The sequence below is a fragment of the Acinetobacter yuyunsongii genome, assembly GCF_041021915.1.
GTDB lineage: Bacteria > Pseudomonadota > Gammaproteobacteria > Pseudomonadales > Moraxellaceae > Acinetobacter.
This window is the reverse complement of the sequence record NZ_CP157435.1, coordinates 922,743-980,413: the sequence shown is the minus strand read 5'-3', so window position 1 is coordinate 980,413 and position 57,671 is coordinate 922,743. Positions and strand designations below refer to the sequence as shown.

The window sequence follows — 57,671 nt, the reverse complement described above, 5'->3', positions numbered from 1 at the left end:
TTGCACAATATGCAACAGCATTTGCATATAGGCATTCGGATCACCTAAACCATAAATCGCAGAAACTGAAGCGACAATAATCGCATCACGACGCTCTAATAAAGCACGCGTTGCAGAAAGACGCATTTGGTCAATGTGGTCGTTGATTGCTGAGTCTTTTTCGATAAAGGTATCGGATGATGGCACATAGGCTTCTGGTTGATAGTAATCGTAATAACTGACGAAATACTCAACCGCATTATTCGGGAAAAAAGCTTTGAACTCACCATAAAGCTGTGCAGCAAGCGTTTTGTTGTGCGCCATGACAATCGTTGGACGCTGTGTTTGTGCAATCACATTCGCCATCGTATAGGTTTTACCAGAACCCGTCACCCCAAGTAGTAACTGATTACGAAGACCATGCTCAATGCCATTAACTAACTTTTCAATCGCTTGTGGTTGATCCCCCGCAGGTTGATAATTGGTGACTAACTCAAAAGGTTGGTTTTCGCTCACAAGAATACCCTTTTCAATCGATGCCTTATTGATGGAGGTAATTGACTCAATTTACAATCACTTTTATGTATTTCACTATAAAATATTATGCCAATCGTAAATGCATACAAATTATTTACCAATGAATAAAAAAATATGAGTAAGCTAGAGTTTTTACTCAATTATTTTGATATTTTCGATTAAGTGTGTTGAATTCATATATAAAAGCACATTAATCTACACCTTTCAAAAATATCAAGAATTTAGAAAAATTGCTGTGAATTCACTCAATGTGCAATATTTTATATTAATTGTCCCCAGTTGCCTGTTTTTTATTGGTTTGGCATTTACTTGCTGCCGTCTTTTTTTTAAGGCTGATATTTTTCTATTATGGATTGGATTGGCATATACCATTCCCTCTATTGCATTGTTTGCTCAATGTTTAATGTCAAATCCTCAACTTACCTTAGCTGCACCATTTACATCTGTTTTATATTTATTAGGCAGTTGGATTGGCGCCTATGCAATTAGTTTAAAACTAAACAGCACTTTTCAGCATAGAATTGCTTTTTTAATTTTTTTGTCTGCCCTGCTCGCACTGACCTATTATTCCTATATAGCACCACAAATATGGCTGCGCCTAGTGATTCTCAATATTGCTTTAGGAAGTATTGGCGTATTGGTTTTACCTGATTTATTCCGTCAACTCTCTAACAGCCGCTCTTTCGATCGTTGGGTGTTCATTTTCTATTTGATTAACGTTCTCTACTCATTTGTTAGAGCCACAATAAATTTCTTTTTTTTAGATAATATTGATCACAATCACATTGCATTAACCTCCTCTAATTGGTGGTTATTAGGGATGTCTATCAATATTATTTTAAATATCCTATTTGCCATTGTATTAAGTGGCTGTGCAATTAAAGATGTCGTTTATCACCTCAATAACGATCGCTTACATGATCCTTTGACCCATCTGCTCAATCGTCGTGGTTTTTTTGAAAAAACTGCATCCTTGTCATTTACCTCACAATCATACTTTCTCGTGAGTCTAGATCTGGATCATTTTAAAAGCATTAATGATACTTGGGGACATTATATTGGCGACCAGATTTTATATGGTGTTAGCCAAATGATGCTGAAAGATAAACAAGCCGAAGATCTTATTGCTCGTTTTGGTGGTGAAGAGTTTATTTGTTTATTCATCGCAGAGGACGCTGCTGCCGCCCTGATGCGAATCGAACATTATAAGACATTGCTAGAACAGACAACTTTTACGAATTATCAAATTAAAATGACAGCAAGTTATGGTCTAACCCATATTCATAATGTGCATGATATTGAATACGCATTACAACGTGCAGATGATTTACTCTATCAAGCAAAAACCAATGGTCGAAATCAGATCTCTTTTGATTTAATGCTCTAATTTACAAACTCATAGCTAAAACTTGTTTCAATGCTCTCTATCCTTTTAAGTTACATCTGCAATAAAATCGCTTGCACCATCAAGAAGAATAACAGCAGCATCAAGAAATAACGATAAGAAAAAATCTAAAGCACTATTGACCCCTTATTCAATCGGCTGCAACATGAGATCAATATACATTTGAATGATAAAAAATATGTCTTATCAATATCACGATGAAACTATTGTCACTGAACTTCCTGAAGATACAGTATTTGTTTTTGGTAGTAATCTAGCTGGAATACATGATAGTGGCGCCGCACGTGTCGCGGCACAACATTTCGCAGCAGTTAACGGTGTCGGACGAGGTTGGGCTGGGCAAAGTTTTGCTATTCCAACATTAAATGAACATATCCAACAAATGCCACTTTCTCAAATTGAGCACTATGTCGATGATTTTAAAGTTTATGCTAAAAATCATCCTAAAGTGAAATATTTTTTAACGGCACTCGGTTGTGGCATTGCGGGTTATAAAGTCTCTGAGATTGCACCTTTATTCAAAGGAATTCATTCGAATGTGATTTTTCCAGAATCCTTTCGACCTTACATCGAGGACGATGCTGTTTCGCAATTTCCAGATCTGACTGCCCAAATGGTTCATAGTTTCATTTGCGATGATGTCATTTTTTATTTTAATCATGGATATGAATCTTTTGAAGAAGCTTTAGAACAAACAAAACTAAGCCCTTCAGAAAAAGCCATCGCGTTAATTGTACTTAATGAAGAACTTTATCCGCGTGATCGTTATGGAAGAGGCCGTGAACATGAAATTAACGATATATTGGCCAAATTGAATGGCAAAATATTTCATTTTCATGATAATTCTGAAGGTCCAATGATCTTTGTTAGTGCAATTATTGCATTAATGGAGCTCTATGATTTCGATGAGCAAGACTTTATTGCTTTATGGCAGGGCAAAAGCATTATTAAGCATCCTGTTCATCGCACCTTAAAAAAACATTAACTCACTCGATGATGAATCAGGTTTTATCCTTCAAGCATAAAACTTGATTCTTCCCATAATTACAATTTGGTTACAACATCCAAAATCCACAAAAAATAAATTATAAGACAATGATATTTAATAAAAAACAAATAAAAAATCATCATAAAATTCGCAAACACTAAAATCCATACAAGTGTATAAAATTAAAGCAATCTCAATGACTTACATAAAATAAAAATAATGGCATGTTTTTTGCTTTTTATCTATTGATGTTTATTACTGACGGGGAATTACATGAGAAAAGTATTTTTTAATAAGGCATTCATCATATCTTATATGGCGAGCCTTCTTTTATTCGTCACTGGCTGCCAGCCATCCCCTGATAGTAACGCAGCTGAATCAACCACAGAAAAAACGGCGCTAAAAATTGGTTTTGTTAAACTAACAGATATGGCACCTTTAGCCGTTGCTGTTGAGAAAGGTTTTTTTAAAGACGAAGGGCTATCAGTCCAACTCGAAGTACAACCCAACTGGAAGCTGTTATATACACGTGTACAAAAAGGTGAATTAGACGGTGCGCAAATGCTTGCCGCAATGCCACTTGCGTCCATGACGGAAAAACCAAGTGGTACAGAAATTATCACGCCATTTACCATGTCTTACAATGGTGCAGGGATCACCGTTTCAAATGCGATATGGTCGGAAATGAAAAATAACATTCCACTAGAAGACGGTAAACCGCAGCATCCGATTAGTGCATCAGCGCTTAAACCGATTGTGGATCAATACAAACAAAAGCATAAGCCTTTTAATTTAGGCATAACTTTTCCAACAGGCACACATAATTATATGTTGCGCTATTGGTTAGCTGCTGGTGGTATCAACCCAGGTATGTATGATCCAAATAAAAATGATTTGAGTGGCAATATCGGTGCCGACGTAACCCTTTCCGTTGTACCACCACCAGAAATGATGGCAAAAATGGTAACAGGAACAACCTTAGGATACTCAGTCGGTGAACCTTGGAATCAAAAAGCAGTGAAAAAAGGCTTTGGTGTTCCCGTCATTACATCTGATGTGTTATGGGACAATGGTGCTGATAAAGTATTTGGAGTTACCACATCGTTTGCAGAACAAAATCCAAATACCACAGTAAAAGTTGTAAAAGCACTGATTCGTGCATCAAACTGGTTAGATGAAAATGATTATGCACATCGTAAAGAAGCAGCTAAACTCATCGCTCAAACAAATTATATTGGTGTCGATGAAGATATTATTACCAATAGCTTGACGGGTGTTTTTGAATATGAAAAAGGTGATATTCGCCCGTTAAAATCATTTAATACTTTCTTTACAGGACAATATGGTATTCCTTACTATTCAGATGCAATCTGGTGGTTAACTCAAATGCGTCGCTGGGGACAAATTGCGGAGACTAAACCGAATAATTGGTACCTTGAAACCGCTCAAAAAGCCTATCGCCCAGACATCTACACAAAGGCTGTAAATAGTTTAATCGCTGAAGGCAAAATGAAAAAAGAACAATTTCCAAACCTTGCAACAGCAACATTCATAAAACCACCACAAACCAGTCGTTTAGATGGAGTTGTGTTTGATGCCAATAAACCAACCGCATTTTTAGCAGCGTTTAAGATTGGTAATAAATAAAAATTCTTTGTACACGACAAAAAAAGATAACTCATTGAAATAATGGCATAATACTTGTTTTCTGACGACGAATATGATGACACATTTCAATGAGTTATATCTCATCTTAAACAAATATCTAAAGTGGAACAAGTCACATGTAAAATGTTTTACACTGATTATGCTGGCATTAATTATAAAACAGACATGTAATCTTTCTTCTGCATCTAAAGCCTTACCCATCAAGTGCTTACCACAATCATTTTATCGACGTATACAACGCTTCTTTGCAGATCAGTACTTCGATTATCGTCAAATTTCTCAGTTAATTTTCAATATATTTTCATTCGATAAAGTCCAATTAACTTTGGATAGAACTAACTGGAAATGGGGAAAACGAGATATCAATATCTTGATGTTAGCCATCGTCTATCGTGGAATAGCGATACCTATTGTTTGGACATTGCTCAATAAACGTGGAAATTCAGATACAAAAGAGCGTATTGCTTTGATTCAACGCTTTATCTCCATTTTTGGTAAAGATCGTATTGTGAATGTGTTCGCAGACAGAGAATTTATCGGTGAGAAATGGTTTACATGGTGAATTGAAAATGACATTAACTTCTGTATACGTGTTAAAAAAACTTTATTGTGACCAATCACTTAGCCAAGAATCATAAAATTAGTGATTTATTTCGTCATCTTCAAGTTGGTCAAACTGAATGTCGTAAACGACGTATTTGGGTTGGTCGAGTGAAACTGTATATTAGTGCGCTACGATTAGAAGATGGAGAACTTTTACTTGTTGTTTCTCGTATGTTTAATGCTTCTGCTATTCGTGATTATGCATTACGCTGGGAAATCGAAACCTTATTTAGTTGTCTCAAAGGACGTGGATTCAATCTTGAAAATACTCGTTTAACAGACCCTAGACGAGTCAAGAAATTGATAGCAGTGCTAGCGATCGGTTTCTGTTGGTGCTATTTAACAGGTGAATGGCAACATGATCGAAAAAAAACGATAAAAATAAAGAAGCATGGACGACTTTCAGTAAGTTTATTTCGATACGGTTTGGACTATGTTCAAATGGCTATTCTACGTTTGATTGGTTTTGGAAAAAAAGAAGAATTTAAGAAAGTGCTCGCAATTTTAAGAAAGAAAAAGCCTGATAGGACAAGGGCCCTATGAAATTTGTCGTGTACAGAGATAAAAATTAATCAAATAAAAAAAGCCAATGATACGTTTATATAAACATGTCATTGGCTTTTTTATCGACTCATCTTTTAGGAAGCTACTGGGAAAGTATCCTCCATCAAAAACTATCGTTTCCCCATCGAACGACGTGTACCACGCGGTGGCATCCAAGTACGATCTGCATATTGCTCAGGTTTTGGTCGCACCTGATTATGCGTAGCATCCTCAGAGTTATCCTGAGTAGATGGCATAGGGAAAGGTAATTTGACTAAAGCTTTCTTGGCTTTAGGTTGTTGCGCAGTCATTGAAATTCTCTCGAAATTTAAATTTCTAGCGCCCATTGTAATAGATTTTTATTATTTTGCTAAAAATAAAATATGTAAAAAGTACTGCACGATCTAAACCTATAATTTAGTAACTTTTTATTCAATAAAGGTAAGTTTCAGCCACAAATAAACCGATTTAAGCTAAAATGAGCTGCTTTTTTATTTTCTAATCCCATAAGAAGGAATAATGCCGTGGACGTACGTCTCTCTGATCGTGTCAATGCCATCAAACCGTCCCCTACACTTGCAGTAACCAATAAAGCTGCTGAGCTTAAAGCTGCGGGTAAAAACGTGATTGGTTTAGGTGCAGGCGAACCAGACTTTGATACCCCTCAACATATCAAAGATGCTGCAATTGAAGCGATTAATAAAGGCTTTACAAAATATACAGCTGTAGACGGCACTCCAAGCTTGAAAAAAGCAATTATTGCAAAATTAAAGCGCGATAATAATTTAGATTATCAAGCAAACCAAATCTTGGTTTCTTGCGGTGGTAAACAAAGTTTCTTTAACTTGGCACTTGCCTTACTAAACAAAGGTGATGAAGTAATCATTCCTGCGCCATTCTGGGTAAGCTACCCAGATATGGTAATTATTGCTGAAGGTACGCCTGTTATTGTGAAATGTGGTGAAGAACAACGCTTCAAAATCACACCAGAACAATTGGAAGCTGCTATTACACCAAACACACGTTTACTTGTATTAAACAGCCCGTCTAATCCAACAGGTATGATTTATACCAAAGCTGAATTAGAAGCTTTGGCTGAGGTACTTCGTCGTCATCCACAAGTATTAATTGCTTCTGATGACATGTACGAACCAATTCGTTGGGAAGATGAGTTCTATAACATCGCAACAATTGCACCTGACTTATATGATCGTACAATTGTCCTTAACGGCGTATCAAAAGCGTATGCAATGACAGGTTGGCGTATTGGTTATGCTGCTGGTCCAGCAAAACTCATTGGTGCGATGAAAAATATTCAATCTCAATCGACATCTAACCCAACTTCAATTTCTCAAGTTGCGGCAGAAGCGGCATTGAACGGTCCGCAAGATGTATTAAAACCAATGATTGAAGCGTTTAAACGCCGTCATGACCTTGTGGTAAATGGCTTAAATGAAATCAACGGTATTTCTTGTTTGCCTGCTGATGGCGCATTCTATGCTTATGCCAATATCCGTCCATTAATTCGTGCCAAAGGTTTAAAATCTTGCACAGAATTCTCTGAATGGTTGCTTGAAGAAACTGGTGTAGCTGTTGTACCTGGTGATGCTTTTGGTTTAGGTGGTTTTATGCGTATTTCTTATGCAACTGCTGATGATGTATTAGTTGATGCTTTAGCGCGTATTAAAAAAGCAGCAGACTCAATTGATGGTGTTGATGCCGCAATTGCTTCGATTGCAGCAGAAAAAGCCGCTCAATAATCTGAGTTGCGATAAAAAGAAGCTTCTTAATGAAGCTTCTTTTTTTGTCTTTATGAATCAGCTAAAAATTTATTCTTTTGCTTCTGCATTAAATAAAGCAACTACATCAGCTTCAGTCATCTTTTTCGTTGCATTTTGAAATGCGTAAAACTTAGGCTTACTATCAATATAGATTTCCAAATCAAAATCCAAATCTTGAGGTGACTCATTCAATGCAAAAGCATTAATATTGCAATAATTCTGATCTTTAGTGCGCCAAAATAAATTTGTGCCACAAGCATTACAGAACCCACGCTCGCCCCAAGCCGATGAATTATAGATAGAGAGATGGTCTGGTTTTAAAAAAATTTAAGCTGCCCTGTTTCACATCAATCGCCATAATCACACCACTGGTCTGTCGACGACAAATTGAGCAATGACAAGCATGTACGTCATGATTGCTTAATTCAACTTCAAATGTGGTTTCACCACAAACACATTGCCCTTTCATTATAAATTTACCTTTTATTCAAAATTGTTAACAATTAATTTTAGAAGAAAATAAAAAAAATATTGAATTTAATAATTTCTGCAACATAATTTTATATTCATAAGATACTTCAAAAAATAATCTACATCTTTTACTTCATACACATCAGCTTGATTTAGATTGATACGAAAATAAGGGCGATAATATTAAAAAATTATACAGTGACATACATATACGCCCTTTAATTTTATGCTGTAGATTTATGCTTACTATGACTTCATGCAATCGCTTTATTTTCATGATAGTTTTTTGGTCGTGAGCATAAGTGACTGAAAACAGCATATTGCCAAATACTCTTCACTTGTACAGCTACAATTTTATTTTCTGCAACTGACCAAGCTAATGCAGTATTTGCACCCAAAATAAGCTCACCACCGAGCTGAAACAAGTACAAAGGAAAATGCTCATTCACCGTTAATACATTTTTCTGCGTCAATAAATTTTTAGCGTTTTGAATTTTCCATTTATCACCAAACCAAAGTTGCAATAAATCGCCTAGAAATAAAGCTTGTTGCTTAAATGGAAATGTATTCAAAAAGCAGTTTTCAACTGATGTGTAATACTGCTGAGGATCTTCAATGATTTCAAGATAATGATCTTGATAAAAAGATAAATTTGAAAAAATAGATTGAATACTAAGAATAGTCATTTTGACCTCCGATTTAGCCATTTTAGTGCTGGCAAGTTGGGTTAAATCCACACTGTCTAGATAAAAATCTAAACACTTTACTGTTTCGAATCTAACAATAGCCTGATCAAAGTTCAAGTTATTTTTCCGATTTCGCCCTAATTGTGCAAATAAAAAGCATACAGTGAAAAAATGAAAGAAACATGACACTTTTAGCTTGACCGATTTTAAAAGCTGCCTATAATGGCATTCAGATTCTCCCATAGCTCAGTCGGTAGAGCGACGGACTGTTAATCCGCAGGTCCCTGGTTCGAGCCCAGGTGGGAGAGCCAAATTCAAAGAAGCCTATATCCAATATGATATGGGCTTTTTTATTGATCGAAACTCACCCTAGCTTCTAATAAAAACAAAGTATCCTATCCATTAAATTTATAAAAATGCTGATAAAAAGTACAATCAAATCAATATTTAATTTTTTTATTATTCAGCTCTTGACCACATCCCTATTCATGCATAGAATGCCTATCCAGATTCTCCCATAGCTCAGTCGGTAGAGCGACGGACTGTTAATCCGCAGGTCCCTGGTTCGAGCCCAGGTGGGAGAGCCAAGATTCTAAAAACCCACTCTTATTGAGTGGGTTTTTTATTCATGTATTGATAATAAATATGTTTGTATCTAATCAGATTATCTTCTTGCTTATTGGCTTGATTAGCACAGTATTACTTTTAATTAGTTGCCTACGTTCTTTTCTACCCCAGCAGAAGTTTTTTGCTCGACCTGTTATTACCACATTTGAATCAAAGATGTTCACGAAGCTACAACAGGCATTCCCTAACAATCACATCCTGACACAAGTCGCTTTCAGTGCTTTAATTACCAGCGATCATTATAAAATTCGTAATCAATTCAATCGCAAAGTGACCGATTTCGTGATTTTAGACCAAGAAATGAATGTATTGGCAATCATCGAACTTGATGATCCAAGTCATATTGGAAAAGAATTAGAAGACAAAAAACGCGATCAAATGCTTTTAGAAGCAGGGTACAAAGTGTATCGCTACACGCAAATTCCATCTGTAAAACAATTACAGATGGACATTCGATAAATCAAATTTTCTAATTAAGGATTATTCAGACTGAATTGCTGATTCAGCATTTTTCTGTTTTTCAAATTTCTTTGCAATTTCTGCATGTTGTTGATCGTATTTTTTCTTGGTTTCCGCATCACTTTTTGCAGCTAGGAAAGCCATTCCCACAATAAAGATCGGGATGAGCAAGCCTAAACCCATTAATAACCAAGGTACTGACTTCTTTTCAGTAGATTGTTGACTCATAAATGATCCAGATTCCAATAACACAACTCATTTTAATGTAACAATATAACAAAAAAGAGCCTCTATGAAGAGACTCTTTTTTGAAAGTTATGATCTAAATAAAAGCTTAAAACTTACCTGCACACTGAGCGTTTTGACTCGCATCTTTTTGAGCATCAGTCAGCACAATACTCGTACCTGCTAACATATATTTTTGAATAAACTCCACTTGCTTTTGCATTTCTACAAATGATCGCCTGCGTATGCGTTGCATTTGGTACGATATCTAATAAATAATTTTCATCATAAGCTGCTTATGGAAAGAATTTTAAAGCATTCTCTTTCATATTCTTAACTAACAGTTGCGTAACTGCTGGCAATAGTGCTTGATCTTTTTTTCCCTGAATAAGTAAGACAGATGTCTTAATGACTTTTTCTTTAGTCACATTGGTTGCAGGCTGAGTCGCCGCTAAGAAATTTTGCACCACAACATCTTCTTTAAATTTAGTTAGATCAATACCAAACTGTATGATTTGATGTGTAGGGTATGCTATGAAAGCTAAAATTCCCGCTTTAAATTTCCCCTGTAAGCCATTAGCGCTCTCTGGAGCTGGATAACTCAAGCAGGTACCAACATCGCAGTACGACCATATGCTAAATCTGCGATATCAGCCGCACCAGACGTAAAGATTTGTTTACAATCATAGTTTGGCTGCTATACCTTAATTCCTGCACTAGCCAAAGCTGCATACGCTAATAATTCAGCGTAACCATCTGCAATTTGATCGATTGTTGGTACCGGAAGTGCCATTCGGTCATTTGGGGACATTTGACTAGTAACCATCTCCCCAACAGTTCCATATTCCCATACGACTACATGACAACCATCTGTAGGTTTAATAACTTTAGGGAACAATACCATCGCTGTTGCAGTTGCTGTTCGACCTTGAATATTTGCAATTTTACAGGTCATTACTTTAATCGAAGCAGCAGTATTAACCGCATCAATCGCATAATTGCTTTCATACAAAGGGGTTTTACTCGAATCTACTCCAGTGTAATCATCATTATTATCATTACATGCAGTTAAAAATAATGCTGAAATAGAGAGTGTTATTGCTAAAGCAACTTTTGACCGTTTTATAAAATATCCTTTTGTCTTTGTTTCTTGCGCACGAAACTACATGCTGCTTTATTAATGCACAAAAAATACCCTACATAGGACGCTTTTCAACCAATGAGTCATTTTAAGACATTAATTCCAAAAAGATTCCCAGAAAAATTATCATGCCAACCCAGCGATTGTGACGGAATGCCCAAAAACAGATTTGAGGGTTTCGATCTTTAGTTTTATATGCCTGATAAACAAAATCCCCTGCAACAACAAGTAATGCAACCATTCCAAATGGTATAAAAATATGTTGCAGATACAAAGCCGAGCCAATTAATAACAAGCTAATAAACTGTAATAAACCAATTATCTGTATATCGTAATTACCAAATAAAATTGCGGTAGATTTCACACCAATTTTCAAATCATATTCACGATCAGTAATTGCATATTGTGTATCATAAGCGACTGTCCAAGCCAAATTACCGAAATATAAAAGCCAACAGGTTAAATCTGGCGTTTGCCCCACCGCAGTGTATGCCATCGGGATTGACCATGAAAAAGCAGCACCTAAAAACACTTGTGGCAAATTGGTAAAGCGTTTCATAAAAGGATAAATAAACGCTAAAAATAATGCACCAAATGACCAATAAAAGGTTTCGATCGGCAAGAAAAATAGCAACATAGCACTTGCAGTAACTAAAGCTAAAAATACAAAAACAGCCTCGCGAGCACGAATTATACCTGTAGCTAAAGGGCGTGTTTTTGTACGTTCAACATGCGCATCAACTTTACGGTCAGCAAAATCATTGATTGCACAGCCTGCTGCACGCATAAAAATAACACCCAAAATCATAAGCAATAATATCTTAAGATCTGGTGTTCCTTTTGCAGCAATCCACAAAGCCCACATCGTCGGCCAAAAAACCAATTCTGTACCGATTGGCTTATCAAAGCGGCATAAATAATAATAGGCTTCTAAACGTTGTCGCCAAGTCGTATGTTGCACTGTTTCCATGATGAATCCTTAGAGTCAATGCTGTTGAATAAGCTGCTCAAATGCCGGTAGAAAAGTCTCTTGCACGATAAATTTACAACCATGCCAAGTATAACAACTTTGTCTAGTCCAACCTTCTTCTAGATAAATAACCCTTCTTTCACAAACTGGATTAGTTCGTTGAAATAAAAACCAACCGATTGGCTTATTACGGATATGCCGAAATAATCGAGCTTTCTTGTGTAGGCTTAAAATTGGAAAAATACTTTTTGCTTTAACCCAAGCCTGCGCCTGATTACCATATAGATTCGTTTCACGTACCCATGCAATATGGTGTGCTGGCATTTGCATCCATTGGCTATCGTTAAAAGTGAGTCGTTGAAACTGTTCGTTAAGACGCTCGACATGAAATGCCCCCTCACCCAAATCAGTCAATTGCTGAGTGAGGGAACCAGATGCATACAACCATTTTTTTAATTCAGCTGGGATCTCTCGCCCCTTAATTCTGTTTGGTCGTAAATTTCGCATGCTTGGCTCACTAAAAACATCGCAACTAGTTTACATGAATTTCTTTGGAAAAAGCGTATGACTTTCAATTGAATCAAAAACATAAAAAAAGCTCGCTGAAGCGAGCTTTTTTAAACTAGATGTATTACAGGCTGTAGTACATATCAAATTCAACTGGGTGAGTAGTCGTATTAAGACGACGTACATCTTCAGTTTTAAGTTCGATATATGCATCAAGCATTTCTTTAGTGAATACACCGCCTTTTAATAAGAACTCGTGATCCGCTTCAAGTGCAGCAATTGCCATTTCTAAGTTATGAGCAACTGTTGGGATTTTTGCTTCTTCTTCAGGAGGAAGGTCATATAAGTTCTTGTCAGCAGCTTCACCTGGATGGATCTTGTTTTGGATACCATCAAGACCAGCCATTAACAATGCAGCAAAACCTAAGTATGGGTTCATTAATGGATCTGGGAAACGTGCTTCGATACGCTTGCCTTTAGGGCTAGAAACGTAAGGAATACGGATAGAAGCAGAACGGTTACGTGCTGAGTAAGCAAGCATAATCGGAGCTTCGTAGTGTGGAACTAAACGCTTATAAGAGTTTGTACCTGGGTTCGTGATTGCATTCAATGCACGAGCGTGCTTGATGATACCACCAATGAAGAACAATGCCATTTCAGATAAACCAGCATATTCATCACCAGCAAACAAGTTCTTGCCATCTTTAGAGATAGACATATGAACGTGCATACCAGAACCGTTATCACCTACCATTGGCTTAGGCATGAATGTCGCTGTTTTGCCATATTGATGAGCAACGTTCCAAACTGCATATTTGAACTGCTGAACTTCGTCCGCTTTACGAACCATAGTGTTGAAGCTCACACCAATTTCTAATTGGCAAGAAGCAACTTCGTGGTGATGTACTTCTACACGACCAGGGCCCATGATGTCTTCGATACGTGCACACATTTCAGCACGCATGTCTTGATGAGAGTCAACTGGAGGAACTGGGAAGTAACCACCTTTAACGCGTGGACGATGACCTGAGTTACCAGCTTCGTAATCTTTACCAGTAGACCATGCAGCTTCTTCAGCGATCAATGTGTGGCGTGCGCCAGACATATCGATGTCCCATTTAACTTCGTCAAAAACGAAGAATTCTGGTTCTGGACCAAAGAATGCAGTATCACCGATACCAGTAGATTTTAAATATTCTTCAGCACGACGAGCAATCGAACGTGGGTCACGCTCGTAACCTTGACCAGTTGAAGGCTCGATTACGTCACAAGTTACAACAACTGTTGGTTCAGCAAAGAACGGGTCAAGAAAACCTGTTTCAGCATCTGGACGTAAGATCATGTCAGAAGCTTCAATGCCTTTCCAACCAGCGATTGAAGAACCATCAAACATTTTACCGTCTTCAAATGTATCTTCATCAATTGTGTCAGCTGGGTAAGTTACGTGTTGCTCTTTACCCTTAGTATCAGTAAAGCGAAAATCGACCCATTTTGCGCCACTTTCTTTGATGAGTTGAAGGACCTTGTTCGCCATGCTCATTTGCTCCAATGAAATTTTTATGCACTTGTTAAGTGCGTGTTAGTTGTTGATATATAATTAGCAATTATCATACCAACAATTTTAAAGCATACCTAAAACATTGAAATTCTTTGCAGAAAAAATGCTTTAAGCTCCATGTCCTATGTCCACTATAATGTTTGCTTTCACAAATGCACCATATTTAAACATTCCGATCTCAGCTCGTCCCCAAAATAGACATAACGAACCAAAGTGGTGCAAAACATATAACAGAGAACTAATGTAGTGCAATTTACACTATCATGAGTTAGCATAAATTCGCTTTTTATATCATTCTTTTGAACTTCATTCCAATCAATTCATTTAGACTTTTGGTTCACTTTGTATATTTTTACTCAAACCTTTAAATTTATGAAGTTTATTCTGATTTTTAAACACGATTTCTTTCATTAAGTAATTAAATCTAGCTAAACATCGGGTAATTGAAATATTCAACATTGATCATTTGTTTTTGTTATGATTATTCTTCTCTATTTTCAACATATTCCTTTAAGCTTCAATAAATCCTAAAGAAATATAACTTTAGAATAGAGTAATCACATTACCAGCTCAATAAAGCAATTATTTTTCAAAAGGTTATAAAGTCATGCTTCTAATGATCGACAACTATGACTCATTTACTTACAACATCGTCCAGTATTTTGGCGAGTTGAACCAAGAAGTAAAAGTCGTTCGTAATGATCAAGTGACATTAGAGGACATTGAACGATGGCAGCCAAAATACTTGGTTATAGGCCCAGGTCCTTGCTCACCAAGTGAAGCAGGAATTTCTATTCCTGCAATTAACCATTTTGCGGGTAAAATTCCTTTATTGGGTGTCTGTCTTGGGCATCAAGCGATTGGGCAGGCATTTGGTGGCAAGATTATCCGTGCTAAAACGGTTATGCATGGTCGTTTATCTGATATGCATCACAGTGACAAAGGAATTTTTAGTCATTTACCTTCCCCGTTTGCTGCGACACGTTACCACTCATTGGTAATTGAGCAAGAAACGTTGCCAGATTGTCTTGAAGTGACCTGCTGGACCAATCAACCAGATGGTACAATTGAAGAAATTATGGGTGTGAAACATAAAACACTTCCTGTTGAAGGTGTTCAGTTCCATCCCGAATCTATTTTGAGCGAACATGGTCATCAAATTTTTAAAAACTTCTTAGATATTTACGCTTAATTACTAAGTTTTATTTAAAAACAGCTTATTTGTATTAATAAGCTGTTTTTATTTTGAACATATAAAATCACTATATAACTCATACACACTGATTATTTTTTCAGCACTAAAATCAGGACTTAAAGATTTAATTCAAAGCAAATTATTCTTTTTAAAAAATTAAAATATTTTTCATGTATTTCAGAAGAAAAAATTCATCATTATTTTTTCTAGTCTTGAAATTCCTTTTTAATTTTTTAGATTAAGTATAGTCATAGGAAGGATTAAGCCTCATGGGTGCCGAATGATAGAATCTGAATCATTATTTTCTAGAGATCTCCCCCTGAAATATCAATCAGGATAACCTATTGTGAATATCTTAATTTTATTGAATATTATTGTTTTTTCTTGTTGATTGCAGGATTATTTTTTAGCTACCGACAAGATTGGAGTCTTTCTAAAAAAGTACTGATCGGTATGATGGCAGAGTAAAACTTGAAGTGCGACATAAACAATTGGGTGTTCCAGAAGGCATCGCCAGTTTTTTCAGCATCATTTGGAGCAACAATAGGTCAAAATGGTTGTGCTGGTTTATACCCAGCTATGCTTGCGGTTATGGTAGCGCCTACAGTAGGAATTAATCCTCTTGAGCCCTTATGGATAGCGCAACTGGTAACAATCGTTACACTGAGTTCAATTGGTGTCGCAGGTGTTGGTGGCGGTGCAACTTTTGCTGCTTTAATTGTATTACCAGCAATGGGATTACCAGTTACTTTAGTGGCTTTGCTGATTTCGATTGAACCGTTAATTGATATGGGTCGTACGGCTTTAAATGTAAATGGCTCCATGACTGCCGGAGTGGCAACGAGTCAAATACTTGGGCTTAGAAACAGCACCAATAACGATTGATCATATATTGTTTCAATCAAAGCCAGTCATTCGATTCGATGATTGGCTTTTGATTTTATACAGATCATGATTAGAAAAGATTAAGAACCACTCTACCTAGCTATTTAAATTAAAATCTAAGCACAAACATAAAACTGAGACTATTTTCTGCTAACATAGCCGATTAGCAAGTGAGCCATTTCTCACAAAACCAAGCCCTTCTCCTTTACTAACCAACTTCACTTAAGAATTTTAATCATTAATGCTGTAACTCATGACTATGAATATCCAACAGGCTCTTAATCACATTACCAAAAACATTCATCTTACCCAGCCACAAATGGAAGATGTCATGCGTAGCATTATGCAGGGCGAAGCAACTGATGCACAAATCGGTGCACTGATGATGGGCTTGCGCATGAAAGGTGAAAGTATTGATGAAATCACTGCAGCAGCACGCATTATGCGTGAGTTTGCAATTAAAATTGATGTGAGTGATATTCCTCACTTGGTCGATATTGTCGGCACAGGTGGAGATGGTCAGAATTTATTTAACGTCTCTACAGCTTCAAGTTTCGTTATCGCTGCTGCTGGTGCAACGATTGCCAAACATGGTAACCGTGGCGTGTCGAGTAAGTCAGGTTCATCCGATGTACTCGAACAAATGGGTATTCAGCTTGATTTAGATATGCAACAAACCGAACGCTGCATCCGTGAAATGGGTGTAGGTTTCCTATTTGCACCAAATCATCATAAAGCCATGCGTTATGCAGTTGCACCTCGTCGTGAGTTAGGTATTCGTAGTATTTTTAATTTACTTGGTCCATTAACCAATCCTGCTGGGGTCAATCGTTTTGTGATTGGGGTATTTTCAGATGAGTTATGCCGCCCTATCGCTGAAGTATTAAAGCAGTTGGGTGCAGTGCATGTACTGGTTGTACACTCTAAAGATGGTTTAGATGAGATCAGTCTTGCAGCACCAACCACAGTTGCTGAACTGAAAGATGGCGAAATTACTGAATGGACTTTGACACCAGATGATGTAGGTATTCCATCTCAAACCCTCACTGGTTTAGTGGTGAATAGTTCAGAAGAAAGCTTAAAGCTAATCAAAGATGCTTTAAGCCGAGATAAATCAGATATTGGTGAAAAAGCAGCAAACATGATTGCACTCAATGCAGGTGCAGGTATTTATGTTGCTGGTATCACCAAGACTTACAAGCAAGCAGTTGAGTTCGCTCAAGATATTCTTTATGGCGGACAAGCCTTAGAAAAAATGAGTATCTTGGCTGAATTTACCAAGACATTGAAACAATATCAGGCAGACTAAGGACTTCTCATGATCGATATTCAAAATACCATTTTAGGTAAAATTGTTGACCGCAAACATGAGGAGCTTGCAACACGTTTAAAACAACGTAGCCTACACGATGTTGAACAGTGGGCAAAAGAAGCAACACCAGTGCGTGGTTTTGCTAAGGCTTTGCAACATAAACGTCCAGCCGTGATTGCTGAAATTAAAAAAGCGTCACCTTCTAAAGGTGTTATTCGTGCAGATTTCAATCCCGCTGAAATTGCACAGCAATATGAACAAGCAGGTGCTGCTTGCTTGTCTGTATTGACAGATGTGGATTTCTTTCAAGGTGCGGATGAAAATATTGCGATTGCACGTAATCACTGTGCCCTACCAGCTTTGCGTAAGGACTTCTTGGTTGATCCTTATAACGTGGTTGAAGCACGTGCCTTACATGCAGATTGTATTTTATTAATCGTGGCATGTTTATCAGATCAACAACTTGAAGAAATGTCAAAAACTGCATTTGAGCATCAACTTGATGTATTGGTTGAAGTGCATGATGAATATGAATTGGAACGTGCGTTAAAGCTTTCTGAGCACTGTATTCTAGGTGTGAATAACCGCAATCTTAAAACCTTTGATGTTGATTTAAATACTTCATTACGTTTAAAGAAATTATTGCCTGCTTCTCGTGTTTTAGTCACAGAAAGTGGTATTGCAACGCCTGCTGATGTAGAAATGATGCAAGCCAATGATATTCATACTTTCCTTGTTGGTGAAAGCTTTATGAAACAACCTCGCCCAGATCAAGCGTTTACTGAGTTGTTTGGAAAGCCTGAACAGGTTTAAATTTATGAGGTTCAAGGTAAAATTTTGCCTTGAATCTTTTAAATGATGCTAGAACTAAATATAAGTTCTTAATAAAGAATAAAAATTAGACTTAGACAATACCAATAGATTAATCAACGATTAAAGACTGATGAAAAAACATGAGTAATTTTTTATTAATTCTAGGGCTGATCTTTTTAGTTGGCTTTCCAATTTATAGTCATCTCTATTGCTATCAAAAAATTCAGAAGTTAAAAGATCCAAGAGTATTTTATTTCTTTAATTTAATTCCTGGAGTCATCTTTATTAGCAGTGGAATGTACTTTTCCCCTGTAGATACATTTATTAAATCTGAAGAATGCGGTGTAGTAGAACAATATAAAACTTTTCAGAAACGGAAAGGTCACTTCGAGCGGCTAGCGATTGTGATGGATCAATCTGGTTATATTCGTTATTTTGACTTCGATGATACTTTACCCCGTGTTCAAATTAACCAACATATTTGCTTTGAACTGTACGACCGTTTTAAAAATAAAGGCTTAAACCAATCACGAATTATAAGGATTCTAACTCCCTCTTAATGAATGAAAAATTACAAACGTAGCTTCCGTAGATAATGGATAAAGAAACTAAATCAATTTATCCCTTCTATACTTTGAAGCATTTATCATCACTTTAAAGCTCATATCGCTCCATGAATGCAATTTAGTTCAAATCATCACGGTTTCAGACTATAATTTTACATCTCTCGTATCTTGCCTATTTTTCTAAACTTATGAGTAAACATGATTCATCGCTTTCTAAAGATCAGTTTAACTTACTGAAAGCCTTTAAAAAGCAAATCTCTAATCCTCAAGCAAGTGCTATTGCAAAACAAGCAGAGTCACAAAAAGCTCCAGCCATTGCAGAAGAGTTGGAAGATACTGAGCTTTTTAAAAAAGCCCTGCTTGGGGTAAAACCAATCGACAATCAAAATATTGCCGACACCAAAGTCACACGTCGCAAAAAAGTTGATGCCCAAACCTTGGCAAAACGTGCTGCGGCAGAAGGTGGTGCAGAGCAAGAGCTTACAGAAATTTCGGATACTCAAGCGATCTTAAATCCAGTGGCAAGCCAAGCGACTTTAAGCTATCGAATTGCAACTTTGCAGCACAAAGTATTTGAAGACTTAAAAGCAGGTAAAACTCGTTGGTTTGAAGCAGTCGATTTACATGGTTGTACGGTTGAACAAGCCCGAGCAGCCGTTCTACAAATCATTCAAATGGCAAAAGATGAAAATCAAAATGTCATCAAAATTGTTCACGGTAAAGGACCTGAGGGCATTTTAAAAACCTATGTCAATGGCTGGCTTAGACAACATCGTGATGTACTTGCATTTGTCAGCGCACCTGAAAATCAAGGGGGTACTGGTGCTGTTTTAGTGCTCTTAAAACGTGCAGAAAAGCACCCAAAGCACAAACAATAATCGGCATTTGGTTCAAAATTAAGTTTTTGAGTCGTTTTCTGATACAATTCCCGTTTTGTTCAACCCACCTAAGTGAACATTGTTATGTCTATGCAGCAATCGTACGCAAATATTTTAACTGCCGTTGGCGAAGATCTAAATCGCCCAGGCTTAAAAGATACGCCTATGCGTGCGGCTAAAGCTTTTTCTTTTTTGACTTCTGGTTATAGCAAAACCCTTGAAGAAGTTACAAATAGTGCGGTTTTCCCATCCGATAACCACGAAATGGTATTGGTCAAAAATATCGAGTTTTATTCGCTTTGTGAACATCACCTTCTCCCTTTTTATGGTCGTGTCCATATTGCTTATTTACCTGAAGGTCAAGTTTTAGGTCTTTCTAAATTTGCCCGCATTACAGAAATGTTTGCCCGTCGTTTGCAAATTCAAGAAAACTTAACACAACAAATTGCAGAAGCGGTTGCGGAAGTAACTCAAGCACGTGGTGTGGCGGTAGTAATCGATTCTGCTCATATGTGTATGATGATGCGTGGTGTTGGCAAGCAAGAATCAACCACACGTACAGTTTCTTTTGTTGGTGATTTTAAAACTGACAAAGATGCACGTCGTGAGTTCTTAAGCGCTGTTCCTGAAAGCTATTAAGCTGAGCAATCCAGAATGTCATCAGTTCAGTTAGCAGGTTTCGGCGATTTAATCGTAAATGAAGCAACTATTGATTACCCTCGTCCCGATCGTCTGGTTCGAGGTAATCCTGAACGTCTCACCTATAGCTTATACGAACATCCACATATGGACTGCGGTATTTGGAAATGTGAAATTGGTGCTTGGAATATTCAATTCGCTGACAATAAACAAGAATTTTTTCAAATCATTGAAGGTATTGTTCGTATCCACGATGCAAAAACCAATTCTTTTATTGAAGTGACTGCTGGAAATGCAGGGATTATCCCACCCTCATTTGTCGGTACATTTGAAGTCATTGAAGCGGTTAAAAAATACTACGTCATCGTTGAAGTCTAGATACTGGAAATTGGCATGATCCTAGTGATATCTTATCTAAAAAAACAGAACATAGCCTAAACCTACTTTATTCCAGTCTTTATGATCTTGTTGTTCAAAATCCCAATTCAGACGCAGAGCATGATTTGTATTCAGACTATATTGTAGCTGTGTACCGACTCTTAAATTCCACTGGTTCTGATCTTGCCAATACGGCAGTTCAACTTGTACCACACTATTAATATTATCAGACCATACGTTCATACACCCTACAGTCGGCCCAGCTCCAACGCGCCAACCTTTATCTAATTTTTTTCCACCTTGAATATGGCTTTGTAGTTGGGCATAACACAGATGTCGACGATCATAATCTGCCACGCTATAACCAACTTGCATATTTAGGTTCATCACGCCATGTTGCACATCTTCACTGAACTTCCCATTTTCAATTGCTTCCTGTTTCCAACCTAGATTAAATCCCCAAGTTAACGGCGATTTAAAAGGTTGAACTGGATTATAAGAATTCACCGATAATAGATCTAAATGTTCGAGCTTGAGCTTGTCATCACGATATTGCAGACTACCATCTAAAAACAGTAATTGTGTGCCTGTGCGATAACCCCCTTGTGGATCAATCAAATCGTGATAGGCCTGACGATGACCCAGCTCCACGAACTTTTGTCCTTGCACCTCACCCACATTCACTGACAAATTACGTGCATGATGCCCTTCTACAGGCTGTTTTTTAGGGTGCTCTGGTTGTTGACGTTGCTTTTCAACTTGAATTTGACTTCTTTCAGCAAGAAGCTGCCTTAATTTTGGCTGAGCAATATTGGCATCAACTTGACGGCTGATATATTGTAGGTATAAATCATCGTAAGCCATTTCTAAAATCTTGGCCTGATCTTGCTGACTATATGTTTTTAGCATGGATTGAACTTGATCAGTTTCAATAAAAGCAATTTGATGGGCAACTTTAGCCAAATCTGTACCATGTTGTTTGGCTTGCGAAAGTAGTTGAGTTTCCAATGCAGGGCGATAGACCACTTCTTTAACTAAAGCTTGCTGATCAACAGCCTTTAAGGTTTCGATTGGAATTGCAGCGTAACTAAACTGCTGTTTTAGGTTTAAATCGGGACGTACTAAATCAATTAGACCTAATAAACGATAAGCACAATTATCACTGACGAAATAATAGGGAAAACTCACATGCTGCATTTCCCAAATATGTTCAACCAAAAAACGAGTTTCTTCAGGCGTTAAATTGAGCTCATATTCCCATAGATCACGGCTTTCAAAATCACCATACTCTTTTACTTTACGATAATACGGCATTAGTGAATATTCACCAGGATACTGTCCTGTTAAGCCTTTCCATGCATAAGACCAGTTATCATCACCTTTCACTGTGGCCGCATAATTTACTGCATAGGAAACCAAATTGAGTTGTTTCTGATCTTTAGGATCTAAACGCAGCAAAGTATGCCCAAACATCGAACTCGGATTGCCCATAAAGTCAGTGGCATAAATCAAAGTGGCTTTATGCGGCTTGATTTGATTGATCCAATCGTCAAATTCAACGCAATTTACTTTTGGAAGTTGTTGTACATCAATATTGAGTTGCTGCATCAACCAACGGCTACGTGCAGGAAACTTACAACGAATGGATTGGTTATCTGGGGCTTCACGAAATAAGGCTTCAATATCTGCTTGTAATTCGCTATTTAAATTTGTTTTTCCATCTTTGGCATAAAAATAACCACCATAAGTAACTTCACTATTTTGTTTTTGATCGACATACATCAAACGTTGCCATGTAGTTTGCTGATCTAATTGTTTTTGTTGAGCAAGGTCTAAATACTTTTGTAAATCAGATTCAACCGAGGCATATGTAAAATGACATATCAAAGACGTAAATACAAAAGTAGCTAATTTCATTCAATCGCAATTTTTTTAAATAATCAGAATAGGTATAAGAAAACCCTGCCATTAGGACAGGGTTTTATCATGCAACAAATTAAACGTATGCTTTAAGCACTGCGTCTTTTGCCATCACGCTTTGTAAAGCATCTAAGACTTGAAGTGAGTTTGTATTTTTGCTTGAATAAATTTCAGCAAAGTTTGCTTTAGACACAGCAAAGAAGCGTGCTTTGTCGTTGGCTTTAATTTGCATTAATTCAGCAAGTACATTTAAACTTTCGCCTTGACCAACCGCCATATCACGCGCTAAAGACTCTGCATTTTCATTGGTAAATGTCACAACTTGAGCCGTTACTGTACCACCTTGACGGCATCCTAAAGTACCGAATGTAATCCCTAATAATTGGTTCGTAAAAATTCCATTGGTTGTTGCTGCAAGGATTTTAGGTGCAATACCTTTTTGACCTGCCCAAATTTGTGTACCAGCACCGCAACCAACATCATTATCAGCCATTGCAACACTTGAGCCAGCTGCTAGCAAAGCTGCTAATGCAATTTTTTTTAACATAAGAAATGTCTCCAGTCTCAATTATTTTTAACTATTTGTTATCATCACTATTGTGCTGTGTAATTGTTCTTACACAAGGATTAACATAACGAGGTTAAACTTTTTTAGCAAATAAATTTTGAAATATATATGAAATATTCATAACAAAAAGGAGCTCAATAAAAGCTCCTTTTGCACGACTAAAGTCTTTTAACGCAATCGCCAAGATCCATTTTTATCCCGTACACCTAATATTTTTAAAACCAAAACTAAACTTAAAAGTAATAATAAATACCACGAACCTAACTTGCCCCAACCCACCATATGCCAAGCATCAAGTTGACTCGGATATAACCAGATTTTATAAAATGTACTAATGTTTTCTGCAATCCAAATCAAGAATGCAAGCACCAATAGTACAGGTAACATCGGAACTTTAAACTGATGCTGTTGTAATTGAAAATAAAGTTTGGTCTTCCAAAAAATAATAATACTCCAAACAAATAAAACCATTCGATAGTCAGGAATAAAAAACTTGGTCATAAAATTAAGGTAAGACAACACTGCTAAACACAGCATATTGCCAAAATTCGGCAAATTCTCGAATGAAACATTATATAGTCGCAAAGACCGAGCAAAAAAACTACCCACTGCTGAATACATAAACCCTGCAAACAATGGCACAGTCAGTAATTTAAATATAGCTGGTTGAGGATATTGCCATGAGGCAATCGCTGGATGGGTCAAAAATATTTCCATTCCCATCGCCATGAGATGGAATAAAGCAATCACTTTCGCTTCTGCCCACGATTCGAGCTTTAAATAAATCAGACAGGCTTGAATAATCAGTGCATAAAACAACAAATAATCGTAACGAAAAAATCCCCAATGTTCATGACTTCCCATCGGTGCGGTGACTGCAAATGCAATCAAAAGCAACAACCCAAATAAGGCAGCCGAAGCTGCCTTAAAGATAAAGTTGAGCGGTAATACAATCAACTGCACAAAACTGATCCTAGCGCGTTTACTTTGAAATGATTAAAAATATCAACCTAAATATTTAGTACTGTATTCATGAACAGTATCTACAAAAATCTTAGGCTGTGCTGGATCGACCCATTGGGTAATACCATGACCTAAGTTTGCGATATACCCTGTTTTTTCACCATTGGCATACGCATCATCCAACATCGCTTTCACAGATTTTTCAATTGAAGCAGCTGAACCATAAAGCACAGCAGGATCTAAATTCCCTTGTAAAGCAGCACGCCCTGCGACCACATCACGTGCATTATAAAGCGGTGTAGTCCAATCTAGGCCAAACGCATCAGCGCCTGTGGTCAACATTGTCTCCAACCACTGACCGCCACCTTTGGTGAACACAATAATCGGAATACGTTGACCATCCTTTTCACGTTGTAATCCTGCAATAATCTTGGTCATATAGTTCAGTGAGAATTCGATATATTCTCTATGCGCTAGCGCACCACCCCAGCTATCAAAAATTTGAATCGCTTGAGCGCCTGCATCAATTTGAGCATTCAGATAATCAATCACTGAATCAGCAAGATGATCAAGTAAAGCATGTAGTATTTCTGGCTGTGCATACATCATATTCTTAATGAAGCGGAATTCTTTACTTGAACCACCTTCAACCATATAGGTTGCTAAGGTCCAAGGGCTGCCCGAAAAACCAATCAGCGGCACTTGTCCATTTAAAGCAGATCGAATCGCTGAAACTGCATTCATGACATAAGCGAGATCTGATTTAGAATTTAGTTTAGGTAAATTCGCTACATCTTGTTCAGTGCGCACTGTTTTATGAAACTTTGGTCCTTCACCTGTTTCAAAATACAAACCTAGACCTAAAGCATCAGGTATAGTCAAAATATCGGAAAATAAAATCGCAGCATCAAGCTCATAGCGGCGTAACGGTTGTAATGTTACCTCGCAGGCAAATTCAGTATTTTTACATAGAGATAAGAAATCGCCTGCCTGAGCACGAGTTTCACGATATTCTGGTAAATAACGCCCTGCTTGACGCATCATCCAAACGGGCGTGGTGTCTACAGGTTCACGTAATAAAGCTCGTAAAAAACGATCATTTTTCAACGTTGTCATTACCAATCTCTAAATTTTTTCATGTTGAGTGCATCATAACAAAGTTAACCTCGAATTTATAATTGAAAACCCATACAACAAATCAGACTTCAACTATTTTTTTACTTGGACACAAAACTGCTACTGCAAGCTGTTCTATTTTCTGTAATACTTGCAATATCTTATATCTCAATATGAATAATTCTTAAGGTTGAATTACATGTTTGTTCGCTCATTACTCGCTATGAGTTTAAGTTGTATTCTTGCTAATGTTGCTTTTGCTGCCCCAACAACTGAGCAACCATTAAATCCAAAAAAAATTTCAGCTCCAGTTCAAGATCCTATTGATCCATTATCTATCGAGCGTTCTGCTGCATCGAGTGTAATGGCTCAATCCGCATCAAGTGTTGCTGTTCAAGCTGCTTCTGAGCCACAAGTCAATACGGGAGCTGCTTCGGCAGTGTCTCAAAAACTAGAAAATGCACCCGATACCACGACTACAACAGCACCAGCTGTCAAAGTTTCATGGACTTTAGACAGTTTGAATACAGCTGACTGGTATGAAAATATTGGTAAAGGTCAATTTCCTGTATATGCACGTGCGCATGTGATGTTGAATAATGCTCACGCCTCACCAGGCGCAATTGATGGCTCAAATGGTAAAAATACACTAAAAGCAATTGCTTCATTTCAACAAATGAATGGCCTTACACCAACAGGTCAATTGACTAAAGAAACTTGGGATGCTTTAGTCGCTCAACAAACTAAACCAACTTATGTTGAATACACGATTACGGATGCAGATTTAAAAGGTCCTTACGCAAATTCAATCCCTTCTGACTATGCATTACAAGCAAAAATGAAAGGTTTGTACTACACGCGTGTAACAGAGATGTTGGGCGAAAAGTTTCATATGGATGAAGGTTTCCTCAAAAAATTAAATCCAACTGCAACCTTTAAGAAAGCAGGTGAAAAAATCATTGTTGCGAATGTTCGCAATGATTTGCCAGAAGATATTCATTTAATTGTGGCACATAAAGGCGCCCGTCAACTTTATTTATTCAATAGTCGCAATCAAATGATCGCGTCATTTCCTGCGACAATTGGCAGTTCTGATACACCATCTCCAACAGGTACGTATAAGGTTGTAGGGGTGTCTAAAAATCCACCCTACAGTTATTCACCTTCAAATTTCGTTCAAGGCAATAACTTAAAACCTTTAATGCTACCACCAGGTCCAAATGCACCAGTCGGTAATATTTGGATTGGTTTAAGTAAACGATCTTTTGGGATTCATGGAACGCCTAATCCATCTTTGATCTCTAAGACTGCATCACATGGTTGTATTCGCTTAACCAACTGGGATGCGAATGACCTCGGTGGAAAAGTACGCTCTGGCGTTACCGTTAAATTCCTCGAATAATTTAGATTGTTCAATAAAAAAACCGGATACTTGTGGTATTCGGTTTTTTATTCTTTACTCAACACTGGGAAGTGGTTGATAGTAAATCTGATTACGTCCAAGTTGTTTCGCTCTATATAGCGCTTTATCCGCAGTATGAATCACCGAATCTTGACTAATTTTAGGGTTTCCATTAAACACCGTAATACCCAAACTAATGGTCACATGATTAGAAACTAGTGATTTTTCATGTTGAATCATCTGCCGATCAATCGCTCGATAAATATTGGTTGCTACAGCATATGCACCTTGAGCAGATGTTTCTGGTAAAAGCACCACAAATTCCTCGCCCCCATAACGTGCAATGAAATCCATGTGCCGAATTGAGCTTTTAATCATTTTCGCAATCGCGGAAATAACTTGATCCCCCATCTGATGACCATAAAAATCGTTATAATTTTTAAAATAATCAATATCTATAAATAATACGGACATGGCCTTACTTTCTTTACATGCGAGTTCATAGTAATAACTAAACATTTCTTCAAATGTACGTCTATTCGAAACTTTTGTTAACTCGTCATGTTGGCTTAAATGTAAAAGTTCAGATGCTTGTAAGCGTAGAATTCTCTCATCAATTTCAGATATTTTAGTTTTTAGAAATAATTTTCTGTCCTTAGAGGTGAGCATTACACTAATCGAAAAACCCAACAATAGACTTCCTATAAACGTACGCCCTAGCATTAAAAAATCACAGGGTACTTTGAGAAAGTATAAAGACAATAAGATCACAATTGCTGCTGAAGAACCAATCCATAACATATGTTTGGGTTTAAGCCCACTCAAAATAAAACCCAGCATATATAAGAATGCAATCAACACCATCGACTGGTTTTGTAGCACCAGATTAGAAATACTCATCATTAACAATGAGGGAATGACAATTGTACAAAATACAATCACACAGGTTGCAGGATAAAATAATGGGTTAAGCCGTCTAAAACGAGAAAATGCCCAAAATAAAAATAGTGCTGCCGCGACAACAACCAAGCTTAAAATGCTATATACAAAATCTAAAATGAAATGGGTGCTTGCTCGAATGACCAACAAATTCGACGGTAAAATCAAAAGTACAAAAATCGCATATGTAATTACCCCTTGACCAAAGAACTGAATCGCATTGATTCTAGTTCGATCAATATTAAATTGCCAAAACTCATTTTCGAGTTGGGTAGGCAAATTTTTTTGTGTTTTCTTGGTTCTAGAATGTGCAATGACTAACTGTTCTAGATCTTCTTTTTCTTTACATAACTGCTTAATATCATATTGATTTTCCATCCCTCTCACTCTTCTTATAATGCTGTATTCTTATCCAGCATAAAAATAACACAATTTCTCATATTTTCATGCGCTTTGCGTAACTACTTATCCATAATTGTAGTTACCATTTTCGCACTATATGCATTATTATTTATATTATTTTTTAAGCCTGAAGTACACCTTGAATACGATTACACTTTTACAGCCAGATGATTGGCACGCTCACTTGCGTGATGGATTAGCTTTAAAACGTACTGTTCCAGATCTTGCGAAACAATTTGCACGCGCGATCTGTATGCCGAACTTAGTTCCACCAGTCAAAACTGTAGAAGAAGCTTTGGCATATCGAGATCGTATTCTCGCTCATGTTCCAGAAGGACTACATTTTGATCCGCGTATGGTTCTTTATTTTACAGATTTCACTTCACCTCAAGAAGTTCTTAAAATCAAAGAATCTGAATATGTAAATGCGATCAAACTCTACCCCGCTGGCGCAACGACAAATTCGGATAATGGCGTTAGCGATATTCGTAAAGTCTATGCCGTGATTGAACAACTTGAAGAACACCAAGTTCCGTTGTTGTTACATGGCGAAGTTACTCACAATCATGTCGATATTTTTGATCGTGAAAAACGCTTCCTTGACGAAATTTTATCGCCTTTATTAAAGCAGTTCCCAAAATTAAAAGTTGTGTTAGAACATATTACGACAAGTGATGCTGCAAATTTTGTACTTGAACAAGATCGTAATGTTGCCGCAACGATTACACCGCAACACTTGCTCTTTAACCGTAATGATATGTTGGTCGGTGGTGTGAAACCTCACTTCTATTGTTTGCCAATTTTAAAGCGTCAAACGCATCAAACCACATTATTAGAAGTTGCAACTAGTGGTAATCCAAAATTCTTCTTGGGTACTGACAGTGCACCACATGCTCAGAATGCTAAAGAGAATGCATGTGGATGTGCGGGTTGCTATAGTGCACCAAATGCAATTGAACTTTATGCACAAGCCTTTGATCAAGTGGGTAAGTTAGAACGTTTAGAAGGTTTCGCAAGTATGTTCGGTGCTGACTTCTATGGCTTACCGCGTAATACTTCAACTATCACTTTAGTGAAAGAAGAAAATACGGTTGCTGAATCTTTTGATTATCTAGAAGATCAAAAAATCATTCCACTTCATGCAGGTAAAACACTGCAATGGAGAAAAGTGTGACACAAGAAGAAAACAAAGCTCCTGTTATTGGTCAGCGTTTTCGTGGATTCTTACCTGTTGTTGTTGATGTTGAAACAGCAGGTTTTAATTCCCAGACTGACGCATTACTTGAAATTGCTTGTATCCCGATTATCTATGATGAACAAGGGCAATTTATTCCTGGACCATCATTTCATGCCCATATCAATCCTTTTGAGGGAGCGAACCTTGACCGCCGCTCTTTAGATTTTATTGGGATTGATCCATTTAACCCTATGCGTGTAGCAATGGCGGAAGATGAACGCAGTGCATTGAAACGTATTTTCAAGTCCCTAAATGAGGTTCGCAAGGCACAACACTGTACTCATGCGGTTTTAGTGGGACATAATGCCCACTTTGATTTAGGTTTTTTACAAGCTGCTATTAATCGTTCTGGCACAAAGAACCAGAATCCTTTTCATAGCTTCTCCGTGTTTGATACAGTCACTCTCAGTGCAGTCATGTTTGGTCAAACTGTCTTGGCGCGAGCGTGTATTCAGGCAGGAATCGAGTTTGATGGCAAGGAGGCGCATTCCGCCCTATACGACACTCAAAAGACGGCTGAACTGTTTTGTTATATTTTGAACAAACTGTCTCCCCATCTTCTTGACACTTTGGTGACAGAACCCTAATATACATCCACCTCAAGAAGTCCCTATCGTCTAGAGGCCTAGGACATCGCCCTTTCACGGCGGTAACCGGGGTTCGAATCCCCGTAGGGACGCCAAATACTAAAAAGCCACTGCATCTTTAAGACAGTGGCTTTTTTATTGGTTCTTTATAAATAGAGCTGCTACAAAATAATTATTTTGAAAAATCTATTTTATTATTCTTAGCATATTTTCTACCCTATACTAAAAATAGATCCAAACCATAAATTTAAACCTAATATGCAAATCCGTTTATTCCACTTACAAAATTCACGTTCTCAGCGCATCGTTTGGTTTTTAGAAGAATTAGGACTTCCCTACGAGTTAGTCATCAACCACCATTCAAACACAGATCAAAAGAAAAATTCACCGCATCAATTATCGAAATTTCCTACCGTTGAAATAATAAATCAAGAACAAATTTTTATCTTAGCCGAAACTTCAGCGATTATTGATTACTTGTCTTATCTATATCCCCAATTAGGGCAAAGTAAATTATTAGGATCACAACTTCAAAGTTTTTATTATTGGAAAAATTATTGTGAAGCCACATTTATTCCAGACCTATTACTCAAACAAATTTTTCACCAAATTGTACAACGTACACCATTTCCTATTCGCTTCGTTTCAAAATTTTTAAAATATGGATTTGATCAAGGCTATTTAAATCCATCGTTACAGCAACAAATGACCGTGATTGATAAGTATTTAAAAGATCATTTATGGTTTGCTGGGGATCAATTTACGGTTGCAGATATTTTGATGTGGTTTCCATTATTGGCTTGCGCACAAAACAACCATCAATGTAAACATATACAGCGTTATTTAGCTCAAATAGAAAACAGACCCGCCTTTAAAAAATCTTTAATCAAAGGACAATGGTCTGCTTCTACGTTTCAATCTTAATGGACGATGGCGTGGTAATTCAGTTATGCCGATTTACGCGAATTCACTCGACCTTTAACAACAGCCTTAATATTGCCTTTTGCATAATTTAAAAACACAATTAAAGGTGACAATTTAGGATTTGGTTTTTTACCCTGTCCAATCGCTTTAAATTGTGCCGCATACCAAATAATTTCCATGATTGCCATTTTATCGACAAAAGGAATCCCTGTTTTAATTTGATTCACGGCATAACGTACATCATTGCCTGCAATTAAACGATCAGTAAGATCCGTTTCCACTGCAAGTGGTCGAGCAATACCAATAAAATCACATGCACCACTTTGAAGCGCTGCATTCATTCCTGCTACTGTACGGAAACCACCCGTTACCATCAATTTGCATGCCACATGCTGACGAATTTTTTCAGCAAATTCTAAGAAATACGCTTCTCGTGCAATGGTACTGGCTTTACGTGATTCAGCTTTAGCACCTGCCATTGCAGGTACTTCATAGGTACCACCTGAGATTTCGATAATATCAATACCAGCTTCATCAATGGTTTTGAATACAGTAATGACATCTTCTTCTGTGATTCCACCACGTTGGAAATCAGCTGAATTAAGTTTCACAGAAATAATAAAGTTTTCTGATGTTGCTGCGCGTACAGCCTTATAAATTTCCACCAAGAAACGCATACGATTCTCAATCGAACCACCCCATTGATCGGTACGTTTATTGGTTAATGGAGATAGAAACTGGCTAATCAGATAACCATGTGCACCATGGAGCTGCACACCTTCAAATCCTGCTTTTTCACACACTGCTGCGGCTGTTGCAAAACGTTGAATAATATCTAAGATTTCTTCATGTTTAAGTTCTCGAGGAGTTCCAAACATTGCTGCAAGCATTGGACTAAAAGGAACTGCCGATGGCGCAACAGTTTCTTTATTCAAACCTTTTGGACATTGGCGACCAGGGTGAGACAATTGAATCAATTGCACCATGCCATATTTTTTACCAACATCAGCCCATTGCTTTAATTTTGCTAAGTCACGTTCAGTTTCAATCGCAACCACGCCAGGCTCATTTTTGGCAGCAATATTGACCATCACATTGCCTGTAATCGCACAACCTAAACCACCTTTTGCCCATGCCTCATACAAGCCTATGTGCAATTCATTTGGCTGCCCTTCGTGATTAGCAAGTGCTTCACTCATTGCCCCTTTTATAATGCGGTTTTTAAATGTGGTATTACGAATTTGAATACTGTCTGCAATCTGACTCATGGTCATCCTCTGTCTCAATTAGAGTATTTAATCTAATTTAATCTGATTGTTGTAACTGTCAAGCGTTCTTCCGATAAACTGACAATATCATATGTCAATTTAATTTCAATGCTAATATTCGCTCGCGGCAATCAATTGACGGGTATACGCTGTTTGAGGCTGACTAAATAAAAGTGCTGTTGCTTGATATTCCAATACTTTCGCATGATGCATCACCATGACTTTTTGGCACAAGGCTTTAATGACTTGCAAGTCATGACTGATAAATAAATAACTAATCTGCTCCTGTTGCTGTAATCGGCGTAACAATTGAATCATGGCACGCTGTGTACTGCGATCCAGTGCAGAAGTGGGTTCATCCAATATAATGAGTTTGGGCTGCAACACCAAAGCTCTTGCCAATGCGACTCTTTGCCGTTGCCCCCCAGACAGTTGATGTGGATATTGATACTTAGAATCTATTGATAATTCAACTTTACTCAGTACCTCTTCAATTTTAGTTGTGATCAGTGCTTTGGAAATTGATCTAAGCTTTAAGCCCTCCCCAATGATCTGTTCAACTGTCATACGTGGATTTAAGCTGCTCAAAGGGTCTTGAAATACGATCTGAAAATCACTTCGTAAAGGTCTAAGTTGTTTTTGATTCAATTGATTTAAATCGTTGCCCTGAAAAATAATGTCTCCCTCACTGGCGATCAGACGTGCGATTGCCAAAGCTAAAGAAGATTTTCCCGAACCACTTTCCCCCACAATGCCTAAAGCCTCCCCCTGCATTAAGCTCAAATCAATCGCTTCGGCTGCCACTTTATAATGTTTAACTTGGTTGAATAAGCCGTGTTTAATTGGATATTTAACAGTGACATTTTCAAGCCTTAATAAGGTTTCTGCTGGTTCCAATACCAAAGCTTGCCCAAAATTATGGTTCAATAGATTTTCTGTATATTCAGTTTTTGGATGGTCAAAAATTTCAGAAATTGTACCTTGCTCTTCAACTTTACCTTGATTCAAAACCAATACCTGCTCGGCATAACGTTTAACCAGATTGAGATCATGGCTAATCAAAATCATCGCCATGTTACGTTGCTGTTGCAGCTTTTTAAGCAAATCTAAAATCTGTGTCTGCAACATCACATCTAGCGCAGTGGTTGGTTCATCGGCAATTAAAATCTCTGGTTCTAAAGCCAGTGCCATTGCAATCATGACACGTTGCCGTTGCCCACCCGAAAGCTGATGCGGATAGCATTTTAAAATCTGCTGAGCATCCTCATTGCCCACATCATGTAGCAAACTAATCACTTTTTGCTGCGCTTCTGCTTCGGACAGACCTTGCAACACTAAACTTTCGCCAACGATCTTTTCCACCTTGTGCAATGGATTGAGCGCAGTCATGGGTTCCTGAAAAATCATGGCGATTCGTTTACCACGAAGCTGTTGTAATTGTGGCTGACTGAGTTTTAATAGATCAATATTTTCTAATTCAACTTTGCCATTCACGCTCAATGTTTCAGGCAATAATCCCAACAATGCCAAAGCACTGATAGATTTACCCGAACCACTTTCGCCCACCATTGCCAAAGTCTGAGCTGGATATAACTCAAAATTTAAATCATCCAGCAAGGTCTGCCCTGTTTCATTGGCAATGCAAAGCTGCTGCACTTTTAACAACGGCTTAACCTCTTGGGTCAAATACGTCACGTGCCGCCTCCCCAATATAAATCAGCAAAGACAATACAATCGCTAAAGTAAAGAAACCTGATAATACCAGCCACGGCGCATCCAGATTATTTTTACCCTGTAATAATAGCTCCCCAAGTGAAGCAGCATCTGGTGGTAAACCATAACCCAAAAAATCTAATGCAGTTAAAGCGATAATATTGGCGGTCAACATAAAAGGGATTTGCGACAAGCTAGAACTCATGGCATTGGGTAAAATATGCTTAAAAATAATTTGATGATCACGAACACCCAAGGCTTGAGCCGCACGAACATAATCAAAATTTCGGGCACGCAAAAACTCTGCTCTGACTAAACCCACTAATTCTGTCCAACCAAACAACAACATGATCAAAAACAACCAATAGACACTAGGGCTAAACATACTGACCAAAATCATGACGATAAAAAGCATAGGTAAACCACCCCATACTTCTAAGACACGTTGCCCAATTAAATCGATCCAACCACCGTAATAGCCCTGAATTGCACCGACAATAACACCAATCACGGCGGAACAAAGTGTCAGAGCAAAGCCAAATAGGAGAGAAACACGTAAACCGTAGAGAATACGAGCGAATACATCTCGTCCCTGATCATCCGTTCCAAGCCAGTTTTGTGAACTCGGTTTGGAGGGAACTGGTACAGTAAGCGAAAGATTTGGTGACTGATAAGAAAATGCAACGGGTGGAGAAATCATCCAGCCTTGATTTTGAATTAGTTGTTTTACCGCAGGGTCTTGATAATCTGTCGCCGTTTCAAAGACACCACCGAACGTGGTTTCTGGATAGTCTTTAAAAATAGGAAAATAAAAAGACTGCTGATAACGAACCAACAAAGGTTTATCGTTAGCAATAATCTCAGCAAATAATGACAAAATAAAAATGATTGAAAATAGAATGAGACAACGAATACCCAATTTATTTTGTCTAAAACGGTGAAATCGTGCGCGCATCAGAGGTGACATCATTTTCCACCCCTCGCTTCAAAATCAATCCGAGGATCAATCATTTGGTAAAGCAAATCACCAATTAAACGTAAAATCATTCCAAATAAGGTAAATAAGAACAAAGTTCCAAAAATTACAGGATAATCACGTTGGGTGATTGCTTCAAAACCCAACAAGCCAATCCCATCGAGATTAAAAATGATCTCGATAAATAAGTTACCGACGAAGAAAATACCCACCAATGCTTCGGGCAAAGCTGCAACCACCACTAAAATGGCATTACGAAAAACATGCCCATAAAGTACCTGATTGTCATTTAAACCTTTTGATCGTGCCGTCAGAACATACGGTTTCTTTAATTCTTCTACAAAGGAATATTTGGTCAGATAGGTTCGTGCAGCAAAACTCCCTAATACCATACTTAAAATGGGTAAACTCATGTGCCATAGATAGTCTTTTATTTTGGCGAAAAAACTTAACTGATTAAAGTTTTCAGAAACTAGTCCTTGTAATGGAAACCACTGTAGATAACTCCCACCTGCAAAAAAAACGATGAGCAGAATCGCAAAAACAAAAGATGGAATGGCATAACTCACCGCCAGCAACAACGAAGTCGATTGATCAAACAGCAAACCATTATTTTTGGCTTTCTTGATGCCCAATGGAATCGCAATCAGATAAATCAGAAAGGTACTCCACAAGCCTAGAGACAAAGTGACAGGCAGTTTTTCATAAAGCAATTGCGTAACAGGTTTATCTTTAAAAAAGCTTATACCAAAATCAAATGTTAAATAGCCTTTGATCATCAACCAGAAACGCTCATGTGCAGGACGATCAAAACCATATTGTGCTTTAATTTTATCAATCATTTCAGGACTGAGCCCACGTGCGCCCTGATATTGCGCCAAGTTACTTAGGCTAGATGAAGCGCTTGCTCCTGTACCTAAACCCTGTGCATTTTGTATCTGTTGGATGGCTTGTTCGACAGGTCCACCTGGCGCAATTTGGACAATAATAAAGTTAATCAACACAATGAAATATAATGTCGGGATCATCAATAACATTCTTTTCAGAATATAGTGAACCATCTCATAAGATCCTTCATTATTTTAAGTCAGATTTTCGTATTGGTTGATCGAGTTTATTAGCTTTTACACGATCCACCCACCAATATTCCCATCCTACAGAAAGTTTCGGTTTTATTTTCGGTTGCTGATACATATCCCAATAAGCAAACCATCGCTCAGGTTTACCATAGGTCAGAATTTGATAATACCCTGCACGCAATAAACGATCGAGGACATGAGTATACAAGACGACTTCTTCTCGGGTTTTTGCGGCGACAATTTTGTTAATCATTTGATCAATTGCAGGGTTCTTTATCCCTGAATAGTTATAATTTCCTGCTTCATCCGCAGCAGCACTCCCCCAAAACTGTGCTTGCTCTTTACCGGGTGTCAATGTCTGTGGCAATTTCAACATCATCATATCGAAATCCTGATGACGGATTCGCTCCACATATTGCGGAACATCCACCTGTCTGAGGTTAACTTGGATTCCCAAACGATTCAAATTACGCACAAAAGGCATCAACTCACGTTGTGGGTTTTCTTGCTGCATTAATAATTCAATACGAACCGCTTTACCCTGCCGATCATATAATTGATTACGACGAATCACATAGCCAGCATCTTTTAAAATCTGTTGTGCAACCAATAAATTCTGCCGATTGAAACCACTACCATCAGAAACAGGATAATGCCAATCTGCTAACACACCTTGTCGTATGACTGGATTTAGTTGAGCGAAGAAAGGTTTCAAGACTTTTAATTCTGCGGCGCTGGGTCGACCTGTTGCAGCCAGATCAGTATTATCGAAATAGCTTTGTAAACGCTGATTTTGATTAAAGAATAAAGCTTTATTTTGCCATTCAAAATCATAAGCATACGTAAGTGCTTTACGAAGATGAATATCATTCAGTGGTGAACGACGAATATTAAATACCAAGCTTTGAATATCGAGCGGTGTCCCCAAACGTGCTTTGTATTTTTTGATCTGACCTGCTTGCACGGCGGGAAAATGATAAGCTGTCATCCAATTACGAATATTTTTTTCTTCATATAAATTAAATTGGCGAGATTTAAAACCCTCAAAACTAACATCTAAATTTCGATAATACACATATTTGAGTCGATCAAAATTATAACGCCCTTTATTGACTGGCAAATCCTTGGCCCAATAGTTTGGACTGCGTTTATAAGTGATACTCCGCCCTGCATCAATTCGCTCAACAATATAAGGCCCTGAACCTACAATCGGTTGCAATGTCACACGTGTAAAATCTTTATTTTTCCAATCCAATTTTGAGTAGATCGGTAGACTCGCCAAAATCAGTGGCATTTCCACATTATTCTTGGACTTAAAAATAAATTTGACCTGATGCTTAGAAATCACTTCTGTTTTTGCTAAATCAGACAAATACATTTGAAAGCCTAAATTGGCTTTGGTTTGGTAAGTGTCAAAGGTGAATTTAACATCTTCTGCGGTCAAGGGCTGACCATTGTTAAAACGGGCTTGAGGGTTTAAATGAAAGATCACATCTTTAAGATGATCAGGATCGTAACTCACTTTCTCAGCTAATAATGGGTACATGACGCGTGGCTCATCTAAAGCGCGATCCATCAAACTATCAAAAAGATAATTTACACCTTCCGTAGAACTCCCTTTGCCATTCATGCTATTTAAATTATCGAATGTACCTAAACTAGATTGACTGAGCATTCCCCCTTTAGGTGCATTCGGATTGGCATAAGGCATCGCATTTAACTTTGCATATTTGGGTTGAACATGCATGGCTAAATAAGGTGTCGTCTGCATGGTGGCACATACGAACTGAGCAAAAAGGCTTAGCCCACAGAATAGACTAAGCCTTTTAACTAAAACAAATTGATTCATTCCTAATTACAGATTTGGAACTTTAATCACATCGCCAATACGTAGTTGTGTACTTGGAGTGAAATCATTCATTTCCGCAAGTGCACTGGTGTCCATACCATATTTACTTGCTAGACCAATCAAAGTATCACCACGTTTTACTTTGTATTCAGTCACTGTTTTAGGAACTAAAATACTTTGACCACGTTGCAAACTTGCATTCGCTTTCAAATCATTTAACTCAGCCAATTCACGACCAGACAGTCCAAAACGGTTCGCAATACTATTTAGAGATTCACCCGCCTTCACCGTATATTTTTCAGTATTCTTGCTTGGCGTAGACTTAGCACTGTTTTTACTATTTTCAGATTTTGCTGATTCAGCTTTTGGTACATCACCCGTAAGTTTTAGCTTTTGCCCAACACGAACACTACTACCACGAGATAGACCATTTAAAGCAGTTACATAATCTAGTTGTAAATAATAACGACTCGCGATGTTGCTTAAAGTATCACCTGATTTTACGGTATAAACATCTGGTGCAGTTTCTTCACGCTCTTTCTCTTTTAACTTGCTATTTGCACTGAGATTATTTTTGCTTGGTGCATCACCTGTGAGTTTTAGCTTTTGTCCAACGCGAACACCTGCTGTGCGCTCCAAACCATTTAGATCAGCAATATAATTCACAGTAAGCTGATATTTATTTGCGATCGCATTAAGACTATCACCAGATTGCACGACATATTGCTCAGGAATCGTTGAACCTGCTGGCACTTTTAAAACTTGCCCTAAACGAACACTTTTGTTGGCTTTGAAGTTATTCAGTTCAGCCAATTCACTCAATGTAATTTTAGATTTTGTTGCGATACTCGATAAAGTATCACCACGCTGTACAATATAGGACTCTGTCTTATAGTTACTTGATGCTGTTACATTTTCATATTTAACCGCACTTTTAGGTTCGACAGTTTCTTCTGTTTTTGAAACCTCATGCAGCGGTACGTTAATTTTTTGCCCAACAAATAAATTGCTGCTTGCAGTCAAACCAGAAGTTAAATCAGCCAATTCTTGATTAGATAAAGCATAACGATCAGCAATCAGTTTTAAATATTCCCCACGCTTCACTGTATAAGATTTCGTGGCTACCTTTTGCATCGTCGTTGCTTTATTTTCGACAGTGCGAACTGACTGTTGTGGCGCGTTTAATTGAGTGTTCCGTGGATTGTTTTTTGGTTCTTTGAGCGTTAGTTTTTGGCCAACAAATAAATTATCTGTCACTGATAAATTATTATAGTCTGCCAACTGTTTTAAAGTTAAATCAAAACGGGTTGCTAAATTGGTAAGATTATCCCCTGATTGTACGACATAACTCTCAGGTTTACGTTCAACGACTTTTGCAGCCTCAACAACCTGTGGTTTTGCATCATATAAATACAGGCTTGTACCTACAAATAAAGTTCCAGTCGGATCAATCTGGTTCCACGTTGCGATATCACGCCAATTGACACCATTTTTTTGTGCAATCAAAGCCAAGGTATCGCCTGGTAACACGACATAAGTGCTACGTTTTCCTTTCGGTGCAACCACAACAACATCAGTATCCGTTTTAATATACGGCTTTCCTTGATTGCGTTTGGCATCTTCACTATTTGCTGTCGCTGCATCTTCAACTAAGTTCTTTGGATAAGCAAAGCCCTTGCTGACCTCAACGCCTTTCTGATCAGCAACAGATTGGCTAGTTTGAATTGCTGTTAATTTAATCTTGCCATCAAATGGATCGACAATTTCTGTACCTTGAGGTGCAATTGCTTTAATTTCAGCAACGACTTGGTCTTTTTCTGCTTGTGTCGCTTGTGGTTCTAATACTTGAGTAACTGTTTTCTTCTCGCCGGTTTCTTTTACAGCGGCAATAATTTGTTCACGCTCTTTAACCGAAATCGGTGGCTCAATCTTAACTGGCTTTACATTTTCCGCTGGTGTAATCGCAACAGGAATACGCGGGGCACTAGGCACATCGGCAGCAGCAGCAAATGAAGCTAATGCATCAGAACCTCGAGGTGTATTGGTTTTAGTCAGCGTTGATGTTGTTGGGCGCGTCACTACTGTATTACTTGCCGTTAAAGGCGGTGGTGTCTTAGTTGACGGTGTAATCGTCTGACCTGAGTTAATATTGGTTCGAACTGTGGTAGTAGCGACATTAGATGTATTGTTATTCATTGCAGGTGGTTGGCTATTGCTTGCCCAGAAACCACCTGAACTTACTTTTCCAGAACGTAATTTCGCATCGACTGACGGACTTAAATCTGCAGGAATTAAAATACGCATTGGGCTCATTGGATCAACGGTTTCACCGCGATGAGCAGGGTTCAAAGCATACAATTCCGCACGGCTTAAGCCTGTAATTGAAGCAATTTGATTCATATCCAAAGGTGCAGCTAAACCAACTTCACGGAAGTGTGGACGGTTTGCGATAGGCGGCAAACTTACGCCATAGGCACTTGGATTTTTAATAATTTGAGCAACCGCCAAGAAGCGTGGAACATAGTTCATGGTTTCTTGCGGAAGTTTTAATGACCAGTAATCTGTTGGTAATCCTGCTGCACGGTTACGGTTAATCGCCTGTTGAATACGACCCGGTCCTGCGTTATAAGCAGCCAAAGCCAATTCCCATGAACCGAATTGATTATATAAACTACCTAAAAACTCATAAGCAGCGCGTGTCGACTCAACCACATCACGGCGACCATCATATAGACTGGTTTGCTGCAAACCATAAATACGCCCCGTGCTTGGGATAAATTGCCATAAACCCGCTGCTGCTGCACTACTGGTTGCAGCTGGATCGTAAGAACTTTCAATAACAGGAAGTAAAGCCAATTCGGTTGGCATACCACGGCGTTCAGCTTCTTTAACCGTATGATACAAATAACGACTGGCACGCGCGCTTAAGCGATCTAAATATGGTTGACGAGAAATAAACCAACTACGTTGTGCTTCAATACGAGAATCCCAATGGTTTAAATCCATTTTGAATCCAACCGTCATTCGCTTCCACACATCACCGTGTTTCAGTACCAATAAACGATCACCTTCAACAGCGCGCATATCGGTAGCTGATAATAAATCTTCTAAAGAATCTAAACTACTTGCATCTAAATAACCTGAACCAACTTGCTTAGTTGATGATACTTTGTTTGATTGTGGTGTTGAGGAACAACCTGTCGTGATTCCCAACGCAGTTAGAGCAGAAGTGAGTACAGTGATTTTGAATAATGATGTTGCAGATGTTTGCAGCACCAATGTGTTCGATTTATACATAAAAACTTCCAGTCAACTCACGCTAGTTTATTTCTTTGATTTGCCATTGTAGTAAAGCATGTCACTTAGACAAGGCAATAATTTAACGTGATTTGCATGGAAATGTTACAAGAAATTAAAAAATATGAGTTTTGTAACCGCTCAACACCAGAATTAAGCTTTAAAATATAACTTATCTAGCTAGAGTGCTAAACTCTAGCCATATACATTCAAATAAAACATCATTTTTTATGAATGTAATCTCGTAATACAACACAAACTTTTAACTTTAGGTTTAACTATGTCTCAAACAATCACACTTTATGTTGATGGCGCATGTAAAGGCAATCCAGGTTTAGGTGGTTGGGGTGCATATATCATTACCGAACAAGGTGAACATAAACTTTGTGGCGGAGAACCTGAAACAACCAATAACAGAATGGAACTGCAAGCTGCGATTGAAGGTGTAAGTTTTTGCCCTACAGACGCACATCTGATTATTTGGACTGATTCCAATTACGTTAAACAAGGTATTACTGAATGGATTCATGGTTGGAAAAAGAAAAATTGGAAAGATGTTAAAAATCCTGATTTATGGAAAAAGTTAGATGCTGTTTGCGCTAACCGAAAAATTGAATGGAATTGGATCAAAGGGCATGCTGGACATGCTGGTAATGAAATGGCTGATCAATTGGCCAATCTCGGTGCCGAACAAACGGCTCAACAAATGAAATCTCTCGTGCAGGCTAACGCTGATACAAAAAAGCCTGAATCTGACTGGTTATTAGATGACCCATTTGGTCTCGACCTTGATGAAGATATTGATAACTTGGTTGAAGAAGTCGAAGAGATCAGTATCGAGGAAATTAATCCTGATGTAGCTGTAATGAGTCACTCAATAAGCCCAAATACATCAACAACGACAGTTCACCCTCAGATTGTTATTACTGAGGCAAAAGTACACTTACAAGGCCCTCGCCAACTTATTCTGGATACCGAAACTACAGGTTTCTATTTCCAAGATGGTGACCGTATTATTGAGGTTGGTGCGATTGAAATGATCAATCGTAAACTTACGGGAAGCTCAATTCATATTTATATCAATCCAGAAAAACCTGTAGGTGACTCTGAGGATATTCACGGTATCAGCGACGAGTTTTTGCAAGATAAACCTAAATACGCAGAAATTGCCGACACACTGTTTAATTTTTTACAAGGCGCTGAAATTATTGCACATAACGCGACATTCGATATGAATTTCCTAAATATGGAGTTCAAACGTGTTGGTCTGCCATTATTATCTGATGTTTGCGAAGTTACAGATACACTGGCTTTAGCTAAAAATAAACATCCTGGGCAAAAGAACTCTTTAGACGCTTTAGTTCGCCGTTATGAAATTCCTGCACGTGATCGTACCTTCCATGGTGCGTTACTCGATGCTGAAATTTTGGCTGATGTTTATCTCGCAATGACGGGTGGACAAGTTTCTTTTGATATGGATGCCCTTTCACAAAATGAACAAAACCAAAATAAAACCACTCGTTCTCGTATCGAAGTAGATTTACCAATTATCTATCCATCAGAACATGAACTAAATGAACATGAGACTTGGGTCAAACAATTTGAGCAAAAACATGGAAGCGCTTGCCTTTTTGCAAAATAAATTTGCTGTTGAGCGTAATTTTTTGTATTTCAAGTTTTCAAACTTAAGTTATATTAACTGTTAATGATTTTACCTCCTATTCTAGGAGGTTCATGGATATAACAACTTAGGAAAGGTGTAGGTCATATGTCTTACCAAACCTCGATTCATTTCGACCCAACTGCATTATTAATAATAAAAAATGAGATCGACAATTCGATTAAATTGGTGGAGACAGCTGTCAATACGCTTGCCGAAGAACAAGCATTGCCTTTTGGTATTGATGACGCACTTAATCAGTTCGAACAGTGCACACAAGTACTTGCATTAATTGATATGCCTCATTTAGCACAAATCACTCAATATTCAGCTGAGCTTATGCGTCAAATCATGGCTCAACCGCAACAAATTAAAACTAGCGATATCGTTGCTCTCAGTGAAGGTACAACGATGTTAAAACGCTATATTGAGTTTATTTGTTTACGTGAAGTCAAAGTACCTCAGTTCTTAATTGATACGCTTAATCGCTTGGAGAAAGCTTTAGGCAAGCCAATTACCAAAGAAGGTCAAACGCTTCAACCGTTACTGGATTTCATGACACCAAACTTTAATTTGCCACAAGCACCAAGTTTGGAACAATCGAAGTATATCCACCAACTTTATAAATTATGCTTAAACAAGCTGATTAAACAAAGTGAATCTCCTCTCGATTTACAAGGAATTAAACTCGTTGGTGTTTACCTTGCAGGTTTAGCCAACAATCTACCGAGCCAACAATATTGGCAATTGGTCAATGTAGGCTTAGGACATATTGATGAGCTTTTGATTACAGAAGCACGTTTACGTACCCTTATTCAAATCGAAACGAATATTGCAAAATTCTTGGCTCAACCAACAACTTATCAAAACAGTATTGCTGATTTGGCAGATATTTTGACGATCTGCATCAGTCAAGAAGATGATTTATCACAACATATTCGTCAACAATTGAACATTGGTGATGAATTACTCAGTGATACTCAACTTCAAGTTTTGAGTCGTCATTTATACGGTCCTGACTATGAAACGGTACATACAATCAGTCAATTAATAACAAATGAAATGGCTCAAATTCGTAATGAAATTGAGTATAACCATCAAAATATGTCGGCTGAAAAAACCCAAGAACTACAGCAAAAGTTAACTCAACTTTCTAATGTATTTAAGGTACTTAACTTAAATGAAGCAGCTAAAGAATTAACTCAGCAAGCTGAAAAATTGAGTCAACCGAATACATTAACTGATGCAACTTCTATTCAACATTTAATGAATAGCATTTTAGCATCGATGAATTCAATCGGTATCTTAGAGCGTAATTACACTTCCAGTCGTTTACAATTACGCGTCAACAATATGCAAATTTCTTTAGATCGCTTAGATGAAGCTCATCGAGCATTGTTGACTGAAACTAAGACTTTGATTGAAACATTGACTCAAACCTTAAGTTTGTATGTACAAGATCCAACAGCTAATACATTAGAAGCCCTTCCTGTATATCTGAATGAGTTATCAGGCGCTGCGTTATTCTTAGGTAGCTCTGCTCAACAAACTGCACTGTTAGGTGCAGCACATTTTGCACAGCATCGTTTGAATCAGAACGAAGCGATTGATGCTGAGCAAATTAACTGCATTCTAAATGTTGTTGCTGGTTTAGATTTACTCGTTGATAACCTAAACAATAAGCAACCTGTATTGCAATCTATGTTTGATGTGGCATTATCAAGCAGTCAGCAATTACAAAACATCGCCGCATAATGACTCAGCTCTCACTTGCTTATATTTTTCAACATCAAAAACTGTTAGTTGATGAAAACCTGCAACTGCCAAAGGTTGAAAAATTAGCAAGTGATTTACCCTTGAATCATAATGATCACGTTATTGCGCGTGATCTACTTGAAAATGAAGCCATTCCCGATGGCTATCAGCTCGTTCCAATCCGTGAACTGATTCAGTCATGGTCAACTACAGAATTTCTTCAAGCCAGTCGAGCAGTCCAACTATTAGAATGGCGACGTAATCATAAATTCTGTAGCCATTGCGGTCATATGACTGAAATTCACGCCAAAGAATACGCAATGGTTTGCCCAGCTTGTGGCTATCATCAATATCCTCGCGTTCAGCCTTGTATTATTACAATCATTACCAAAGGTGATGATGAAATCTTACTTGCGAAATCGGCGCATAATAAAAGTAATATGTACGGGCTAATTGCCGGATTTGTTGAAGTCGGAGAAACATTAGAAGAAGCTGTGCAACGAGAGGCTTTTGAAGAAGTCGGTTTAAAACTAAAAAATATTCGTTATATGTCGAGCCAACCGTGGCCATTTCCAAGTAATTTAATGATTGCTTTTCATGCTGAATATGATTCAGGTGATATTCAATTACAAGTGGAAGAAATTAGCGAGGCTCAATTCTTTAAGTTTGATCAACTACCTGAAATTCCATTTAAAGGTAGTATTGCACATGCAATGATTATGCAAATCGTTGAGAATAAAAAAGCATCTTAATCAAGATGCTTTTTTTATTTAATATTCTAAAGCTTCATCTAAGAAATGCAAAATCGTTCGTTTGGTTTTGAAGTAATGACTTACAAAACTGGCCAAAGTCGCCACAATGGTAATGTGTCCAGTCTTAGGAATAATCATCACATGGCTATGATTACCCTTTTCTCTCAATGCCTTATCAAGATCGAAACTATTATGATTACCAACCAACTGATCATTCTCAGCCATCAATAGATAATGTTTAATCTTATTCGGATTAATAAAATAATACGGCATCACTTGTTGGTACGATGTTTTTGGATCAAAAGCATGTTCAGATAAAGGATCATTTTTATAGTCAAAATGATACGGACCAGCCAAACCAACAATTGCCTTAATATTATCTGTATATTTAAATTGCTGAGGCTGAGCAGAATACACCACAGACATCACATTAAAGGCACCCGCAGAATGTCCCATCAAAATGATGTTATCGGTTGAAATATTCAATTTAACTTTATTTTGATTCAAATAATGAATCGCTTGCGCTAGATCATCGACAAATGCTGGAAAGATATTCTCTGGAGCGAGTTGATAATTAATAACAGCAACATCAAAACCTTCTCGAGCAAAGGTTTCGCCAATGAATAAATAATCTCTCTTATTACCATGTTGCCATGACCCACCATGTACAAAAACAATCAAAGGTTTTTGTTTCTTTGGATTCTTGGTTCGATAAAGATCCAGTCGATTTCTGGCTTTTAATCCATAAGCAAGATGTTCTTCTTTTTCAAAAGTATCCTTTGGCGTCAGATAATTCATCGAATAGCTTGCTAAATCATACAGGCGAAATTCCTGATAAAAGTTTTTCGCCCGTATAACATTTTCTTGTACTTGTTGAATAAGTTGCTTCATAGATTAGGGTTTAGTCGGAGTAATAGTCGCTGGTTCAGTCTGATCAGGATCAATTGCAACTGGAGTTTCAACTAAAGGTTGTGTTGAAGCACCACCAATCATCGGTGTTGCTGCTGTAGCACTTGCTACCGTTCCAGATGGTTGATCAATATTATCAATCAGTGTCACGATTTTACTCACATTACCAACTTTTTGTAAGACATCATCTAAGTCTCTTATCTCAGCAGTATTTAAACGCCCCATCACATAAAGGATGCCATTTTCAGTATGAACTAATACTTTACTGTCAGATACAACAGGCGCTCTCATTAGCAAACCACGAGTATTTGCAGTCACAGTAGAGTCCTGCATAATCGTGTTGTAATTTACTTTATCACCAACAGTAATGTAGTTATGCACAGCTTTTACATCACTCATCGCTCTTAAATTGTCTTCTGCTAATTGTTTCAAATAAGGATCAGGAACTTGCCCTGTTAATAAAACATTACTGTGGAAACTTTCAATATTGATGCGTGACTGCTTAAAGCGATGGTCTAGTTTGTATAGGTTGATATTTGCAGTACGCTTGATTGAGGAATCAATAAAAACCTGCCCTAAACTGCGTTCACCACTGCTTGTACCAACAGGCGCCGATCCTGTTCCACCAGAAATAAAACTCGCACATCCCGATAAACTTGCAACACAAACCAACGTCATCGTTAAACGTTTCAACACTTGGCAAGACTCCCTATCCACTAACTTTTTCAATCTACTGCACTTTTCTTGAAATGACTCAACCGTATCTCAATCCAAAGTAAACGCATGTTTAATCCATTGCTGATCATACTTCAATTTTGAAAAATCTGGTTGTAGTGTTTTTGCAAGTTTCTGTGGAAAATCAAAACAGATCACATCAAAACGACAGTCAAAATTGTAATAATTGGGATATCTTTGTAAAAAGAACTGCGCCGTCTTAATAATCTTACGTTGCTGTGAATACGAAATCACTTCACAGGCCCCTGCATAACTGCCTTCGGAACGGGCTTTCACCTCCACAAAAACCAGCTCATTTCCACGTTTGACAATCAGGTCAATTTCTCCAAAACGTGAATGGTAGTTTTTATTGACATATTGATACTGCTGGGACTGTAAAAATAGCAATGCCGTCTGTTCTGCCCATTGTCCCAAAAGATGTTTGTGTTGTTCCATTGTGCCCATATCTTATTTTAAAATTTCAATGCTATTTTTCTGCTGCCTGTAACAATATGGCTGCCTGTAGATTTTACGGTCTTTTAACTCAATTGCACCTGTGCGCCCAACAAAAGAGAACTGCACCTGTCCAGTTTGCTCCAAGAACTGTTGACTTATCGTCCAAGCATCTCCTCCAAAAGCTAATAAACGTTGAAATGCCATTGTTTCTGGTTGTTTCTTATAGGCTTCGATTAAATCTGCCCATTGCCCATTATATAACGCAGGTGTATCACAAAAACTTAAACCAATTGGAATAGATTGTCCCTGCTCAATACTCATCGGTGTGACGTAAATATTCTTTTCGGGTAATGTACCTAATTGTTCCAACCAATGTTGACTCCCTAACAATAATACCCCTTCTTTACTTGATCGTTTTTGTGGTACTTCATCAACAAATTCTATTCTGATGAAAATTGATCCTTTAGTGCAGAAAGCAAAAGTTCTGTTGCTGACTCAGTTCCTGTTTCTCGAACGATAAAAAGCTTTTTGATGCGATCTTTTTGAAAACGATGATTTAATGCTTTGACTCGCTCGCGCCATCGTACCCGATTCAGGTAGAATCACGAGTATGTCCGCATATACAGGACTTACAAGCGCTGCCAAACCTAGCAGCAAACAATATTTTTTGTAATACATGAGGGAGTTACCTTTTATGAGTGCTCAATTATTTGTTGTAGCAACCCCGATTGGGCACTTAGATGACATGACCTTTCGTGCGATTGATATTTTAAAGTCTGTATCGGTGGTTGCGGCAGAAGACACTCGTCAATCTGCTCAATTATTTAAACACTATAATATCTCAACACCGTTAACAGCGTGCCATGATCACAATGAAAGTAACAAAATTGATCAACTTCTCCAAAAAATGCTAAATGGTGAAAGTATTGCTCTGATTAGTGATGCAGGTACGCCCCTCATTAGTGATCCAGGTTTTAAGCTGGTTCGTGCAGCTCAGGAACATGGCATTCGTGTGATTCCTGTACCTGGTGCCTGTGCTGCAATTGCAGCATTGAGTGCTGTAGGTTTACCAAGTGATCGCTTTAGTTTTGAAGGTTTCTTACCGTCAAAGGCTTCACAACGAATTAGCCAACTTGAAAAACTAAAAGATGAGACACAAACACTCATTTTCTATGAAGCGCCACATCGTATTTTAGACAGTGTAAAAAATATGGCTGAGGTATTTGGTGAAGATCGACCTGTAGGTTTTGCTCGTGAAATCACAAAGACCTTTGAAACTATTAAAAAAATGACTTTAAAAGAGTTGGTCACTTTTATTGAAAATGATCACAACCAAGAGAAAGGTGAAATTGTAGTTGTGGTGGGTGGTGCCACTGCTGAAAAAGACATGGCGCAAGATAAATTGGATGAGTTGCTAAAACGCTTATTACAAGATTTATCAGTCAAGGCAGCATCTCAATTGGCTGCTGATCTAACAGGTATTAAAAAGAAAGTGGCTTATCAACGTGCTTTGGAATTGACTCAAGATAATAAATAAGACTTAAAAAGATACGTAGGAAATGGCTATAGACTCATTACCCATGTTAGGTCCCCATGAAAGCAGAGAACTTGAATTGCTGCTTTCTGGTGAAAAACCAATTGCCTTTTTTTATGAAGGCCTTCCTGATGAGTTTTTGCCTTATCTTGAATCAGGCATTTTAAAATCCCGAACCAAGACCACTACAACCCGCCTCCCCAATATACAAATAGAAAATATTCTTATTTATAAGGATGTTGCAATAGAGCAAGTGGATGAATTGATATCGGTCATTGAACTATCCCTCAATCAACCGAAAGCAGGATTTGTACCAGAGCTTGAGCGAAGAATTGGTCAATTGCTGGGCTATCGAGAGGAAGATATTGAATTCTATTTACAGCATCTTTCCAGAAACAAGAAATAAGCATACCAAACGCATATTGCTGCCTTCATGGAATGGATAAGGCATCAATACTCTCCAAAATGCACAATGTGGGATTCTTAAAGCACTGTATCAGCCACTGTAATGCGGACACGAATCACATCAACATCAAAAAGCACCACAGTCGTGATGCTTTTAAATCTTTCAGCTTATTCGTGAGTCTCACCTGGCGGAACTTCAGTAATGCGTCCACCACGTGCCAGAAACGCGGCAACCTCATCTTCTAGAGCTTGGCGTTGTTTCTGTTTAGCAGTCACTGTTAAGGCTTCTGCTTCAGCCAAATCTGCGTCATTGGCACTTGACTCTTCGCTATCCGCACCACTTTCTGCAGCTTTCGCTTCTTCATCGTCTACCGCAGAATCTTCAGTGTTTTCGTCGTAATCATTCATTTCCGTCATATTACTCTCCCCACAATGACTAAACTCTCATCATCGTTATTTGGTCATCAGAACTTGATGAAATTTAACAAGCTCTTCTCATTTATCAAAGCAAAATATTCATTAAATTGTGCTTTTTATAACCAAATTCACTCTGATTTATAAATGATTGTTTAAAAAATATCTACTGTTTTTTAGCAAGCATAACGAGTGTGCTGTAAAGCCCCTAATCCATTCGCTTGTCGCATAAAGCGATCTTTAAACCAATCGAATTGTTCAACTTGTTTTAGACCAAAATTTCGTGCCCAAACAAACGGAAATAATTCTGAACTTTCCAACCAACCAATTGCGGACATACTGTGCATCATGGCATCATTCTGGCCTTTACGTTGGTGTTCATAACGCAATAACGTTTGCTCATTGGCCCACACACCACGTTTTAAATCGTGCAGTAGAACATCACACAATACCGCAGCATCCAGACAGCCAATATTTACACCTTGACCAGCCAAAGGATGAATCACATGTGCTGCATCGCCAATCAAGGCTAAACCAGATTTAATATAACGCTGCGCTGCGCGAGCTTTTAGTGGAAACTGTGCTCTAGAACGAACCGCAACTACTTTTCCCAACATTTGCAGACTTTCTTGAGTCAGTAAGCGCATAAAGTCTTGATCATTTAATGCCGAATATTCATCGGCATAATCATCGGGTAAAGTCCAGACAATCGACTGCCAATAACCATTCTCTTGTGCATCCAAACTCGCCATTGGTAAATATGCCAATGGACCCGTCGGTAGGAAAATTTGACGAGCCACATATTGATTCGGTTGTGTGGTTTTAATCGCGCAACTGATGGCAGCCTGTTTGTAATCCAGTACATCTAAATCGATATAGGCTTGCTCACGAACAAAAGAGTTCGCACCATCTGCACCAATCAGCAACTTGGTTTTTAGTGTTGTTCCATCCGCCAATTGAATTGACCAACCTTGTGGAATCTGCTCAATCCGTATGACTTTGACTTGAGTGCGATAGTCTTTTAGTTGTTGCAGCATTTTCTGTTGAATCGCAACATTCAAGACACTTGGCTCAACCATCGAACCCAAAGCCTGATCTGATTGAGGTTGCTGTTCAGATGCATGACCAAAATTAATTTCACCATAGCCATTTTTATTCCAGACTTGCATGCCTGAATAGGGCATTTGACGTGCTAAATCATCCCAAACATCGACTGTTTTAAGTAGGTGAATCGTCGCCTGACTCAGTGCCAATACTCGAGGATTCATGACTGCCAAAGTTTTGTCCTGATCAAGTACAGGTGCAGCATCCAATACCGTCGCTTGCACCCCACCTTGCGCCAACAATAAAGCGGTTAATCCACCAACTAAGCCACCGCCAACAATCACAACATCTAACAGCTCACTCATGCTTTTAATCCCATCGCATAGTTAGCAACCAAAGGTTTAACACCTGGAATCACATCAAATGCAATCAGTCCAGTATTACGTAATAACTTGAGAATTGGATTTTGATTACTAAAACCACGCACCACTGAATCACAGAACTTAATCACCCTTTGCTGATCAGTTAAGCGTGCTTGTTCATAAGCCAATAAATTATCAGGATTGCCAATATCATCTGACTTCGCCAATTGCTCCATCAAGAAACGAACCAGTACATCTGCATCACGCAAGCACAAATTAAAACCTTGCCCTGCCACTGGATGGATGGTATGTGCGGCATTACCCATCAACACCACACGCCCTACCGCCTGCTTATGTGCCAAGACCTGAGCCAGTGGATAGCTAAAACGTTTACCTGTTTTTTCAAACTTACCTGCACGATCACCATAGGTTTCCTGTAAAGCATCCAAGAAATGCTGATCATTTTCCTCACCCAACCATTCCGCCTCAGTGCCTTTCTTCACAGGCCATACCACTGAACGACGGTATTCACCTGGCAAAGGCAAAAGTGCCAATGGCCCTAAAGCACTAAAACGTTCAAAGCCAACTTGTTGATGTGGTTTCGAGGTTTGTACGGTGGTGACGATTGCCACTTGATCATAATCATGTTCATCGACACCTACCCCAATAGCTTGTCGACAAAATGAATCACGACCATCAGCCGCAATCACCAACTTGGATTTTAAGGAATGGATATATTCACCATTGCGCATGGCTTCAATCTGGACTTGATCTGCATCTTGTGTGAGTGAGGTGACTTGCACACCATCAATCAACTCAATCAAAGGCTGTTGACGAACTTGGGTCAGCAACACACGACCCAACCATGCGTTTTCAATCACTTGCCCAAAGCTTTCTACTTTTTCTTGTTCAGCAACTAGGCGTGCCTTACCAAAGCTGCCTTGCTCTGTGATATGCACTTGTAGAATTGGTGTTGCATGTTGTTGTAAGGCTTGCCACAAACCCAATTTTTGATAAATCTGTACGCTGCGGCGTGACAATGCGGTGTTACGCGCATCAAAGCTAGAATAATAAGGGGAAGCGTTCTCGTCATCGTAATTTGGATATTTCACAGCTTCTAATAGCTTTACTGCAATATTAGATTTTGCCAACATTAAGGCAAGGCTGAGTCCAACCATACCTCCACCGACAATGATGACTTGTTGCTGCATAATATTATTCCTTATCAATTTTTCATGACTTGATGTTTCGGGACTATCTTACTCTAACTTAAATCAGCAATGGAATTTGTACTTTGTTTGGTCTGTGTTTTATTTTAATTCGACAAATAAAAAAGGCTTATCCTAGAATAAACCTTTAGATCAATATTTCTGACTTAACTAGCCATTAATTGCTCAATTTCTTCAACAGTTTTCACTACATTTTTCGTCAAAACCAATGGACCACTTTCAGTCACAACAATATCATCCTCGATACGAATGCCGATACCCCGCCATTTTGCATCAACTGTTTCATCATCGGGTGCAACATATAAACCAGGTTCAACAGTGACCACCATACCTGCTTCATAAGCACGCCAATCTTCGCCAGTCTTGTACGCACCGACATCATGCACGTCCATACCGAGCCAATGACCTGTACCATGCATAAAGAATTGACGGAATGCTTCGCTTTCAACCAATTCATCCACATTACCGCTCAGCAAGCCGAGATCAACCAAACCTTGGGTTAAAATCTTGACAGCCACTTCATGTGGATATTTATAGTGATTGCCAATACGGGTTGCATCAATTGCCGCAAGCTGTGCATCTAAAACAATATTATAAAGTGCTTTCTGCTCAGGACTAAACTTACCATTGACTGGGAAAGTACGGGTAATATCCGATGCATAGAACTCATATTCACAAGCCGCATCAATCAAAACTAAATCGCCGTCTTTTAAAGGCTTGTTATTTTCAACATAATGCAAGATACAAGCATTTTCACCACCACCGACAATGCTGTTATAAGCAGGTACACAACCGTTTTTACCAAAGATATAATTCAGCTCTGCTTCAAGCGCATATTCCATCATATCTGGCTTTACATTTTGCATAGCACGGGTATGCGCTTCAGCACTGATATTGGCTGCGATCTGCATCAACTCAATTTCTTTTGCTGATTTTTTCAAACGCATTTCATCAACAATACGGTCCAACTGAACCACTTCAGCGGGTGCAGCACCACCACGACGCTGCTGTGCATCTGCTTTTTGAATCCATTGGCTGACACGTGCATCAAATTCCGCATTTTGACCAATACGATAGTAAAGACACTGTTTATTTAACAACTTGTCGATAATTTCTTCATCAAGCAGATCAATTGCATACGCTTCATCTGCATCATAGATTTCAATCGCACCATCAATTCCAGCACGATAGCCATTCCAGATTTCCATTTCACGGTTACGTTCGCGGCAGAATAAGCTATAGCTATATTCCTCGCCCTCTGCAAAGGTTTCGATTACCGCAACGGCTTCTGGCTCGACGAATCCAGTCAGATAATAAAAACTACTGTCTGCACGATATTTATAATCCGCATCGCGGTTACGATACATTTCTGCTCGCGTTGCAATAATGGCAATGCTATTGCTGCCTATTTGTTTAGCAAGAAGATCACGACGTTGTTTGAAATCGGCTTGACTTAATTTCATATTGTCCTTCTGATGAAGATGAATGATTGTAAGTATCTGTATTTATAAGAGCTTAAGGCACCGTCCGAGTTAACTCGGACGATGTGGGGTGAACATTTCGACAACCGTTTGCGGATCAGTCGCCTGATTATCTTGATTTCTGCTTTTGGCATGAAAATTTTGTAGCAAAGAACTTTCAGCCACAGCAATCTTTTTACGACCAATCGACAAGCTCACAGGAATCAGGCGTACAAACTCATACAATTCCTGATAGCTTTCTTCGCCTTCTTCATCATTATCAGAGTCTTCAAACTCAACTGCAGCAACATCTTGTAAATGTTCAATCAGCTCTTGTTCTTCACCACGAATATGACCTGAAGCCAAACCAAAACCTAGGACTACGCCTGCGCACCAATCTGCCAACGCTTGCACACGATCTACAAGCAAATGGCTATCATCTGGAAGCATAGGCAAATAATCTAATTCATCATCTGACAAAGCATGAGAAACATCTTGTGCTTCATCCGTTAAACTTTCGAGTGCTTCTGACTGTAAAGCTGGCACGTTGAGGGTGTTTAAAATTTGTGACCATTCATCGGTGGTTGGCGCTTGTGTAACACAAACTATACCTGTGAGTAAACCGTGTAACTCACTTGGGCTTGAAATTTCTTCAATCCCATCAAAATGGGCATTCCATTCCGTCCAACCTGAAATATCGTCTTGCATTCGTTTATCCAATCTCTATACTGCTGTATATATTACCTTTGATTGCAACTCTGTGCGACCTTCGTTATGTTAGAACAATTACAGCGTCTACAAGCGCATATTGGTGTTTTAAAAACACGCTTACATCATTTAGAGCGAGAGAATACTTCGCTTACTGAGGCTAAACAACTCGCTGAAACTGACCACCATGCACAAGTTGTGCAGAAAAATAGCATCATCACGCAAAAGCAGGAAGAAGTTGATAACTTAACTGAACAATTGTCTCAGTTACAAGATCAATTTAAACAACTGAATCAAGATGCAACAACTTTGGCTGAACGCTACGGGCGTTTAGAGAAAAGTACTACTGATTTGAAAAACCGCTTCCAGGAAATTTTGGCTGAACGTAATGATCTACGTGTAAATAAAGAGAAGTTACAAGCACAGCAACGTCATAGTCAGCAAGAAATTCAAGATTTACAACAAGATCGTGATCGCTTGCTACAAAAAAATGAGTTGGCAAAATCTAAAGTTGAGGCGATTATCCAGCGTCTGGCTGTTCTTGGTACAGCACAGGATCAACATGCACAAGAGATTCAGCAACTTGCCCACCCAAATGCTGAAACACAAGAGGAGACCTGATCATGAGTGAACCGATTGTTGTTGAACTTCGCCTCATTGAACAGACGTTTCGGCTAAACACGACTGAAGAAAAGCGTGAGGAACTAGAGCGTGCTGCTGAATTACTGAACCAGAAATTTCATGACATGCGCCGTAATGCCCCACGTGTTGAACATAACAAGCTTGTGATTATGGTTGCCCTGCAAATGGCTCAGGAAGTGTTTAGCTTAAACAAATCATTACAGAAATATGCACATTGTGAGCATTTACTTCAAACGATTTTGGAAGATATAGAACAAACTGTTGAGTAAAATTGCACAAAGCCTCATCAATTAATAATTATCTTTACAAGTAGCGATTGTCATCGTGTAAAGATCGGTTATACTAAAACTGTCTCTAGGGTGTTCGCCAGTACGTCTAGTCCCCTGCCGATACTTAAATTTATGGATGTGTCCTGTATATTTTGAGTGTATGCCTACCCCGAGTAGGAAACCCAGTAAGTATGCGTCACCTCCACCTTGAACTCATCGGGTTCAGGGTAACGACCATGCAGCGGCATCTCTGGAGCAATTTTTTTAATTATAACAATAATGATTTCACCTCAAGTATTTTTTAATAAACTATTTATTTTGAATAGAATTTATACTGTTAAATTAATCCCGATTAAATTTTCTAAATCTTTTTTTATAATTGTTCATCACGGCTGTGTTGCACAAAGATTTGAAATGCAAAGCCCCCTAATTGAGCTAAATTTAAGGCGTAACTTAGGTAAGTGGTCGACCTAATTCCGTAAATCTGTTGAGGACCGCTACACGTGCATGAATCTCATTGACTTGGCTATCAAAACGCCTTGCACTGAGGTTATCTCCTAACAATTTAATGCAGTGCATTTTAGTTTCAACCAAACTTCGTCGATGATATAGCCTGACCATTTTTTCCATAGTGTCCTGCCTAAACGTTTAACTGTTCGAAGTCATTCATTTCGCTCTAGCGAGCTACTCTTTGTATCTTTCCATGGTTTCGCATTTTTTCTAGCTGGAATCACCGCATGTGCTTGCCAATCTGCAATGGCCTGACGGCATTGCTTGGTGTCATAAGCCCCAAAGAATGCAGCGTTGGATGGCTGCATCGGAGTAGGTTTGATTTCGCCCTTGTTTGCCTTTTGATGGAGCATACCACTGCGTAGAAGGATCAAACCAAATGGCAATATTTCCGCGATGAATGAGTGCTCGGTTATATGCGGGCCAATTGGTTGTGCGGTAGATCTTGTGTGTAGGCCTCTTCATTTGAAAATTATATCGATGAAAAGCCTTTACAGATAGGTTTGTGCAACAAAGCCAGTAAAAGTGATTTTACAACACGACTAAATTTATTGTTTTGCATCTTTAGATCCATCCTTAGCTATTTCCCAATAGTTTTGATTCAAGTTAAGGATAAAACAAAAGAATAGAATTGACTGCATTCATTTTGATGATGTCAGTTGGGTCAAAATAAAGCTCCTACTCTCAATTTATTAGAATAGGGGCTTTATTTTTCTTAAAATGAATTATGATTTATTCAAACGTAAAGCATTCACCACAACAGAGAGCGAGCTTAATGACATTGCTACAGCAGCAAACATTGGTGTGAGCAATAATCCTGTTAGTGGATAAAATAAACCTGCTGCAACAGGAACACCTAATCCATTATAAACAAAAGAGAATGCAAGATTTTGCTTCATATTTTTTACCCCTAATTTTGCCATATGAACTGCTTGTGCAACCCCTTGAATGTCCCCTTTAACTAAAGTCACTTGCGCTGTTTGCTTGGCAATATCTGTTCCTGTTCCCATCGCAATACCAACATTCGCCTGCGCCAGTGCTGGCGCATCGTTGATACCGTCCCCAGCCATTGCCACAATTTTTCCCTGAGCTTGTGCTTGTTTCACAATTTCAAGTTTTTGCTTAGGATCAAGATTGGCATAGACTGTTTTAATACCTAAAGCATCTGCAACCATATTTGCATTTTTCTGATGATCACCAGTTGCCATAATTACTTCAATTCCATCAGCATGTAGTTGATCAATCAAAGTTTTGGCATTTTGTTTGATTGCATCATGAATCGAAATATAGGCAATCACTTCTTGTTCTGACATCAAAAAACTAAACACATCGCCTTGTGCACGTTTTTGATCCAACTCATGGATTAAATCAGCATCCACGGTTAAAGCTAACTGTTCAATAAGCTTCTGACTGCCAATATACAAGGTCTGGTGATCAATATTTCCTTTCACACCAAAGCCTGCCACATCCTCAAAATCAGAGACATTGAGTAATTGATTTGCATCAACTAATTGAGTTAAGGTCTGGGCAATTGGATGCGTCGAATATTGTTCAATCGATGCAATCCATAATTCAATTTGTGCTTGGTTATAAGTTTGAGATAAAAGCTGAATCTCTTTTAAACTTGGTTTACCTTCAGTTAATGTTCCTGTTTTATCAATAATCAAAGTATTGACCTTACTTAAAGCTTCAATCGCCTCGGCATCTTTAAATAACACGCCTTTTTGAGCGGCTCGACCTGTGGTTGCCATCACGGACATTGGTGTTGCCAAGCCAAGAGCACATGGACAAGCA

The 57,671-nt window shown here is 38.3% G+C and carries 50 protein-coding genes, 3 tRNA genes, 1 other RNA gene and 6 pseudogenes (2 of these 60 cut by a window edge); 29 read left to right on the top strand and 31 right to left on the bottom strand.

Features of this window, described 5'->3' with window-relative positions:
- A protein-coding gene (gene uvrB / locus ABLB98_RS04690; protein ID WP_348883703.1) for an excinuclease ABC subunit UvrB crosses the window boundary here: on the bottom strand, positions 1–495 show its 5' end (the start). 1,530 nt of this gene lie to the left of the window's left edge; the window shows 495 of its 2,025 coding nt (coding positions 1–495); it begins with the start codon at positions 493–495; its stop codon lies beyond the left edge, outside the window.
- 256 nt (positions 496–751) lie between these two features.
- Between uvrB and ABLB98_RS04685 the strand changes: the two genes are divergently transcribed.
- The 4 genes and pseudogenes from ABLB98_RS04685 to ABLB98_RS04670 all read left to right on the top strand — a co-directional run bounded on the left by ABLB98_RS04685 (position 752) and on the right by ABLB98_RS04670 (position 5,723).
- A complete protein-coding gene (locus ABLB98_RS04685; RefSeq protein WP_348883704.1) occupies positions 752–1,903 on the top strand; it encodes a GGDEF domain-containing protein in 1,152 nt (383 codons plus the stop codon).
- Between the two features lie 196 nt (positions 1,904–2,099).
- Positions 2,100–2,906 carry a hypothetical protein gene (locus ABLB98_RS04680; protein WP_348883705.1) on the top strand — a complete coding sequence of 269 codons (807 nt, stop codon included), beginning with the start codon at positions 2,100–2,102 and terminating at the stop codon, positions 2,904–2,906.
- Between the two features lie 276 nt (positions 2,907–3,182).
- The gene (locus tag ABLB98_RS04675; protein WP_369028926.1) at positions 3,183–4,556 is read left to right on the top strand and encodes a CmpA/NrtA family ABC transporter substrate-binding protein; all 1,374 of its coding nucleotides are present in this window, start codon (positions 3,183–3,185) and stop codon (positions 4,554–4,556) included.
- 76 nt (positions 4,557–4,632) lie between these two features.
- A pseudogene (locus ABLB98_RS04670) lies at positions 4,633–5,723 on the top strand (IS4-like element ISAba33 family transposase).
- 131 nt (positions 5,724–5,854) lie between these two features.
- Here the strand turns inward: ABLB98_RS04670 and ABLB98_RS04665 are convergent.
- On the bottom strand, positions 5,855–6,034 hold the full coding sequence (locus ABLB98_RS04665; RefSeq protein ID WP_005157661.1) for a hypothetical protein: 180 nt from the start codon (positions 6,032–6,034) through the stop codon (positions 5,855–5,857).
- 213 nt (positions 6,035–6,247) lie between these two features.
- Between ABLB98_RS04665 and ABLB98_RS04660 the strand changes: the two genes are divergently transcribed.
- Positions 6,248–7,483: a pyridoxal phosphate-dependent aminotransferase gene (locus tag ABLB98_RS04660; RefSeq protein WP_348882855.1), complete on the top strand. Its 1,236-nt coding sequence runs from the start codon at positions 6,248–6,250 to the stop codon at positions 7,481–7,483.
- 69 nt (positions 7,484–7,552) lie between these two features.
- Here ABLB98_RS04660 and ABLB98_RS04655 read toward each other — a convergent pair.
- Together ABLB98_RS04655 and ABLB98_RS04650 are read right to left on the bottom strand one after the other, a co-directional pair.
- Positions 7,553–7,973: pseudogene (locus tag ABLB98_RS04655) on the bottom strand (GFA family protein).
- 256 nt (positions 7,974–8,229) lie between these two features.
- Positions 8,230–8,661, bottom strand: a complete 432-nt coding sequence (locus ABLB98_RS04650) for a hypothetical protein (RefSeq protein ID WP_087536283.1) — start codon at positions 8,659–8,661, stop codon at positions 8,230–8,232.
- A 235-nt stretch (positions 8,662–8,896) separates the two neighbouring features.
- Between ABLB98_RS04650 and ABLB98_RS04645 the strand changes: the two genes are divergently transcribed.
- From ABLB98_RS04645 to ABLB98_RS04635, 3 genes are all read left to right on the top strand, one after another.
- Positions 8,897–8,972: transfer RNA gene (locus ABLB98_RS04645), tRNA-Asn, on the top strand.
- Positions 8,973–9,172: 200 nt separating this feature from the next.
- Positions 9,173–9,248 (top strand) — tRNA-Asn (locus ABLB98_RS04640).
- A 58-nt stretch (positions 9,249–9,306) separates the two neighbouring features.
- Positions 9,307–9,747, top strand: coding sequence for a DUF2726 domain-containing protein (locus ABLB98_RS04635; protein ID WP_087543868.1), 441 nt, complete (start codon positions 9,307–9,309; stop codon positions 9,745–9,747).
- Positions 9,748–9,768: 21 nt separating this feature from the next.
- Here ABLB98_RS04635 and ABLB98_RS04630 read toward each other — a convergent pair whose 3' ends face one another.
- From ABLB98_RS04630 to glnA, 5 genes and pseudogenes are all read right to left on the bottom strand, one after another.
- The gene (locus tag ABLB98_RS04630; protein ID WP_087543867.1) at positions 9,769–9,975 is read right to left on the bottom strand and encodes a hypothetical protein; all 207 of its coding nucleotides are present in this window, start codon (positions 9,973–9,975) and stop codon (positions 9,769–9,771) included.
- Positions 9,976–10,081: 106 nt separating this feature from the next.
- Positions 10,082–11,098: pseudogene (locus ABLB98_RS04625) on the bottom strand (hypothetical protein).
- 103 nt (positions 11,099–11,201) lie between these two features.
- On the bottom strand, positions 11,202–12,083 hold the full coding sequence (gene ubiA / locus ABLB98_RS04620; RefSeq protein ID WP_348882857.1) for a 4-hydroxybenzoate octaprenyltransferase: 882 nt from the start codon (positions 12,081–12,083) through the stop codon (positions 11,202–11,204).
- Between the two features lie 15 nt (positions 12,084–12,098).
- Positions 12,099–12,590 (bottom strand): chorismate lyase, encoded by a 492-nt coding sequence (locus tag ABLB98_RS04615; protein ID WP_348882858.1) that lies wholly within the window; start codon positions 12,588–12,590, stop codon positions 12,099–12,101.
- Between the two features lie 124 nt (positions 12,591–12,714).
- Positions 12,715–14,130 carry a type I glutamate--ammonia ligase gene (gene glnA, locus ABLB98_RS04610; RefSeq protein ID WP_171062418.1) on the bottom strand — a complete coding sequence of 472 codons (1,416 nt, stop codon included), beginning with the start codon at positions 14,128–14,130 and terminating at the stop codon, positions 12,715–12,717.
- A gap of 625 nt (positions 14,131–14,755) precedes the next feature.
- On the opposite strand from glnA, the gene ABLB98_RS04605 reads away from it, so the two are divergent.
- From ABLB98_RS04605 to ABLB98_RS04570, 8 genes and pseudogenes are all read left to right on the top strand, one after another.
- Entirely contained in the window at positions 14,756–15,340 is a 585-nt protein-coding gene (locus tag ABLB98_RS04605) for an aminodeoxychorismate/anthranilate synthase component II (protein WP_348882859.1), read from the top strand.
- Between the two features lie 473 nt (positions 15,341–15,813).
- Positions 15,814–16,228: pseudogene (locus ABLB98_RS04600) on the top strand (cation:dicarboxylase symporter family transporter); the annotation flags it as partial.
- A 259-nt stretch (positions 16,229–16,487) separates the two neighbouring features.
- Positions 16,488–17,537: an anthranilate phosphoribosyltransferase gene (gene trpD / locus ABLB98_RS04595; protein ID WP_005157688.1), complete on the top strand. Its 1,050-nt coding sequence runs from the start codon at positions 16,488–16,490 to the stop codon at positions 17,535–17,537.
- A 9-nt stretch (positions 17,538–17,546) separates the two neighbouring features.
- On the top strand, positions 17,547–18,353 hold the full coding sequence (gene trpC / locus ABLB98_RS04590) for an indole-3-glycerol phosphate synthase TrpC (RefSeq protein WP_348882860.1): 807 nt from the start codon (positions 17,547–17,549) through the stop codon (positions 18,351–18,353).
- 140 nt (positions 18,354–18,493) lie between these two features.
- Positions 18,494–18,913 (top strand): hypothetical protein, encoded by a 420-nt coding sequence (locus tag ABLB98_RS04585; protein ID WP_348882862.1) that lies wholly within the window; start codon positions 18,494–18,496, stop codon positions 18,911–18,913.
- Positions 18,914–19,107: 194 nt separating this feature from the next.
- The gene (locus tag ABLB98_RS04580) at positions 19,108–19,797 is read left to right on the top strand and encodes a Smr/MutS family protein (RefSeq protein ID WP_348882864.1); all 690 of its coding nucleotides are present in this window, start codon (positions 19,108–19,110) and stop codon (positions 19,795–19,797) included.
- A 90-nt stretch (positions 19,798–19,887) separates the two neighbouring features.
- Positions 19,888–20,436, top strand: coding sequence for a GTP cyclohydrolase I FolE (gene folE, locus ABLB98_RS04575; protein ID WP_017397502.1), 549 nt, complete (start codon positions 19,888–19,890; stop codon positions 20,434–20,436).
- Between the two features lie 15 nt (positions 20,437–20,451).
- Positions 20,452–20,814: a cupin domain-containing protein gene (locus ABLB98_RS04570; RefSeq protein WP_348882865.1), complete on the top strand. Its 363-nt coding sequence runs from the start codon at positions 20,452–20,454 to the stop codon at positions 20,812–20,814.
- A 36-nt stretch (positions 20,815–20,850) separates the two neighbouring features.
- Here the strand turns inward: ABLB98_RS04570 and ABLB98_RS04565 are convergent, their stop codons facing one another.
- The 4 genes from ABLB98_RS04565 to hemE all read right to left on the bottom strand — a co-directional run bounded on the left by ABLB98_RS04565 (position 20,851) and on the right by hemE (position 25,381).
- Positions 20,851–22,731: a DUF4105 domain-containing protein gene (locus tag ABLB98_RS04565; protein WP_348882866.1), complete on the bottom strand. Its 1,881-nt coding sequence runs from the start codon at positions 22,729–22,731 to the stop codon at positions 20,851–20,853.
- A 79-nt stretch (positions 22,732–22,810) separates the two neighbouring features.
- Positions 22,811–23,281: a DUF3015 family protein gene (locus ABLB98_RS04560; RefSeq protein ID WP_004663119.1), complete on the bottom strand. Its 471-nt coding sequence runs from the start codon at positions 23,279–23,281 to the stop codon at positions 22,811–22,813.
- Positions 23,282–23,470: 189 nt separating this feature from the next.
- On the bottom strand, positions 23,471–24,265 hold the full coding sequence (locus ABLB98_RS04555; protein WP_348882867.1) for a DUF817 domain-containing protein: 795 nt from the start codon (positions 24,263–24,265) through the stop codon (positions 23,471–23,473).
- Positions 24,266–24,307: 42 nt separating this feature from the next.
- Complete coding sequence (gene hemE, locus ABLB98_RS04550) at positions 24,308–25,381, bottom strand: uroporphyrinogen decarboxylase (RefSeq protein ID WP_348882868.1); 1,074 nt, start codon at positions 25,379–25,381, stop codon at positions 24,308–24,310.
- Positions 25,382–25,580: 199 nt separating this feature from the next.
- Here hemE and ABLB98_RS04545 point away from each other — a divergent pair, with 199 nt between their 5' ends.
- Positions 25,581–26,783, top strand: coding sequence for a L,D-transpeptidase (locus tag ABLB98_RS04545; protein ID WP_178882587.1), 1,203 nt, complete (start codon positions 25,581–25,583; stop codon positions 26,781–26,783).
- 54 nt (positions 26,784–26,837) lie between these two features.
- On the opposite strand, the gene ABLB98_RS04540 is transcribed toward ABLB98_RS04545, so the two are convergent.
- The gene (locus tag ABLB98_RS04540) at positions 26,838–28,100 is read right to left on the bottom strand and encodes a GGDEF domain-containing protein (protein WP_249570235.1); all 1,263 of its coding nucleotides are present in this window, start codon (positions 28,098–28,100) and stop codon (positions 26,838–26,840) included.
- Positions 28,101–28,263: 163 nt separating this feature from the next.
- Here ABLB98_RS04540 and pyrC point away from each other — a divergent pair, with 163 nt between their 5' ends.
- The 4 genes from pyrC to ABLB98_RS04520 all read left to right on the top strand — a co-directional run bounded on the left by pyrC (position 28,264) and on the right by ABLB98_RS04520 (position 30,872).
- Entirely contained in the window at positions 28,264–29,298 is a 1,035-nt protein-coding gene (pyrC, locus tag ABLB98_RS04535; RefSeq protein ID WP_034602647.1) for a dihydroorotase, read from the top strand.
- Positions 29,283–29,948 carry a ribonuclease T gene (gene rnt / locus ABLB98_RS04530; protein ID WP_348882869.1) on the top strand — a complete coding sequence of 222 codons (666 nt, stop codon included), beginning with the start codon at positions 29,283–29,285 and terminating at the stop codon, positions 29,946–29,948. Before pyrC ends, rnt begins: the two co-directional genes overlap by 16 nt.
- 19 nt (positions 29,949–29,967) lie before the next feature.
- Positions 29,968–30,043: transfer RNA gene (locus ABLB98_RS04525), tRNA-Glu, on the top strand.
- Between the two features lie 163 nt (positions 30,044–30,206).
- Positions 30,207–30,872, top strand: coding sequence for a glutathione S-transferase (locus tag ABLB98_RS04520; protein WP_348882870.1), 666 nt, complete (start codon positions 30,207–30,209; stop codon positions 30,870–30,872).
- 23 nt (positions 30,873–30,895) lie between these two features.
- Here ABLB98_RS04520 and ABLB98_RS04515 read toward each other — a convergent pair whose 3' ends face one another.
- The 6 genes from ABLB98_RS04515 to ABLB98_RS04490 form a co-directional block, all read right to left on the bottom strand.
- A complete protein-coding gene (locus ABLB98_RS04515; RefSeq protein ID WP_348882871.1) occupies positions 30,896–32,140 on the bottom strand; it encodes an NADH:flavin oxidoreductase/NADH oxidase family protein in 1,245 nt (414 codons plus the stop codon).
- A 111-nt stretch (positions 32,141–32,251) separates the two neighbouring features.
- Positions 32,252–33,835 carry a dipeptide ABC transporter ATP-binding protein gene (locus ABLB98_RS04510; protein WP_348882872.1) on the bottom strand — a complete coding sequence of 528 codons (1,584 nt, stop codon included), beginning with the start codon at positions 33,833–33,835 and terminating at the stop codon, positions 32,252–32,254.
- Complete coding sequence (locus ABLB98_RS04505; protein ID WP_348882927.1) at positions 33,810–34,820, bottom strand: ABC transporter permease; 1,011 nt, start codon at positions 34,818–34,820, stop codon at positions 33,810–33,812. The genes ABLB98_RS04510 and ABLB98_RS04505 overlap by 26 nt, the downstream gene beginning before the upstream one ends.
- On the bottom strand, positions 34,820–35,890 hold the full coding sequence (gene yejB, locus ABLB98_RS04500; RefSeq protein WP_087536265.1) for a microcin C ABC transporter permease YejB: 1,071 nt from the start codon (positions 35,888–35,890) through the stop codon (positions 34,820–34,822). The genes ABLB98_RS04505 and yejB overlap by 1 nt, the downstream gene beginning before the upstream one ends.
- Positions 35,891–35,906: 16 nt before the next feature.
- A complete protein-coding gene (locus ABLB98_RS04495; RefSeq protein ID WP_348882873.1) occupies positions 35,907–37,757 on the bottom strand; it encodes an extracellular solute-binding protein in 1,851 nt (616 codons plus the stop codon).
- Between the two features lie 6 nt (positions 37,758–37,763).
- The gene (locus ABLB98_RS04490; RefSeq protein ID WP_348882874.1) at positions 37,764–41,054 is read right to left on the bottom strand and encodes a LysM peptidoglycan-binding domain-containing protein; all 3,291 of its coding nucleotides are present in this window, start codon (positions 41,052–41,054) and stop codon (positions 37,764–37,766) included.
- Between the two features lie 280 nt (positions 41,055–41,334).
- Between ABLB98_RS04490 and dnaQ the strand changes: the two genes are divergently transcribed.
- The 3 genes from dnaQ to nudC all read left to right on the top strand — a co-directional run bounded on the left by dnaQ (position 41,335) and on the right by nudC (position 45,221).
- Entirely contained in the window at positions 41,335–42,696 is a 1,362-nt protein-coding gene (gene dnaQ, locus ABLB98_RS04485) for a DNA polymerase III subunit epsilon (protein WP_348882875.1), read from the top strand.
- A 126-nt stretch (positions 42,697–42,822) separates the two neighbouring features.
- Complete coding sequence (locus ABLB98_RS04480) at positions 42,823–44,469, top strand: chemotaxis protein (protein WP_348882877.1); 1,647 nt, start codon at positions 42,823–42,825, stop codon at positions 44,467–44,469.
- The gene (gene nudC, locus ABLB98_RS04475; RefSeq protein WP_348882878.1) at positions 44,469–45,221 is read left to right on the top strand and encodes an NAD(+) diphosphatase; all 753 of its coding nucleotides are present in this window, start codon (positions 44,469–44,471) and stop codon (positions 45,219–45,221) included. The genes ABLB98_RS04480 and nudC overlap by 1 nt, the downstream gene beginning before the upstream one ends.
- A gap of 18 nt (positions 45,222–45,239) precedes the next feature.
- On the opposite strand, the gene ABLB98_RS04470 is transcribed toward nudC, so the two are convergent.
- The 4 genes and pseudogenes from ABLB98_RS04470 to ABLB98_RS04455 all read right to left on the bottom strand — a co-directional run bounded on the left by ABLB98_RS04470 (position 45,240) and on the right by ABLB98_RS04455 (position 47,978).
- Positions 45,240–46,112 (bottom strand): alpha/beta hydrolase, encoded by an 873-nt coding sequence (locus ABLB98_RS04470; RefSeq protein ID WP_348882880.1) that lies wholly within the window; start codon positions 46,110–46,112, stop codon positions 45,240–45,242.
- Between the two features lie 3 nt (positions 46,113–46,115).
- Positions 46,116–46,826, bottom strand: coding sequence for a BON domain-containing protein (locus ABLB98_RS04465; RefSeq protein ID WP_178882579.1), 711 nt, complete (start codon positions 46,824–46,826; stop codon positions 46,116–46,118).
- A gap of 69 nt (positions 46,827–46,895) precedes the next feature.
- Entirely contained in the window at positions 46,896–47,300 is a 405-nt protein-coding gene (locus tag ABLB98_RS04460) for a YraN family protein (RefSeq protein WP_249570245.1), read from the bottom strand.
- Positions 47,301–47,312: 12 nt separating this feature from the next.
- A pseudogene (locus tag ABLB98_RS04455) lies at positions 47,313–47,978 on the bottom strand (hypothetical protein).
- 16 nt (positions 47,979–47,994) lie between these two features.
- On the opposite strand from ABLB98_RS04455, the gene rsmI reads away from it, so the two are divergent.
- Both rsmI and ABLB98_RS04445 read left to right on the top strand, forming a co-directional pair.
- Positions 47,995–48,837, top strand: a complete 843-nt coding sequence (rsmI, locus tag ABLB98_RS04450; RefSeq protein ID WP_348882881.1) for a 16S rRNA (cytidine(1402)-2'-O)-methyltransferase — start codon at positions 47,995–47,997, stop codon at positions 48,835–48,837.
- Between the two features lie 22 nt (positions 48,838–48,859).
- Complete coding sequence (locus ABLB98_RS04445; protein WP_348882882.1) at positions 48,860–49,240, top strand: hemin receptor; 381 nt, start codon at positions 48,860–48,862, stop codon at positions 49,238–49,240.
- 167 nt (positions 49,241–49,407) lie between these two features.
- Here the strand turns inward: ABLB98_RS04445 and ABLB98_RS04440 are convergent, their stop codons facing one another.
- From ABLB98_RS04440 to ABLB98_RS04420, 5 genes are all read right to left on the bottom strand, one after another.
- Positions 49,408–49,656 (bottom strand): hypothetical protein, encoded by a 249-nt coding sequence (locus tag ABLB98_RS04440; protein ID WP_348882883.1) that lies wholly within the window; start codon positions 49,654–49,656, stop codon positions 49,408–49,410.
- Between the two features lie 173 nt (positions 49,657–49,829).
- Positions 49,830–51,062, bottom strand: coding sequence for an FAD-dependent monooxygenase (locus ABLB98_RS04435; protein ID WP_348882884.1), 1,233 nt, complete (start codon positions 51,060–51,062; stop codon positions 49,830–49,832).
- Positions 51,059–52,270, bottom strand: a complete 1,212-nt coding sequence (gene ubiH / locus ABLB98_RS04430; RefSeq protein ID WP_348882885.1) for a 2-octaprenyl-6-methoxyphenyl hydroxylase — start codon at positions 52,268–52,270, stop codon at positions 51,059–51,061. The genes ABLB98_RS04435 and ubiH overlap by 4 nt, the downstream gene beginning before the upstream one ends.
- Positions 52,271–52,434: 164 nt before the next feature.
- On the bottom strand, positions 52,435–53,751 hold the full coding sequence (gene pepP / locus ABLB98_RS04425; protein ID WP_348882886.1) for a Xaa-Pro aminopeptidase: 1,317 nt from the start codon (positions 53,749–53,751) through the stop codon (positions 52,435–52,437).
- A gap of 69 nt (positions 53,752–53,820) precedes the next feature.
- Entirely contained in the window at positions 53,821–54,456 is a 636-nt protein-coding gene (locus ABLB98_RS04420) for a UPF0149 family protein (RefSeq protein WP_348882887.1), read from the bottom strand.
- 66 nt (positions 54,457–54,522) lie between these two features.
- On the opposite strand from ABLB98_RS04420, the gene ABLB98_RS04415 reads away from it, so the two are divergent.
- The 3 genes from ABLB98_RS04415 to ssrS all read left to right on the top strand — a co-directional run bounded on the left by ABLB98_RS04415 (position 54,523) and on the right by ssrS (position 55,628).
- A complete protein-coding gene (locus ABLB98_RS04415; protein ID WP_249570254.1) occupies positions 54,523–55,077 on the top strand; it encodes a hypothetical protein in 555 nt (184 codons plus the stop codon).
- A gap of 2 nt (positions 55,078–55,079) precedes the next feature.
- Positions 55,080–55,367 (top strand): cell division protein ZapA, encoded by a 288-nt coding sequence (locus ABLB98_RS04410; protein WP_249570255.1) that lies wholly within the window; start codon positions 55,080–55,082, stop codon positions 55,365–55,367.
- A gap of 79 nt (positions 55,368–55,446) precedes the next feature.
- Positions 55,447–55,628, top strand: a non-coding RNA gene (gene ssrS, locus ABLB98_RS04405) — 6S RNA.
- Positions 55,629–55,820: 192 nt separating this feature from the next.
- On the opposite strand, the pseudogene ABLB98_RS04400 reads toward ssrS, so the two are convergent.
- A pseudogene (locus tag ABLB98_RS04400) lies at positions 55,821–56,342 on the bottom strand (transposase).
- A 260-nt stretch (positions 56,343–56,602) separates the two neighbouring features.
- Positions 56,603–57,671: the 3' end of a heavy metal translocating P-type ATPase gene (locus ABLB98_RS04395; RefSeq protein WP_348882888.1), read on the bottom strand. 1,652 nt of this gene lie beyond the right edge of the window; 1,069 of the gene's 2,721 nt are visible here — the last part of the coding sequence; its start codon lies beyond the right edge, outside the window; the stop codon is at positions 56,603–56,605.

Coding starts and splice junctions, on each gene's coding strand:
- ABLB98_RS04680 (WP_348883705.1), top strand. CDS start 2,100: ATGTCTTATCAATATCACGATGAAACTATTGTCACTGAACTTCCTGAA.
- ABLB98_RS04675 (WP_369028926.1), top strand. CDS start 3,183: ATGAGAAAAGTATTTTTTAATAAGGCATTCATCATATCTTATATGGCG.
- ABLB98_RS04665 (WP_005157661.1), bottom strand. CDS start 6,034: ATGACTGCGCAACAACCTAAAGCCAAGAAAGCTTTAGTCAAATTACCT.
- ABLB98_RS04650 (WP_087536283.1), bottom strand. CDS start 8,661: ATGACTATTCTTAGTATTCAATCTATTTTTTCAAATTTATCTTTTTAT.
- ABLB98_RS04635 (WP_087543868.1), top strand. CDS start 9,307: ATGTTTGTATCTAATCAGATTATCTTCTTGCTTATTGGCTTGATTAGC.
- ABLB98_RS04630 (WP_087543867.1), bottom strand. CDS start 9,975: ATGAGTCAACAATCTACTGAAAAGAAGTCAGTACCTTGGTTATTAATG.
- ubiA (WP_348882857.1), bottom strand. CDS start 12,083: ATGGAAACAGTGCAACATACGACTTGGCGACAACGTTTAGAAGCCTAT.
- ABLB98_RS04615 (WP_348882858.1), bottom strand. CDS start 12,590: ATGCGAAATTTACGACCAAACAGAATTAAGGGGCGAGAGATCCCAGCT.
- glnA (WP_171062418.1), bottom strand. CDS start 14,130: ATGAGCATGGCGAACAAGGTCCTTCAACTCATCAAAGAAAGTGGCGCA.
- ABLB98_RS04605 (WP_348882859.1), top strand. CDS start 14,756: ATGCTTCTAATGATCGACAACTATGACTCATTTACTTACAACATCGTC.
- trpD (WP_005157688.1), top strand. CDS start 16,488: ATGAATATCCAACAGGCTCTTAATCACATTACCAAAAACATTCATCTT.
- trpC (WP_348882860.1), top strand. CDS start 17,547: ATGATCGATATTCAAAATACCATTTTAGGTAAAATTGTTGACCGCAAA.
- ABLB98_RS04585 (WP_348882862.1), top strand. CDS start 18,494: ATGAGTAATTTTTTATTAATTCTAGGGCTGATCTTTTTAGTTGGCTTT.
- ABLB98_RS04580 (WP_348882864.1), top strand. CDS start 19,108: ATGAGTAAACATGATTCATCGCTTTCTAAAGATCAGTTTAACTTACTG.
- folE (WP_017397502.1), top strand. CDS start 19,888: ATGCAGCAATCGTACGCAAATATTTTAACTGCCGTTGGCGAAGATCTA.
- ABLB98_RS04570 (WP_348882865.1), top strand. CDS start 20,452: ATGTCATCAGTTCAGTTAGCAGGTTTCGGCGATTTAATCGTAAATGAA.
- ABLB98_RS04565 (WP_348882866.1), bottom strand. CDS start 22,731: ATGAAATTAGCTACTTTTGTATTTACGTCTTTGATATGTCATTTTACA.
- ABLB98_RS04560 (WP_004663119.1), bottom strand. CDS start 23,281: ATGTTAAAAAAAATTGCATTAGCAGCTTTGCTAGCAGCTGGCTCAAGT.
- hemE (WP_348882868.1), bottom strand. CDS start 25,381: ATGACAACGTTGAAAAATGATCGTTTTTTACGAGCTTTATTACGTGAA.
- ABLB98_RS04545 (WP_178882587.1), top strand. CDS start 25,581: ATGTTTGTTCGCTCATTACTCGCTATGAGTTTAAGTTGTATTCTTGCT.
- ABLB98_RS04540 (WP_249570235.1), bottom strand. CDS start 28,100: ATGGAAAATCAATATGATATTAAGCAGTTATGTAAAGAAAAAGAAGAT.
- rnt (WP_348882869.1), top strand. CDS start 29,283: ATGGAGAAAAGTGTGACACAAGAAGAAAACAAAGCTCCTGTTATTGGT.
- ABLB98_RS04520 (WP_348882870.1), top strand. CDS start 30,207: ATGCAAATCCGTTTATTCCACTTACAAAATTCACGTTCTCAGCGCATC.
- ABLB98_RS04515 (WP_348882871.1), bottom strand. CDS start 32,140: ATGAGTCAGATTGCAGACAGTATTCAAATTCGTAATACCACATTTAAA.
- ABLB98_RS04505 (WP_348882927.1), bottom strand. CDS start 34,820: ATGTCACCTCTGATGCGCGCACGATTTCACCGTTTTAGACAAAATAAA.
- yejB (WP_087536265.1), bottom strand. CDS start 35,890: ATGGTTCACTATATTCTGAAAAGAATGTTATTGATGATCCCGACATTA.
- ABLB98_RS04495 (WP_348882873.1), bottom strand. CDS start 37,757: ATGAATCAATTTGTTTTAGTTAAAAGGCTTAGTCTATTCTGTGGGCTA.
- ABLB98_RS04490 (WP_348882874.1), bottom strand. CDS start 41,054: ATGTATAAATCGAACACATTGGTGCTGCAAACATCTGCAACATCATTA.
- dnaQ (WP_348882875.1), top strand. CDS start 41,335: ATGTCTCAAACAATCACACTTTATGTTGATGGCGCATGTAAAGGCAAT.
- ABLB98_RS04480 (WP_348882877.1), top strand. CDS start 42,823: ATGTCTTACCAAACCTCGATTCATTTCGACCCAACTGCATTATTAATA.
- nudC (WP_348882878.1), top strand. CDS start 44,469: ATGACTCAGCTCTCACTTGCTTATATTTTTCAACATCAAAAACTGTTA.
- ABLB98_RS04470 (WP_348882880.1), bottom strand. CDS start 46,112: ATGAAGCAACTTATTCAACAAGTACAAGAAAATGTTATACGGGCGAAA.
- ABLB98_RS04460 (WP_249570245.1), bottom strand. CDS start 47,300: ATGGAACAACACAAACATCTTTTGGGACAATGGGCAGAACAGACGGCA.
- rsmI (WP_348882881.1), top strand. CDS start 47,995: ATGAGTGCTCAATTATTTGTTGTAGCAACCCCGATTGGGCACTTAGAT.
- ABLB98_RS04445 (WP_348882882.1), top strand. CDS start 48,860: ATGGCTATAGACTCATTACCCATGTTAGGTCCCCATGAAAGCAGAGAA.
- ABLB98_RS04440 (WP_348882883.1), bottom strand. CDS start 49,656: ATGACGGAAATGAATGATTACGACGAAAACACTGAAGATTCTGCGGTA.
- ABLB98_RS04435 (WP_348882884.1), bottom strand. CDS start 51,062: ATGAGTGAGCTGTTAGATGTTGTGATTGTTGGCGGTGGCTTAGTTGGT.
- ubiH (WP_348882885.1), bottom strand. CDS start 52,270: ATGCAGCAACAAGTCATCATTGTCGGTGGAGGTATGGTTGGACTCAGC.
- pepP (WP_348882886.1), bottom strand. CDS start 53,751: ATGAAATTAAGTCAAGCCGATTTCAAACAACGTCGTGATCTTCTTGCT.
- ABLB98_RS04420 (WP_348882887.1), bottom strand. CDS start 54,456: ATGCAAGACGATATTTCAGGTTGGACGGAATGGAATGCCCATTTTGAT.
- ABLB98_RS04415 (WP_249570254.1), top strand. CDS start 54,523: ATGTTAGAACAATTACAGCGTCTACAAGCGCATATTGGTGTTTTAAAA.
- ABLB98_RS04410 (WP_249570255.1), top strand. CDS start 55,080: ATGAGTGAACCGATTGTTGTTGAACTTCGCCTCATTGAACAGACGTTT.